At 65.1% G+C, this 57,089-nt stretch carries 53 protein-coding genes (2 of these 53 cut by a window edge); 34 read left to right on the top strand and 19 right to left on the bottom strand.

Annotated elements, in window-relative coordinates; translation table 11 throughout:
* The 7 genes from OUA97_RS07025 to OUA97_RS06995 form a co-directional block, all read left to right on the top strand.
* Positions 1–402: the final stretch of a ParB/RepB/Spo0J family partition protein gene (locus OUA97_RS07025; protein WP_267231111.1), read on the top strand. The gene continues 1,578 nt to the left of window position 1, outside the view; 402 of the gene's 1,980 nt are visible here — the last part of the coding sequence; its start codon lies beyond the left edge, outside the window; it ends in the stop codon at positions 400–402.
* Between the two features lie 384 nt (positions 403–786).
* Positions 787–1,113, top strand: a complete 327-nt coding sequence (locus OUA97_RS07020) for a DUF736 domain-containing protein (protein WP_267231110.1) — start codon at positions 787–789, stop codon at positions 1,111–1,113.
* Between the two features lie 72 nt (positions 1,114–1,185).
* The gene (locus OUA97_RS07015; protein ID WP_267231109.1) at positions 1,186–2,088 is read left to right on the top strand and encodes an ArdC family protein; all 903 of its coding nucleotides are present in this window, start codon (positions 1,186–1,188) and stop codon (positions 2,086–2,088) included.
* A 69-nt stretch (positions 2,089–2,157) separates the two neighbouring features.
* The gene (locus OUA97_RS07010) at positions 2,158–2,964 is read left to right on the top strand and encodes a hypothetical protein (RefSeq protein WP_267231108.1); all 807 of its coding nucleotides are present in this window, start codon (positions 2,158–2,160) and stop codon (positions 2,962–2,964) included.
* Between the two features lie 30 nt (positions 2,965–2,994).
* Complete coding sequence (locus OUA97_RS07005) at positions 2,995–4,236, top strand: hypothetical protein (protein WP_267231107.1); 1,242 nt, start codon at positions 2,995–2,997, stop codon at positions 4,234–4,236.
* Between the two features lie 120 nt (positions 4,237–4,356).
* A complete protein-coding gene (gene mobC / locus OUA97_RS07000) occupies positions 4,357–4,881 on the top strand; it encodes a plasmid mobilization relaxosome protein MobC (protein WP_267231106.1) in 525 nt (174 codons plus the stop codon).
* Between the two features lie 146 nt (positions 4,882–5,027).
* The gene (locus tag OUA97_RS06995; protein ID WP_267231105.1) at positions 5,028–5,867 is read left to right on the top strand and encodes a relaxase/mobilization nuclease domain-containing protein; all 840 of its coding nucleotides are present in this window, start codon (positions 5,028–5,030) and stop codon (positions 5,865–5,867) included.
* A 239-nt stretch (positions 5,868–6,106) separates the two neighbouring features.
* Here the strand turns inward: OUA97_RS06995 and OUA97_RS06990 are convergent, their stop codons facing one another.
* Positions 6,107–8,650 carry a TonB-dependent receptor gene (locus OUA97_RS06990; protein WP_267231104.1) on the bottom strand — a complete coding sequence of 848 codons (2,544 nt, stop codon included), beginning with the start codon at positions 8,648–8,650 and terminating at the stop codon, positions 6,107–6,109.
* A 670-nt stretch (positions 8,651–9,320) separates the two neighbouring features.
* Between OUA97_RS06990 and OUA97_RS06985 the strand changes: the two genes are divergently transcribed.
* Positions 9,321–9,806: a MarR family winged helix-turn-helix transcriptional regulator gene (locus OUA97_RS06985; RefSeq protein ID WP_267231103.1), complete on the top strand. Its 486-nt coding sequence runs from the start codon at positions 9,321–9,323 to the stop codon at positions 9,804–9,806.
* A gap of 665 nt (positions 9,807–10,471) precedes the next feature.
* Here the strand turns inward: OUA97_RS06985 and OUA97_RS06980 are convergent.
* The 3 genes from OUA97_RS06980 to OUA97_RS06970 all read right to left on the bottom strand — a co-directional run bounded on the left by OUA97_RS06980 (position 10,472) and on the right by OUA97_RS06970 (position 12,585).
* A complete protein-coding gene (locus OUA97_RS06980; RefSeq protein WP_267231102.1) occupies positions 10,472–11,332 on the bottom strand; it encodes an alpha/beta fold hydrolase in 861 nt (286 codons plus the stop codon).
* 747 nt (positions 11,333–12,079) lie between these two features.
* Positions 12,080–12,286: a hypothetical protein gene (locus OUA97_RS06975; RefSeq protein WP_267231101.1), complete on the bottom strand. Its 207-nt coding sequence runs from the start codon at positions 12,284–12,286 to the stop codon at positions 12,080–12,082.
* Complete coding sequence (locus tag OUA97_RS06970; RefSeq protein ID WP_267231100.1) at positions 12,283–12,585, bottom strand: hypothetical protein; 303 nt, start codon at positions 12,583–12,585, stop codon at positions 12,283–12,285. The genes OUA97_RS06975 and OUA97_RS06970 overlap by 4 nt, the downstream gene beginning before the upstream one ends.
* Positions 12,586–13,094: 509 nt before the next feature.
* Here OUA97_RS06970 and OUA97_RS06965 point away from each other — a divergent pair.
* Positions 13,095–14,780 carry a GMC family oxidoreductase gene (locus OUA97_RS06965; protein ID WP_416362414.1) on the top strand — a complete coding sequence of 562 codons (1,686 nt, stop codon included), beginning with the start codon at positions 13,095–13,097 and terminating at the stop codon, positions 14,778–14,780.
* Between the two features lie 289 nt (positions 14,781–15,069).
* Here the strand turns inward: OUA97_RS06965 and OUA97_RS06960 are convergent, their stop codons facing one another.
* The 4 genes from OUA97_RS06960 to OUA97_RS06945 form a co-directional block, all read right to left on the bottom strand.
* Positions 15,070–15,813, bottom strand: a complete 744-nt coding sequence (locus OUA97_RS06960) for an enoyl-CoA hydratase/isomerase family protein (RefSeq protein ID WP_267231099.1) — start codon at positions 15,811–15,813, stop codon at positions 15,070–15,072.
* Between the two features lie 6 nt (positions 15,814–15,819).
* Positions 15,820–16,827: an MBL fold metallo-hydrolase gene (locus OUA97_RS06955; protein WP_267231098.1), complete on the bottom strand. Its 1,008-nt coding sequence runs from the start codon at positions 16,825–16,827 to the stop codon at positions 15,820–15,822.
* A 52-nt stretch (positions 16,828–16,879) separates the two neighbouring features.
* Complete coding sequence (locus OUA97_RS06950) at positions 16,880–18,082, bottom strand: acyl-CoA dehydrogenase family protein (RefSeq protein ID WP_267231097.1); 1,203 nt, start codon at positions 18,080–18,082, stop codon at positions 16,880–16,882.
* Positions 18,083–18,453: 371 nt separating this feature from the next.
* Entirely contained in the window at positions 18,454–19,341 is an 888-nt protein-coding gene (locus OUA97_RS06945; RefSeq protein WP_267231096.1) for an alpha/beta fold hydrolase, read from the bottom strand.
* Positions 19,342–19,497: 156 nt separating this feature from the next.
* Between OUA97_RS06945 and OUA97_RS06940 the strand changes: the two genes are divergently transcribed.
* From OUA97_RS06940 to OUA97_RS06930, 3 genes are read left to right on the top strand one after another with little or no spacing between them, the layout of a single operon-like run.
* Positions 19,498–20,307, top strand: coding sequence for an enoyl-CoA hydratase-related protein (locus OUA97_RS06940; RefSeq protein ID WP_267231095.1), 810 nt, complete (start codon positions 19,498–19,500; stop codon positions 20,305–20,307).
* Between the two features lie 49 nt (positions 20,308–20,356).
* Complete coding sequence (locus OUA97_RS06935; protein ID WP_267231094.1) at positions 20,357–21,499, top strand: NAD(P)H-dependent flavin oxidoreductase; 1,143 nt, start codon at positions 20,357–20,359, stop codon at positions 21,497–21,499.
* 18 nt (positions 21,500–21,517) lie between these two features.
* Complete coding sequence (locus OUA97_RS06930) at positions 21,518–21,961, top strand: PaaI family thioesterase (RefSeq protein ID WP_267231093.1); 444 nt, start codon at positions 21,518–21,520, stop codon at positions 21,959–21,961.
* 13 nt (positions 21,962–21,974) lie between these two features.
* On the opposite strand, the gene OUA97_RS06925 is transcribed toward OUA97_RS06930, so the two are convergent.
* The 4 genes from OUA97_RS06925 to OUA97_RS06910 are packed head-to-tail and all read right to left on the bottom strand — an operon-like array spanning position 21,975 to position 26,284.
* Entirely contained in the window at positions 21,975–22,757 is a 783-nt protein-coding gene (locus tag OUA97_RS06925) for an IclR family transcriptional regulator (protein WP_267231092.1), read from the bottom strand.
* Between the two features lie 25 nt (positions 22,758–22,782).
* Positions 22,783–24,819 carry an NADPH-dependent 2,4-dienoyl-CoA reductase gene (locus tag OUA97_RS06920; RefSeq protein WP_267231091.1) on the bottom strand — a complete coding sequence of 679 codons (2,037 nt, stop codon included), beginning with the start codon at positions 24,817–24,819 and terminating at the stop codon, positions 22,783–22,785.
* Between the two features lie 8 nt (positions 24,820–24,827).
* Positions 24,828–25,679 (bottom strand): MaoC/PaaZ C-terminal domain-containing protein, encoded by an 852-nt coding sequence (locus tag OUA97_RS06915; RefSeq protein WP_267231090.1) that lies wholly within the window; start codon positions 25,677–25,679, stop codon positions 24,828–24,830.
* Positions 25,680–25,708: 29 nt separating this feature from the next.
* Positions 25,709–26,284 carry a carboxymuconolactone decarboxylase family protein gene (locus OUA97_RS06910; RefSeq protein WP_267231089.1) on the bottom strand — a complete coding sequence of 192 codons (576 nt, stop codon included), beginning with the start codon at positions 26,282–26,284 and terminating at the stop codon, positions 25,709–25,711.
* Positions 26,285–26,430: 146 nt separating this feature from the next.
* Between OUA97_RS06910 and OUA97_RS06905 the strand changes: the two genes are divergently transcribed.
* The 9 genes from OUA97_RS06905 to OUA97_RS06865 all read left to right on the top strand — a co-directional run bounded on the left by OUA97_RS06905 (position 26,431) and on the right by OUA97_RS06865 (position 38,315).
* Complete coding sequence (locus OUA97_RS06905; protein WP_267231088.1) at positions 26,431–27,525, top strand: zinc-dependent alcohol dehydrogenase; 1,095 nt, start codon at positions 26,431–26,433, stop codon at positions 27,523–27,525.
* A gap of 56 nt (positions 27,526–27,581) precedes the next feature.
* The gene (locus tag OUA97_RS06900) at positions 27,582–28,748 is read left to right on the top strand and encodes a thiolase C-terminal domain-containing protein (RefSeq protein WP_267231087.1); all 1,167 of its coding nucleotides are present in this window, start codon (positions 27,582–27,584) and stop codon (positions 28,746–28,748) included.
* Between the two features lie 53 nt (positions 28,749–28,801).
* Positions 28,802–29,185: a Zn-ribbon domain-containing OB-fold protein gene (locus OUA97_RS06895; protein ID WP_267231086.1), complete on the top strand. Its 384-nt coding sequence runs from the start codon at positions 28,802–28,804 to the stop codon at positions 29,183–29,185.
* A gap of 46 nt (positions 29,186–29,231) precedes the next feature.
* Positions 29,232–30,440: an acyl-CoA dehydrogenase family protein gene (locus tag OUA97_RS06890; protein ID WP_267231085.1), complete on the top strand. Its 1,209-nt coding sequence runs from the start codon at positions 29,232–29,234 to the stop codon at positions 30,438–30,440.
* A complete protein-coding gene (locus tag OUA97_RS06885) occupies positions 30,440–31,528 on the top strand; it encodes an acyl-CoA dehydrogenase family protein (protein WP_267231084.1) in 1,089 nt (362 codons plus the stop codon). Before OUA97_RS06890 ends, OUA97_RS06885 begins: the two co-directional genes overlap by 1 nt.
* A gap of 11 nt (positions 31,529–31,539) precedes the next feature.
* Positions 31,540–33,150 carry an acyl-CoA synthetase gene (locus OUA97_RS06880; RefSeq protein WP_267231083.1) on the top strand — a complete coding sequence of 537 codons (1,611 nt, stop codon included), beginning with the start codon at positions 31,540–31,542 and terminating at the stop codon, positions 33,148–33,150.
* Between the two features lie 4 nt (positions 33,151–33,154).
* Positions 33,155–34,813 carry a flavin-containing monooxygenase gene (locus tag OUA97_RS06875; protein ID WP_267231082.1) on the top strand — a complete coding sequence of 553 codons (1,659 nt, stop codon included), beginning with the start codon at positions 33,155–33,157 and terminating at the stop codon, positions 34,811–34,813.
* 30 nt (positions 34,814–34,843) lie between these two features.
* A complete protein-coding gene (locus tag OUA97_RS06870) occupies positions 34,844–36,154 on the top strand; it encodes a cytochrome P450 (protein ID WP_267231081.1) in 1,311 nt (436 codons plus the stop codon).
* 373 nt (positions 36,155–36,527) lie between these two features.
* A complete protein-coding gene (locus OUA97_RS06865) occupies positions 36,528–38,315 on the top strand; it encodes an ABC1 kinase family protein (protein ID WP_267231080.1) in 1,788 nt (595 codons plus the stop codon).
* Here OUA97_RS06865 and OUA97_RS23410 read toward each other — a convergent pair.
* The 3 genes from OUA97_RS23410 to OUA97_RS06855 form a co-directional block, all read right to left on the bottom strand.
* The gene (locus tag OUA97_RS23410) at positions 38,265–38,765 is read right to left on the bottom strand and encodes an Hsp20/alpha crystallin family protein (RefSeq protein WP_370653632.1); all 501 of its coding nucleotides are present in this window, start codon (positions 38,763–38,765) and stop codon (positions 38,265–38,267) included. The genes OUA97_RS06865 and OUA97_RS23410 overlap by 51 nt on opposite strands.
* Positions 38,766–39,723: 958 nt before the next feature.
* Positions 39,724–41,904, bottom strand: coding sequence for an esterase/lipase family protein (locus OUA97_RS06860; protein ID WP_267231079.1), 2,181 nt, complete (start codon positions 41,902–41,904; stop codon positions 39,724–39,726).
* 132 nt (positions 41,905–42,036) lie between these two features.
* Positions 42,037–42,513 carry an Lrp/AsnC family transcriptional regulator gene (locus OUA97_RS06855; protein ID WP_267231078.1) on the bottom strand — a complete coding sequence of 159 codons (477 nt, stop codon included), beginning with the start codon at positions 42,511–42,513 and terminating at the stop codon, positions 42,037–42,039.
* A gap of 126 nt (positions 42,514–42,639) precedes the next feature.
* Between OUA97_RS06855 and alr the strand changes: the two genes are divergently transcribed.
* The 8 genes from alr to panB all read left to right on the top strand — a co-directional run bounded on the left by alr (position 42,640) and on the right by panB (position 48,174).
* Complete coding sequence (alr, locus tag OUA97_RS06850) at positions 42,640–43,779, top strand: alanine racemase (protein WP_267231077.1); 1,140 nt, start codon at positions 42,640–42,642, stop codon at positions 43,777–43,779.
* Positions 43,776–45,032, top strand: coding sequence for a D-amino acid dehydrogenase (locus OUA97_RS06845; protein ID WP_267231076.1), 1,257 nt, complete (start codon positions 43,776–43,778; stop codon positions 45,030–45,032). The genes alr and OUA97_RS06845 overlap by 4 nt, the downstream gene beginning before the upstream one ends.
* 17 nt (positions 45,033–45,049) lie before the next feature.
* Positions 45,050–45,394, top strand: a complete 345-nt coding sequence (locus tag OUA97_RS06840; protein WP_267231075.1) for a RidA family protein — start codon at positions 45,050–45,052, stop codon at positions 45,392–45,394.
* Between the two features lie 108 nt (positions 45,395–45,502).
* On the top strand, positions 45,503–45,850 hold the full coding sequence (locus OUA97_RS06835; RefSeq protein ID WP_267231074.1) for an ArsC family reductase: 348 nt from the start codon (positions 45,503–45,505) through the stop codon (positions 45,848–45,850).
* A gap of 137 nt (positions 45,851–45,987) precedes the next feature.
* Positions 45,988–46,359 (top strand): DUF6249 domain-containing protein, encoded by a 372-nt coding sequence (locus OUA97_RS06830; protein WP_267231073.1) that lies wholly within the window; start codon positions 45,988–45,990, stop codon positions 46,357–46,359.
* A gap of 27 nt (positions 46,360–46,386) precedes the next feature.
* Positions 46,387–46,971 carry an RNA polymerase sigma factor gene (locus OUA97_RS06825; protein WP_267231072.1) on the top strand — a complete coding sequence of 195 codons (585 nt, stop codon included), beginning with the start codon at positions 46,387–46,389 and terminating at the stop codon, positions 46,969–46,971.
* Positions 46,964–47,344 carry a hypothetical protein gene (locus tag OUA97_RS06820; protein ID WP_267231071.1) on the top strand — a complete coding sequence of 127 codons (381 nt, stop codon included), beginning with the start codon at positions 46,964–46,966 and terminating at the stop codon, positions 47,342–47,344. Before OUA97_RS06825 ends, OUA97_RS06820 begins: the two co-directional genes overlap by 8 nt.
* A gap of 2 nt (positions 47,345–47,346) precedes the next feature.
* The gene (panB, locus tag OUA97_RS06815) at positions 47,347–48,174 is read left to right on the top strand and encodes a 3-methyl-2-oxobutanoate hydroxymethyltransferase (RefSeq protein ID WP_267231070.1); all 828 of its coding nucleotides are present in this window, start codon (positions 47,347–47,349) and stop codon (positions 48,172–48,174) included.
* Between the two features lie 76 nt (positions 48,175–48,250).
* Here panB and OUA97_RS06810 read toward each other — a convergent pair whose 3' ends face one another.
* Positions 48,251–48,511: a helix-turn-helix domain-containing protein gene (locus OUA97_RS06810; protein WP_267231069.1), complete on the bottom strand. Its 261-nt coding sequence runs from the start codon at positions 48,509–48,511 to the stop codon at positions 48,251–48,253.
* A 305-nt stretch (positions 48,512–48,816) separates the two neighbouring features.
* Between OUA97_RS06810 and OUA97_RS06805 the strand changes: the two genes are divergently transcribed.
* The 5 genes from OUA97_RS06805 to der all read left to right on the top strand — a co-directional run bounded on the left by OUA97_RS06805 (position 48,817) and on the right by der (position 54,690).
* Entirely contained in the window at positions 48,817–50,079 is a 1,263-nt protein-coding gene (locus tag OUA97_RS06805) for a dicarboxylate/amino acid:cation symporter (protein ID WP_267231068.1), read from the top strand.
* Entirely contained in the window at positions 50,076–50,765 is a 690-nt protein-coding gene (locus OUA97_RS06800) for a TetR/AcrR family transcriptional regulator (RefSeq protein WP_267231067.1), read from the top strand. Before OUA97_RS06805 ends, OUA97_RS06800 begins: the two co-directional genes overlap by 4 nt.
* Positions 50,766–50,865: 100 nt before the next feature.
* A complete protein-coding gene (locus tag OUA97_RS06795; RefSeq protein ID WP_267231066.1) occupies positions 50,866–51,657 on the top strand; it encodes a tetratricopeptide repeat protein in 792 nt (263 codons plus the stop codon).
* On the top strand, positions 51,654–53,042 hold the full coding sequence (locus OUA97_RS06790; protein ID WP_267231065.1) for a PQQ-like beta-propeller repeat protein: 1,389 nt from the start codon (positions 51,654–51,656) through the stop codon (positions 53,040–53,042). The genes OUA97_RS06795 and OUA97_RS06790 overlap by 4 nt, the downstream gene beginning before the upstream one ends.
* A 16-nt stretch (positions 53,043–53,058) precedes the next feature.
* A complete protein-coding gene (der, locus tag OUA97_RS06785) occupies positions 53,059–54,690 on the top strand; it encodes a ribosome biogenesis GTPase Der (protein ID WP_323690531.1) in 1,632 nt (543 codons plus the stop codon).
* On the opposite strand, the gene OUA97_RS06780 is transcribed toward der, so the two are convergent.
* The 3 genes in view from OUA97_RS06780 to purF are tightly spaced (at most 55 nt apart) and all read right to left on the bottom strand, a layout consistent with a single transcriptional unit that may run on beyond the window.
* On the bottom strand, positions 54,638–55,387 hold the full coding sequence (locus OUA97_RS06780; protein WP_267231064.1) for an SDR family NAD(P)-dependent oxidoreductase: 750 nt from the start codon (positions 55,385–55,387) through the stop codon (positions 54,638–54,640). The two genes, der and OUA97_RS06780, sit on opposite strands and share 53 nt — an antisense overlap.
* A complete protein-coding gene (locus OUA97_RS06775) occupies positions 55,380–56,402 on the bottom strand; it encodes a bile acid:sodium symporter family protein (RefSeq protein ID WP_267231063.1) in 1,023 nt (340 codons plus the stop codon). The genes OUA97_RS06780 and OUA97_RS06775 overlap by 8 nt, the downstream gene beginning before the upstream one ends.
* Before the next feature lie 55 nt (positions 56,403–56,457).
* Positions 56,458–57,089: the end of an amidophosphoribosyltransferase gene (purF, locus tag OUA97_RS06770; RefSeq protein WP_267231062.1), read on the bottom strand. Its footprint extends 862 nt past the window's final position; 632 of the gene's 1,494 nt are visible here — the last part of the coding sequence; its start codon lies off the right edge, out of view; it ends in the stop codon at positions 56,458–56,460.

The raw sequence follows: 57,089 nt of genomic DNA, 5'->3' as shown, positions 1-57,089 counted from the left end.
TGGGACATGGTTCTGGCCCTCGACGGGGGCGACCTGCTCGACCTCCTGGCCCATTGCGCCAGCCAGTCGCTCAACGCGCTGCGCGCGCCCCACGACCGCAAGCCGGGGGCGTGGGCCCATGCTGACCAACTGGCGGTGGCGCTAGACCTGGACATGAGCGGCTACTGGACGCCCACGGTGACCAGCTATCTGGGGCGGGTCACCAAGGCCCGGATCGGGGAGGCGGTGCGCGAGGCGGTGTCGGACGCGGCGGCCGAACGCCTCGGCGACTTGAAGAAGCCGGACATGGCCGCCGAGGCCGAGACCCTGCTGGCCGGTACGGGGTGGCTGCCGGGTCTGCTGCGGACGCCGAAACCCGATGCCGGGCGACAGGAGGTTCCGGCGCAGCAGGACGCCGCCTGACGAAAAGCGCGCGCGGGGCCGTCTGGGGCGTCGCGTGATCTTCGACCTGGGGCCGTGCGGCGTCGCGCCGTGCGGCCCTTTGCGCTTTGAAAAGACGGCGTCGCCGGGAGGGCGCGCGGTCGCCAAGCTGGGGTCACCGGGGCGTCCGCCGGCCCATGCCGCCTCTCTGGCCGGATCGGGCCGAGGCCCGCTGGCCGCCGCAACGCCGGAGGCGACTTCTTTCCCCTGACGGCTGCGCCGCCATTCCTCGCGAGACAAACAAGTCGCCGCCGACGTCCTCCGCTGCGCTGCGGGCCAAGCGGCTGCGGCGGCCAGCGGACCTCGGCCTGGAGATCGCCATCGAGGCCGCGATGGGCGCGGTCCGAAACCCAAGGAGACTTCACCATGGCGACCATCGGCACCTTCACCCAAGACGACGCCGGCAACTTCAACGGCGCGATCAAGACCCTGACCTTGAACGTCAAGCAGGCCACCCTGCGCAAGGTCGAGAAGGACAACGACAAGGCCCCGGACTTCCGCATCTTCTCAGGCCAGACCGAGTTCGGCGCGGCCTGGAAGAAGACCTCCCGCGAGAACCGGGACTACCTGTCGGTGAAGCTGGACGACCCGAGCTTCCCCGCCCCGATCTACGCCAGCCTGGTCGACGCCCCCGAAGGCGAGAGCGGGTCCGGCTACAGCCTGATCTGGTCGCGGAGCCGCCAGGCCGACTGACCGCCCGCAACGCGCCCCGCCGAACCGGCGGGGCGCGGTTCTTCCCAGAAATCCACAAGACAGGAGGCCGCCATGTCGCGCCCTCACGACCCCTCGCGCCCAGATCTCTACAGCCGGGTCACCGCCGCCATCGTCGCCGACCTCGAACGGGGCGTGCGGCCTTGGACCAAACCCTGGTCGGCCAAGCACCTGGCTGGTCGGATCAGCCGGCCGCTGCGCTCGACCGGCGAGCCCTACAGCGGGATCAATGTCATCCTGCTCTGGGCGGAAGCCACCGCTCGTGGCTACGCCGCGCCGATCTGGATCACCTTCCGCCAGGCCCTGGCGCTCGGCGCCCACGTCCGCAAGGGCGAGCATGGCGCGATCGTGGTCTACGCCAATCGGCTGCACCGCACCGAGACCGGCGCCGACGGTGACGACGTCGAGCGCGCGATCCCGTTCTTGAAGGCCTACACCGTGTTCAACGTCGAGCAGGTTGAGGGTCTGCCGGCGCACTTCTACGCCTCTGAAACGCCCCAGCTCGATCCGATCCAACGGATCGCCCATGCCGACGCCTTCTTCGCCGCGACAGGCGCCGACATCCGCCATGGCGGCGACCAGGCCTACTACGCGCTCCATCCGGACTACGTGCAGCTGCCGCCGTTCGAGTGCTTCGCCGATTCGGAGGCCTACTACGCCACCCTTGCGCACGAGTGCACCCACTGGACCCGGCATCCCACCCGGCTGGACCGGGACTTCGGGCGCAAGCGCTGGGGCGACGAAGGCTATGCCCGAGAAGAACTCGTCGCCGAGCTTGGCGCGGCATTTCTCTGCGCCGACCTGGGGTTGGCGCTGGAACCTCGCGCCGATCACGCCAGCTATCTTGCCAGCTGGTTGGAGGTGCTGGCGCAGGACAAGCGCTTCATCTTCACCGCCGCCGCCCACGCCCAGCGCGCGGCGGACTTCCTGCTCGCCCGGCAAACCCACACGGCCTAGGGTCCAGGTCGCGCCGCCAGCGTTCCTGCGCTGGCGGCAAGGCCTGCGCCACTTGTCGGACCCCTCTCCATGGACGACCTCAGCTACGTCGATCTCGCGGCCATGCGCCATCTGACGGCGGGGCTCTCGTTCGACGTTGAGGGCTGCGCTGGGGTCCTGGATCACGCTCTCGTCTCCCTCAACGAGACGACCGGCTTTCCCGACCAGATGTGCGCCTGGGTACGGGCCGGGGCGTTCGCAAGCGGCTCGGGTCCCTATGTCGGGCTACCGCGCATCGTCATCGACGTGACCGAGACCACCGACGCCAAAGGCGGCCAAGCCTATTTTGCCATGGTGCTGCGCAGTCACGAGCCTGAGTCTGCGCCCGTGGTGCATCTCTCGATGCGGTCACCGACACTGGATATCCCAATACGCGTCGAGGTTCCGCTCCGGGCGCTACTCTTAGGCGGGCCCTCACTGCAAGGCGCCTACACCCTCTACCTCCACGCGCTTATCACGGACCGAGGCGACGACTACCTATACTACGGGATCACCCGGCGCGGCTGGAGTATCCGTTTCAACGAGCACACCCGAGCCGCGGTCGCGCAGAAGTCCAAGCGTTTGCTAGCCAAGACCCTGGACGACCTGATCCGTGCCCGCGTCGCGGAGCGAATGGGCGTCGTTGACTCCAAGCCGAAGCTCGCCGGGCTGGTGACGGCGCTCTGCAGCGTCGGGATGACGCGGGAGGACGCCCTCTTTCACGAAGAGCGGATGGTCGAAAAATACAGCCTCGCTTCCAAGCACCCCTTCGGGCTGAACATGATCCCCGGTGGTGAAGCAGGCATAGCGCAGGCGCAGCGGTTTAGAACCCGACGTGCGCCCAGCGCGCGAGCTTGACCCACGCAACTTCCAACGTAGATCTGGAGGATGGATCTCAAGGTCTTCTATTCCTGGCAGAGCGACCGCGAGAACAGGCTCTGTCGGGGCTTCATCGCCAAGGCGTTGGACGACGCGGTGAAGCGCCTCGCGACACGCCGCGGCCTCAAGGTGACGATCGATTCGGACACCAAGGGCGTCGTTGGCACGCCGCCGGTCAGCGACACCATCCTTCGGAAGATCAGGGACTGCGATGTGTTCCTGGCGGACATGACCTTTGTCGCCGAGACCGCCGCTGGAAAGCGGACGCCCAACCCCAACGTGCTGGTCGAGTACGGCTATGCGCTGCACGACAAGGGGGCGGAGCGCATCCTGTTGACGATGAACATCGAATTCGGTCCGGCCGACCTTCTGCCGTTTGACCTTCGCCATCTCCGGCATCCGATCGCCTACGCCGCTTCAGACGCGCTCGCCGATGACGCGCGGCGAGAAGCCCGGGCCGCGCTGAGCCGCACCTTGGAGCTCGCATTGGAAGCCATGGCCGACGACATCGGTGGGACTGCGCGACCCTCAGAGCGGCAGTTGCAGGAGGCTTTGAGAACGCTTGTCGTGGACACCCAGAACGCCCGGATCGCCAGCGATCCGCCTGTGCTGGTGTCACGTCCTCAGGCCGTGCTCTATCTGGCGCCAGCAACGGCGTTAGATCGTCCTCGTCTCGACCTGGCGCGCGTCAGCGCCGCGAGCCGGATGCTGGTCCCAAACGATGACGGTTGGGGTGTTGGCGGCCAGGATCAGCGGCAATGGTGGGCTCATGGACCGCCGCGCGAAGTGGCCGGGAACCTTAATCGGGAAGCGACTTGGTCCGCCCGGCTCCTACGCCCGGGCGTCGTCGAACAAATCCTCATGGTCGCCGAGCGGATCGACGACGATCAAGATATCGCCGTCGAGGGTCTGCGCCTGGAGACGGAGCTCATCGGGCGGATTGACCGCAGTCTTGCGCTTCTAGCGGCGATCGGCCTGGCGGGACCCACGCTCGTCGCCTTGGCGATGTACGATGTGCAGAATGTGCAGCTCCTCGCCGATCTGGCGACGCGACGGTTCCGCACCCCAAATCTCGGCCTGGGCGATGTGCTGCTCCCGGAAGGCACGACGCGGTCGGGTGATCTGGTCCGGAGCCTGCTGGACGACCTCTGGCTCGCGGCGGGTCGCGCCGATGGCTCGCCGTTCTACGATGGCGACGGACGGTGGGTGGGTTACGCGCCGGCGGGAGGCGTAACCTCCAAGCGTGGCTGATCGCGGCGGCCCAGCCCGTAAACCTACGCGTCGCGCGATCTCGAGTAGGGAGCCAGTCTGTCTCGTGGCTGTTGAGGGCAGGATAGCCTTGCCGGCAGCATTGTCAGACGAGGTCTCGCCGTGCCCACGTTCAGCGTCCGTCTCTGCGACGCGACCGCCCGCAGCTTCGACCAGGTCGCCGGAATGGTCGGCGGTCGATCGGTCCTGCTGCGCCGGCTTATCGCGCAGGCCGCGACAGCCGAGGCCGGGGAGCCAGCCACCCCGCGCCTCTATGACGGCCGCCCCGTGCGGATCATGGTCCGGCTGACGCAGCCCGACGCCATAGCCTTGGACCGCGAGGCACACGCCATGGGCTTGTCGAGAGCCGCTTGGGTCGCGGGTCTGGTCCGGCGCCGCGTCCGAGACCGGCCGACCTTCGCGCGGCCCGACGAGATCGCGCTAATCGCCATTCAAGGCGAACTGCGGCGCATCGGAGTCAACATCAATCAGATCGCGCGCGCGCTGAACACGGCTGTGCTGGAAGGGCGTGTGCTCGAGCTTGAACTGGGCGAAGTTCGCGATCTTTGCGTCGAAATCCGGAGCCACATGGCGGCGGTTCGCGAGGCATTCGTCGGAAATCTCGCCTATTGGGAGACCCCACGGTGACACGGTCCGTGAGGTGGGCTGGGTTCGAGGACCTCTGGTACGCCCCGGGCGCCATCCGCCGAACGCCCGAGGAGATCCTCAGCCCGGGCCGATCGCCCGCGATTCGCGCCCGTGTCGCGCGGCTCGTCCGCCGCGCGCCGGAGGTGATGGTCAAGGTGTCTGGCCGAACCCGCGACACCGCCCACCTTCTGGCGCATCTCGACTACATCAATCGACACGGCGGCCTAGCCCTGGAGGGGCGAGACGGAACCCTGCTAGACACCCGGGACTCCATTCGCGACGTCGCCGACGACTGGGGTGCGATGGCCATGGCTGACAGCCGCCGTCGGGCCACGACGCCGGTGAGCGTCTCGGTGGTGCTGTCGATGCCGGCGGGTACGAGCGCTTTCGCGGTCCGCGACGCCGCCCGGGATTTCGCGGCGTCGAGCTATCCGCAGTTTGACTATGTGTTCGCCCTGCACACGGATGCGCCCCATCCTCACGTGCACCTGGCGATCCGTGCGCTGGGCGAGCATGGAGAGCGCTTGAATCCCAAGAAGGCGGACCTGGCGGCATGGCGGGAGGCCTTCGCCCAGGCGCTCCGGGATCGTGGTGTGGAGGCCGAGGCCACGCCGCGGCGGGCGCGTGGGGTCCTGGATCGAAACGAATCCGTGTCCGCGCGCAGGCTGCGCGAGCGGCATGGCAAAGGGCAGGCGGCCGAGTCGTCGCGCCGGGCCAGCGACATCGAGCCTGGGCTGGAGACTGTCGTCCGTCCCGGCGCCACGGAAACCTTGGCCCGCCAGCGCCTCATCCGGCGCGGTTACCTGTTGCTAGCCCTTCAACTGTCGAGGTCTGAGAGCCCGCAGGACCGCGGGCTCGGCGCCGAACTGCTCGACTTTGTCGCGCAGTTGCCGAAACCAGACTGGCACGTTCGGTCGATGGGGCTTGGGCAATCCGGACGCCGCGCCCTGAAGAGATCCGAACGGCCTCCCGGCCGCGAACGCTAGGCGCCCAGGGGTCGCCGCGAGGTCAGCTGGTCGCTCAAGCTCGCCTTGCGTCGTCCAGTGGCGAACCAGTCGAAGTCATTGTGTCGGCTTTGGCTCATTTGTTCGTCGGGGAGCGCTGCACTGGCGCCTAAAGCACCCTGAGCGGCCAATGTTCGGGTCGATTCCCAGCGCCGTACTACACCTTGGCAGAGCTTGACCGTTCCCTGGCGTGCCAAGGAACGGTCCTAGCCACTCATGCTTCAGAAGCGATACTGAAGCTCGACACCATACGTCCGCGGAAAGTTCGGCTTTAGGGTCGTCCTCTGAATGCCGCTTGGAGAGGGAGCTCCTGTGCGAAAGTCCTGATAGGCCAACTCGTCAAAGGCGTTCTTCAAGTATGCGATGATCGTGAAGCGGTCATCGGCATCCTTCCATAGCGCTCTCAGATCGACGACTTCGTTCGAGGGGGAGCGGAAGCCTTCCTGAGCGAACACCACCGCCTGTTGCTCGTCGGTGAACGTGTAGGTCCCGCCGAGGATCAATTCACCTTCAGAAAACTCAATCGTATAGTTGACGCCAAGATTGAGCTTGTTCTCCGGCGTTAGAGGGAGACGGTTGCCTACGAGGGTCTGTGGCCGACCGCCACTTGGTAAGACGGCTCCAGTCGGCCGAGCTCCGGCCTGGAGCGCGCGCGGATCGGCCGTGTCGACAAAGCAGCAGCCGCTCTTCAACTCGGTGTTGAGGTAGGAGTAGCTGGCGAAAATCTGCAAATGGTCGATCGGAGCCCACTGGGCTTCCATCTCCAGGCCCCAGCTCACCGCATCGAGGTTGATGAACTGGCTTCCTGTAGATCCCGTCGCTGGGTTGAGCACGACGGTGAGGGGCGCCTGGAACCCCTTATAGTCCGCGTAGAAGAGGGCGGAGTTCAATTGGAACCGTCCGCCAAACGTCTTCTTCAAGCCAACTTCGTAATTGTCGACATACTCTGGGTCGGCGTACGGGAACGGTGTGAGTCCGTTCGACGCGAGCCAGCCGCCGGACTTGTAGCCGCGGCTGTAGCGGGCATAGGCGTTGGTGTCATCGTCCGGCTGCCACTGCAGTCCCAAAGTTCCTGTCCAGGCGTCATAGTCTTGAGCAAGGTCTCGGGTCAGCCCACCATTTGGCGCGGCCCGAAGGTTTGCGTAGAGCGGGTTGGCGAGGCAGGTGGCGATTGTCGGCCCCCCGCACACAACGAAGGTGGTGAAGTCCACCGCGAGCCCCTGACCGACGGCGGCTGGGATTCCGGCCGCAGCCAGAATGGTGGTCGTTGTGTTGGTGCGCGAGACGTAGCGCGCCGAATCCGTCCCCGACTTTTCGTCGACTGTGTATCGGATGCCACCTGTCACGGTGAGCGTTTCGGTGATGTCATAGTCGATTTGTAAGAAGGCGGCGTAGGAATCCACCTCCAGTGTGCCGTCAACAAAAAGATAGTTACCTTGCGGGTTTGGAGCAGCCGGCCCCCCCGTCGCCAAGCTTATGGGGTTTTGAACCGATGGGTCGTTTAGGACCCTCTGGCCTTGCGGTTGGGCGTAGGTCTGATGATACTGGTAAAGGCCGGCGATCCATCTCAGCGGGCCATCGCTATTTGAAGATAGGTTGATTTCGTTGGAATACCACTTCTGGTCTTCACGGTAGAAGAATCGCTGATCGGGCGACACGCCCAAAGCGGTGTAGGCGCCGAACGGCGTTGCAGCCGGCACACTGAAGAGCCCGCTTCGCGATGAACGATCCTCGTCACCTGCAGTGTCGTAAACGTACGTCTGGTATCCGCCCAGGTACTTGAGCGTCATGCCGCCAAGGTCCCAGGTCAAGTCGAAGTGAAGCCGCTCGTGGTTGCTGAGCTTACCTTCACTCGTCTGATTGGTGTTGATCTTGTAAGGATCGCTTGTCGCCGGATTGATCCCAGCAAAGCCGAAGGTTGGATTGTAGTAGAGTCCAGCGTTGCCCAAACCAGTCGGGGAGGTTGTGTCGTAGTTGTTCGTCACCGACTCGTGGACATTCCCGACGCCGAAGCTGTCATCCCAGTCGAACTTCGAGTACCGCAACCGGGCGGTAATGTTCTCACCAAGGTCGGCCTCCACCTGAGCCTCGACGATGTATCGCTTGACCGCGCTGGAGTCGCCAGCGGGCCCCAGATTCTTAAAGAATCCCTTCTCTCGACGCTCCACGGAGCCACCCAGAAGGAAGCGGAGGCCATCGGTGATTGGTCCGCGGACCAGGGCGTCGGTTCGCCAGGTGCCGTAATTCCCGAGGACCGCGCGTACCTCTCCATTGAAGTCATCCGTCGGGCGTTTAGCGATGATGTTCAAAGCACCGCCGATCGAATTGCGGCCATAGAGCGTACCCTGCGGTCCTCGGAGGATTTCTGTGCGTTCTATGAGCAACGACGGCGTTGCGGCGTCAGCCATCGAATTTGAGAAAATTCCATCAGAGTAGAGCGCCACGGATGGGTCCGTGCCGATAGCGTTGGTCAATCTACCGAAACCGCGAATGGATAGCCGGTCATTATTCGTGTAGGTGACGCTAGGCGACACCCGCGCTAAATCCTCAACGTTGCTCACGCCGAGAAGATCTCGGCGTTCGCTCGTGTAGGCCGTAACTGCAACAGGGACGTCTTGGAGGCTCTGATCACGCTTCTCAGCCGTGACAATGAGCTCCTCAATCATAAAGTCCGTATCCTGCGCCCAGCCCTGCGATGCTGCGGCCAAGGTCAATGCTGATGCGCCGAAGGCGAGAGCCAGGCGCAGTTTGGAATGTTTGGTCATGTCCCCTCCCAGTCGGTGAGACGTTTTCGTCCTTAGGCCCGACGGTAATGGCACGAACCGTAATGCACATTACAGATATTGCAAGGTCCGCTTTAGCTTCGCCTTCTGTAGGTTCAGCAAGATGGCGCGGCCCGTGGCTCAAAGGCCGCTGATTGATGGAGCCGGCGACCCCCGGCATGGTGGACTAGAGTCCATGGAGCGCAGGCCAGGCCGCAACCGAGGCCCGGCGGGGATGAGAAGGCCGACGGCGCGACCAGCTCTTCGCGACACATCTCACCTTTGCCGAGCGCAGCTGGTAGATTCGCTTTTGGGCCGATCAGAAACCAGACTCGACCTTAACGCAGCTATCGCGGGACGATCCCCAACGCACCTTCGGGGGCTGGATCAAGCTCTGGCGGGCGATTTTCGAGGGCCGGCGATGTGAAGTTGCGCGGATCCGGATGGGCTAACCCAGCAAGTACGAAAGGCACACAAGGCAAATGCCAGGAGAGAGGTGGACCGCGTCGCAAGGACCAAATCGTGTTCTGCGGTTGGCGCGCCCGCTTCCGGAGTAGAGGCGAAGGGGGATAAGCTAGTAAATGGCCGGAGTCGGCGCAAACCTTGGTGATGATGTTAACTTTACGGAAAGCGATATAATGCCGGTCAAAAACCAGTTGAGAAGCGAAGTCCTATGATTGAAGAGACGGGGGAGCCGCTCTCAGAGGTAGATTTTCGAGCGAACTTCAGCCCGTTAGGAGCTGGCTATCTTCTGGCGGATGTCACAAGGCTTATGCGCGCGGCCTTCGATGAAAAAATGCTGGAGCTTGGATTAACTGCGACCTCTTGGAGGGTGTTGGTCTACCTTCATCGCCAGGACGGGATGTCTCAGGCTGAACTTGCGCGGCAGCTGGAAGTCAGCCGGGCTTCCCTTGGCCAGATGATTGATCGCCTTGAAGCAAGTGGTCACGTTGCGCGCGCAGAACACCCTGATGATCGCCGCATGTGGTGCGTTCACCTCACGGACAAAACCCGCAAAGTAATGTCAGATATAAACCAGAAGGCGAAGGACGTGCATGCGGCAAGTTTCGGCAAGCTGAACCCTTTGGACTATGAGCGGCTCACCCAGATTCTCTCGCAGCTCCGTAGGATCATGTTGAAGAACAACGAGCGCGCGTGATCACTGCCAAGTGATCGCGATCAGGACCCGCCGCTCAACTCGGCGCCCCTGGCTTCTAAACTTCGCGCCGGCGTAGCACACCAAGCGAGCTGAGAGACGCGCGCCCGATCTGCTGTGACCCGGCCGCATCGGACAAGGTCGACGCCCCTCATCGAAATCGACACCAATAATCTCGCTCTGTCGCAACTGTCTGGGTCGTGCCCCGTCACGAGAACTTGCGAAGCAAAGAGGCGGCGCAGCGTGTTCGCCGCGCCGCCCAAGCGCCCCGCACGTGCCCCTGGAGGTAGATCGGGACCGCCCGGGGGGGAGACGCTCACGGCGGTAGTGTCCGAAGCGCCTTCAAGCAGATAGTAATGATGCATATCATAAATGGCAATACGATAGCGCGCGTTGAACGCGGGCAGCCTAGGCGTTCTTACGATGGGAACCGTGAATCGGGGCAATCGCGGCCGCAACCCAATCAAGCCCGCGAGACGCGCGACGCTCACGAGGCAGATTGTAGGCCAATGGCCGAGTAGGGACCCGCTCGTCCGCCCACTCACCCCAACGGCGTGTTCAGGCGTCTGGCGGTGCCGGGATGCGTCGCGGCCCGGGCGAAGCGGCTCTGAACGTCTATTGCGGAGGCGTCCGACTCCGAGGCACGCCGGGCGACACCCTTCGCGGGCCTAGATTTGGCGGTCAAGTTGCTCAAGAAATCCTACCGCGGCGCTGAGGAAGGCGTCGTTGCGATCGCCCGCCACCATGTGCGACGCGCCGGCGACGTCGGTGAACTTTGCATTTGGAAGCTGCGCGACGAAGGCTTCCGCCGCCTCGTGCGACACCAACTCGCTCAGCCGGCCTCTGATGAGATGCACCGGGAGCCTCAATTCGGGCAATCGCGATTCGAACATGTCGACATCTCTTAGGGATCGACCGCGATGGACGCCTGAGACGAATCCGGGATCCCAATGCCAGCGGAGCCGACCATCGGCTCCTTGGCGGAGGTTCTTGGCCAATCCGGAATGGTCGGCTGGCCGCGGCCGGTGCGGCAGGTAGGCTGCAATAACATCGGAAGCTTCTTCAAGGCTTCCAAAGCCCTGCGCGATATGCGCGCCCATGAACTCCATGACTTTGGCGGCGCCATCTGGGTCCATGCTCGGAACGATATCGACGAGCGTGATTGAACTGAAGCTTCCGGGCGCATATTCTGCCTCTGCGTACAAACCGGCGAGGCCACCGAGCGACGCGCCGATCAACGCCGGGCGGCCACCCATTGCGCGTGCAACATCGGCGAGATCCTCTGCAAACCTTTGGATCCCATAGTCGCCCGTCGGCGACCAACCGCTGTCGCCATGGCCGCGGAGATCCAGGGTGACCGCTTCCCAGCCCCGATCCCCCAACGCCGCCGCGGTCTTGGCCCATGCATGACGGGTCTGGCCACCGCCATGCGCCATGAGGACGGAGCCGCGCGTCGGGCTCCCGTATCGGTCTGCGACGAGGTCAAGGCCGTCAGTTGTGCTGAAGACGGCTCGGATCGGTTCATTCATATGGGGTTCTCATTCGTGCGCCCGACCCGACCGCTTCGCCTGTCGGATACTGGCGACAGTCACCGCTCTATGCCCCAGTACCACAGCCAGCTGTGTTCGCACCGCAATCTCGCCGATCTGATGCTCGGGGCGACGTGACCGCTTCGCTCATCACTGCGCCGTTCCGGCCAAGGTGGCGTGCCGGATGGCGCACGTCGCCTGTCACGATCAAGCCCGTGCGGCCTCTAGCCCTCCGCGCTAAGAACTGTGCCTGGCGCTCGTATCCCTCCGGCGCCTGTTCGAGCCCGGTATGCATCGAGCGCATCAAGGTTCGGCTGCGAAGAGTGCCGAACCGCAAATCCGGCGGTGACAACAGATGCGGATAGAGCGGAATGTCCATACTGCGCCGGGACTCAGAAGGTTGCCATGGTTTGAGAGATCGCTACTCGACCGTGAGCGGTCTCACAGCGCATAATGGCCCCACCGTCGCCGGTGCGCCATATCTTCGTAACGCGCGTGTCGCCGTACATCACCCGGTTAGCAGACCCGCATTGGAACGACGGGAGCGCGGCGGGTCGTCGGCGCACAACTCTCACAAGACGGCGTGGCCGAATCCCACAAGACGGCGTGGCCGAATCCCACAAGACGGCGTGGCCGAAGAGTCCGTAGGTGCACAGCCCATGCATGAACGGCGCATCGAAGCCACCCATTCTGGCGAATGTCGGATCGGGAATGCCGCTGCCAGAGGGCCCGTAGATCGCGCCTTGCTCAGCACGAGTCTCGAAGCGAGCCTCGTTGTCCGGCGTCGCCTTCCAGAGTCGAGCGCCCTTGCTCGCCGCGAAAACCGCCGGCGCCGCGCACGAACAGCGTCGCGTGGGTTCGGAAGAGGTCGCCTTCAGCAGCCCGGGCCAAACTTTCCACGCCGACCACGGCAGCCTTTCCCCTGTCCCAGACCTCAGTGATGCGGTCGCTCACCTCGACGCTGGCTTCGAGGGGAGGGGGCGGAAGAGCTTAATGAACTGTTCGCCATGCGACAGCATCTGCAAGCGCATCTCGACCGTGCCCATCATTCCGGCCAGCGCCGTTCCACCCGGAATGAGGGCATAGGTCGGGAGGACCCTTGGCCCCCGCTCTTCGTAGATGAAATCCAGGTCGTTTGCCGGTCTCGCCCCGCCCCCCAAGGCGCAGAGCATAGTGTCCTTGGAGGACCAGGTTGGAGCGGCGGTCGGAAATTCGAGTCCGACGAGATCGAGCGAGATCGGCTGACGGGTCATGGCGTCTCTCGAGGAAGGCCTTTCTAGCTCAAAGTTGGAGACACCAGCCCCAACGGGACGGGTTCTGCCGCCTGTTGGCTATCGTCATGGGGTGCACATCCCATCTCAAACCATGCCTTGACCCGTATAAGATATATGTGTTTTTACGCGCGCCATATATATGAAGGATGGGTCGCGCCGGTGGGTGACTAAATCTGCCCTTGGGCGCAAGCCAACCCGCGCGGCGCTGGACTAGGTGTTTGGTCCCGGCATTTGTGGGGCGAAGGCAACTGAACACGAACAGCGGCGGGCCACCGACTGGATCGATGCTTGTGAAAGAAAATCCCTCTAGGACTCGTCATTCGCCGCCCGAGCGCACAACGTCAGCGATGTGTTATGCAATACCGTAGCTTTGTGAGGGCGGGCGGGCCACAGTCACCCTGTATTCGGGCGCGTAATTGCTGATACATTGGTCGCTGCAATCTTATATCACCCAGGATCAATTCTTATAGAAGAGATTTCTGCATTATTTGTATTTGATCAGCGCTGGAGTTGGTGCCATTACCTTGCAGGTGGACTACATTATCGTGGGCGCGGGATCGGCGGGATGCGTCCTCGCCAATCGTCTTACCGCTGACGGCAAGACGCGTGTGCTTCTTTTGGAAGCAGGCGGCGACGACCGGCCGATGCATAACCCCTCACAATTCTTATCGAATGTGATGATCCATGTGCCTGTGGGTTACTCGCAGGCGTTGAAGGATCCGAAGGTCAACTGGCTCTACCAAACCGAACCCGATCCCGGCTCCGGCGGGCGTCAGCATGCCTGGCCGCGCGGCAAGGTATTGGGCGGCTCATCCTCAATCAACGCAATGCTCTACATTCGCGGCCAGCGGGAAGATTATGATGGCTGGCGCCAGCTCGGATGCGAAGGCTGGTCCTATGATGACGTGAAGCCATATTTTCTGCGGTCGCAGCATCAGGAGCGCGGAGCGGACGACTGGAACGCCACAGGGGGCCCCCTCAACGTCTCCGACATGCGCGACCGCCATCCTGTGTCGGACGCCGTCATAGATGCATGTGTGCAGGCGGGCCTGCCGCGGATAGAGGATTTGAACGCCGCTCAGCAGGAGGGTGCGACTTGGTTCCAGGTGACAATGAAGAACGGCCGGCGCTGGTCCGCCGCGGTCGCATATCTACATCCGGTTCTGAAGCGATCGAACCTTGTCGTTGAAACCGGTTCCCTCGCCACCCGGGTCCTCTTCCGGGAGAAGCGCGCGGTCGGCGTCGAGTTCATCCAGAACGGTATGCGACGGACAGCGACAGCCAATGCCGAGGTGATCCTGGCCGGCGGTGCGGTCAATTCGCCCCAACTCCTACAGCTTTCTGGCGTCGGTCCTGCGGCCCTTCTGCAAGAGCATGGAATTCCCGTGGTGGCGGACGTGCCGGGCGTAGGCGAAAACCTGCAGGATCACTACGTGGTCGGCCTGCGTTACCGGTTGAAGAAGGGAGTCCTCTCCGTCAATGAGATGTCTAAAGGTCGGCGACTCGTGGGGGAGGCCCTGAAGTACGCCTTCTTGAGACGGGGGCTTCTGACGCTGTCGGCTGCGCATATCGCCGCCTTCGTCAAATCTCGGCCTGATCTCTCTACACCTGACATCCAGTTTCATATCTTGCCTGCCACCATGGACGCAGAAAAGCTCGCCACCCAGCAGAAGATGGAACTTGAAGGTGAGCCAGGCCTCACCATCGCTCCCTGCCAACTGCGTCCTGAAAGCCGTGGCACGATCCGCATCAAGTCGGCCGAATCCAGCGTCTACCCAGCCATCGCGCCCAACTATTTGGCCGATCCGCTCGACCAGGAGGTCGCTATCGCAGGCCTTAAGTGGGGGCGCAAGATTGCGAGCCAACCGGCTCTTACTCGCTTCATCGACCATGAGATGAACCCAGGTCCGGGCTTCGCGACTGATGACATGTTGCTGACTTATGCACGGATGGGCGGCACCACCATCTACCACCCGGTCGGCACATGTATGATGGGCAGTGGGCCGATGGCCGTGGTCGATCCGCAGCTCCGGGTGCGAGGCGTCGAGGCGCTCCGTATCGTAGACGCTTCGATAATGCCGCGCCTCGTTTCAGGCAACACCAACGCACCGACGATGATGATCGCTGAAAAGGCCTCGGACATGATCCTTGGGAAGGCGGTGGCGGCAAGATAGATATAAAGAACGGTGAAGACAGATGCACGATACACGCTTGTCCCTCGACGTTAATGACCATTTCAGTCCTGGGCCGTAACTCCGTAAGCCGAGATGTGTCTGATGCTTGGCTGACCTATTGATGAGATGGGAGGGTGGGACCGCCGGACCCCGCAACCTGGGAGTTATTCTTTGCCGTCTCGCTTGATGTCTTCCCGGCCTTCCCGGGATGACCCGCGAAAGCTGACACCATGAACAGATATCGCAACGGTGACCGGGCTCTGGCCTGTTATAACCGACGGTCAGGAGATTAGGCGATTGGGCGCTTTGTGAATTGCCTGATCCGATCGGCCATGTCCGGTCCTACGCCTTGACTTCGATAAACCTCGTGCGCCAGGCCCGCCTGCTGTGGCAGGCCATCGGTTTCGGTCAACAGCCGCTTGTTCGCGGCATGGCTGAACGACGAATTGGCGAGAATTTCAGCGGTGAGCCTGCCTATGGCCGCTTCGAACTCGGCATCGCAGACGCAGGTGTTGGCGAGGCCAATGGTCTCGGCCTGTCGTCCTGAATAGGTACGGCAGGTGAACATCATCTCGCGCGCCTTGTAGGTTCCCACCCGTCGTGGAAGCCGCTGGCTGAGGCCCCAGACCGGCGTCAAGGCCCATTTGGCGTGGGTGTCGCCGAATTTGGCGGATTCGGCCGCAAGAATGATGTCGCCGGCCAGGGCAAGCTCCAGGGCACCGGTGTAGCAATGGCCGTGCACAGCGCTGACGACCGGCGAAGGAAGGTCGGCGAGGCGTTGGATGACATGCGACTGATAGTTGGGCCGGGGAAGTTTTTCGCCCGCGGCGATCTCGCCGAGATCGTGGCCCGCCGAGAAGCACCGCCCGGCGCCGCGCAGCACGACGACGCCAACCGGCGCCGCCTCCAGGTCGGCGACGTGGGCCTCGAGCGCCTTGAAAAGATCGACATTCAGCGCGTTGAGCTTGTCCGGCCGATTCAGCGTCAGCTGGCAGGCGCCGTCCCGGTCAGCGCGAAGCACGAGATCATCCATTGAGTTCTATCCGATGTTGTTTTTCAAGTTTGTCGTCTTCTCCCAACGTCCGGCAGCAGGGGCGTCCATCGCCTCGGCGTCGAAGCGGAACCCCGCACCCGCCCGCTTTATGTATCCCGCCGTCGGCGGCGCGTAGTGAGTGCCTATCACTAGGATCGGCTTGTCGGCCCAATCGGCAAACAGTCGCGCGCGCGTCGCCGCCGCCGCCCTCGGGTCGCTATCGAACGAGGGAGACCAATGCGGGTGGGCCATCTGGCAGGGGTGGTGACTCATGTCGCCGGTGATGACTGCGCACTCACCTTCGGACTCGATCATCACGCTGACATGGCCAGGCGTATGTCCGGTGCTGGGCGTGAGCCGAAGGTGGGGCGAGATGCGGTGATCCATTTCGACGAACTCAGCGAGCCCCGCGTCGAGAATGGGCTGTACCGAGTCCGATAGGATCGTTTGCTGTTCCTCGTCGCCTTCTGCGCTCCAGTGGGCGAATTCCGTCTTGCCGAGCAGGTAGCGGGCATTTGGAAATGTCGGAACCCACGCGCCATCCTCAAGTTTGGTGTTCCAGCCCACGTGATCCACATGCAGGTGGGTGCAGACCACGGCATCGACACTCTCCTGCGTCCAGCCGACCTCGGCCATGGACTGCAGGAAGCCGGTGGCCAGCGGCTGTCCACGCAGAATGGACCGCGGCCGATCGTTTCCGATACAGGTATCGACCACCAGCCGCAGGCCCGGCGCATCCACCAGCAGCGCGTGGATGGACAGCAGAAGCTGATCCTGCTCGTTGACGAAATTCGGGTACAGCCACGCGATGGCTCGCAACGCCTCGGGCGTCGCCTCGGCCAGAAAAGGGTTGGCTCGATTGTATGGGATCGGAATCTGGAGTTCCACGACCCGGGTGATCTTCACCGCCCCAACTTGCCAACTCAGCATCGCGGCCTCCCTTTGGTCATGTTCGCGGGCCGCATCGCGGCGGAGGAAATCCAGGTTGAAAAATTGTCCAATCTCAGCTGACACTTAAGCCTCTGCTCGCCCTCGCGAATTCTGCCACGCTCACTCGCTCACTCGCTCAGTTGGCTGCGGTCAGATCGGGCAAGCCCAGGATCCGCTTGGAGATGATGTTGTTCTGCACTTCCTGGCTGCCGCCATAGATCGTGCTGGCCTTTCCGCCCAGCCAGCCGCGCACGGCGTCCAACTCCACTGAGGTGAAATCCTCACCAGCCCAACCCAGACCCTGGTGACCCATGATCTCGAGCGTGAGTTCGGACCGATCCTGGATCCAGCGGGTGCCGGCGTTCTTCATGATCGAGGTCGCCGCCGACGGGTCGGTCTTGCCCTTGGCTTCCGCCATCGCACGCATCGCCGTCTGCTGGAAGGCGCGCCCGTCCATCTCGTTTGACACGATCCGGGTACGCAAATCGCTGTCGGCCAGTTGACCCTGCGCGTCGACGCCGACATAGGCCTTGGCGAGGTCCGGAAGGGCTGCGGAACCGCCGAGGGCGTTTCCCATGCTCGAAATGCTAGAGCGCTCGTGCTGCAGGAGCCGCTTCCCGATCGTCCAGCCGGCGTTTAGCGGGCCCACCAGATCCTTCTTCTCGGCGCGCACGTTCGTCAGGAAGGTTTCGCAGAACGGCGAGCTGCCGGCGATCAGCTTGATTGGCCGCACCTCGACGCCGGGCTGGTGCATGGTGAAGAGCACGAAAGAGATGCCTTCATGCTTTTTCGTGGTGTCGGTGCGAACGAGACAGAAGCACCAGTCAGCCCATTGGGCGCCCGACGTCCAAATCTTCTGGCCATTGATCAGATAGTGGTCGCCATTATCCTCGCATCGCGTCTGCAGCGAGGCCAGATCGGAACCGGCCCCGGGCTCGGAGTAGCCTTGGCACCACTGAACTTCGCCCCGGCAGATCGGCCGTAGGTGTTCTAGCTTCTGCTGCTCGGTTCCGTACTCAAGCAACGTCGGGCCGAACATCATGACGCCCATTCCACCGATCGGGTTATATGCCCGCGCGCGCGCAAATTCCTGCTGGATGATGCGAGCTTGGCCCGAAGAAAGGTCAGCCCCGCCATATGCGGCAGGCCACGTTGGCGTTCCCCAACCCTTTTCGCCGACCACTTTCCGCCATTCGGTCTGTTCCTCGGTCGGCGCCGGTCGCTCTTCGAGGGTGATTGGATTTCCTAGCCCCTTCAGGTCCGGCGGGAAGTTGGCCTGGACCCATTCCCGCACCTCCTGCCGAAACGCCTCGATAATCGGGTCTGCGCCTTCAACCACTAGAAAATCTCCATTGTCGGATAGGACATGCTCAGTTTCAAAGACGGATAGGACGGTCGCGATTGGACGGCGTAGTCGTCAGACGGCGATCTCCTGGAGATCTGAAGCATTGATGTGGCAGATTAAATTCCATTCCTGCGCGCTCAAATCTTTGGTGTGCTCCTCGAGCATTGTTTTCGACAGCGGCCAGGGGGAATTAGAATGTGGTAGATCGTTCGCGGACTCCAGTCGACGGACATTGCAAATGCGGCCATCGCACCCTTGGTCACTGGCCCTGTCCCGGACTGCCTCGACATGAATCCCGCTGGTGGCCTCTGTTGTAGCGGTGCGTCAGGGGCGGGCCGAGCCAACGATGCCTTTTCAACATCCTGCTAAGGCGCATTTCTGCCGACTTTGGCCGGCTGTCCGGAATTCTGCCGATCGAGAAAGCCGACCACAGCGTCGAGGAAGGCGTCATTGCGATCCCCCGCGACCATGTGAGAAGCGCCAGCGACATCGGTAAACTGGGCGTTGCTCAATTTCGCGACGAAATCTTCGGCGGCTTGACGCGTCACTAATTCGCTCAGCCGACCACGAATGAGGTGTACTGGCAGGGTTAGGCTGGCGAGTCCGGTGTCGAACGCTTGCGCATCTCGCCTCGACCGTTCCCGGTTCACGCCCGCCACGAAGCTCGGATCCCAATGCCAGTGGTATCGGCCATTGCCGCCGCGACGCAAGTTCTTCGCCAATCCCGACAGGTCCGAGGGTCTGGGGCGGTGGGGCAAATAGGTGCCGATGACGTCGGCCGCCTCCTCAAGGCTGCCAAATCCCTGGTCGACATGGGCACCCATGAATTCCAGCACCTTTGCCGCGCCATTCGGATCCATATTCGGAACGATGTCGACCAGGGTGATCGAACTGAAACTCCTAGGCGCGATCTCCGCTTCCGCGAGCAATCCCGCGAGGCCGCCGAGCGACGCGCCGATCAGCGCCGGACGTCCGCCCATCTCGTTCGCGACGATTGCAAGGTCGTCCGCGAACCGTTCCATCTGGTAGTCGCCCGTCGGCGACCAACCGCTATCGCCGTGGCCGCGCAGGTCTAGGGCGATGGCTTCCCAGCCGCGATCCGCCAGCGCCGCGGCGGTCTTGGCCCAGGCGTGCCGGGTCTGACCGCCCCCGTGCGCCAGAAGCACGCCGCCGCGAAGCGGCGCGCCGTAGCGGTCGGCGACGAGGTCGACGCCGTCGGTGGTTCTGAAGACGATACGGTGCGGTTGAGTCATCGAGAGTCCTCACTCGGGTAACAGCCTCCCGGCGCCATTGATCGATCCTGCCAATCGGCCTTCGCCGCCACAGATTTCGCTTCAAGCTTTCCTTCGTCCGGCGAGATAGCGTAGCATGAAGATGTCACAACAAAACACATATGTGCCGGAGAGATCATGAGCGTCGTTGTCACTTTCGAGCGGAGGGGGCAAGTCGCGCTCATCACCCTCAACCGGCCTGAGGCGAGAAACGCCATTTCCCCGGAGATGCTGGTTCGATTGGCCGACGCCTGGACTGTAGTGCGTGACGACCCCGACATCCGCGTCGCGGTTGTCACCGGCGCGGGTGACAAGGCTTTCTGTTCTGGAGCCGATCTTGGACGGTTCATTCCGTTGATGAGTCGCGCGCGACCACCCGAAGACGAGTGGGATCGACGTCTGCTGGCGGACGGGGAGATTCTGGGCCGTGGGCTTCTTCGGACCTTCGACGTGGTCAAGCCGGTGATTGCGGCGATCAACGGTCATGCGATCGCCGGGGGCATGGAACTGGCCCAGGGGACGGATTTGCGGGTCGCGTCCGAAACCGCGAAATTTGGGGTGCAGGAAGTCAAGTGGGCGATCTTCCCAGGCGGCGGCTCGACCGTGAGACTGCCCCGACAGATACCCTATGCCCGGGCCATGGAGTTGCTGCTCACTGGCGATCTCATCACCGCCGCAGAAGCGTTTGAGTTGGGGTTCCTCAATCGCGTGGCGCCCCAAGCCGACGTGCTGCCCACAGCCCTTGATCTGGCTGAACGCATCGCCGCCAACGGGCCGATCGCGGTGCAGGCCATCCGACGGTCGGCGCGAGCCTGCCTGGGCCGACCGGAACCTGAAGCGATGCAGATCGAAACTGAAATGGCAGCTCCTGTCTTCCGAACCGAGGACGCCCGGGAGGGACCGCTCGCCTTTATGCAGAAACGCAAGCCCGTCTTCCGGGGTCGCTGACCCAAGGTCGGCGCAGCCACGCTCATCATCAGAGACAAGGAACACCTTCATGGCTTTGCACAGCCGCATCTGCGACATTTTCGGCATCCGCTATCCCATCGTCCTCGCTGGAATGGGCGGGGCGAGCGTTCCTCGCCTTGCAGCGGCCGTCTCCAATGCCGGGGGGCTAGGAATTCTTGGCGCTGCGGCCTGCTCGCCCGAGGAACTTCGCGCGTGGATCCGCGAGGTGCGATCGCTCACCGACAAGCCCTTCGGCGTCGACACATTGCTGCCGGCCTCGGTCCGCCGCGAGGTAGTCGACGCGGCGGTAGGCTCCGGCGACGGCGGTAAGCCGTCGCCGATGGATCTGCTTGGCGACTATCAGGCGTTTGCAGCCGAATTCATGCGCCAGGAAGGCCTGCAAAAGGTCGCCCGCTCCCGCGACACCAACAATGCCGACGCCCGGGGTGGCCCGGCGTTCTTCTCAAAGGAGTTCTTCGAGGCGCAGATGGAGGTCGTGGTGGAGGAAAAGGTGCCGGTCTACGCCGCGGGCCTGGGAAACCCCGGTCCATGGATGGAGCAACTGCGGGAGAACGGCACGAAGATCATGGCCGTCATAGGGTCGGTGAAGCATGCGCTGCAGGTCGCAGCGTCCGGGATCGACGTGGTGGTCGCTCAGGGACATGACGGGGGCGGACACAATTCGCCGATCGGCACCATGGCCCTCATCCCCCAGGTCGTCGACGCCATGGCGGGGCGCATTCCGGTCCTCGGGGCCGGCGGGATCACCGACGGCCGCGGCGTGGCGGCCGCCATGATGCTGGGGGCCGAGGGCGCCTGGGTGGGCACCGCGTTCCTGGCGACAGAGGAAGCCGGCATTCAGCAGTTCCAGAAGGAGGTTCTGGTCGAGTACGGAGATGGCGACACCGTGGTGTCAAAATCCGTCACCGGGAAGCCGGCCAGGATCATCCGCAACAAGTGGGCGCAGGCTTGGGTCGACGCGGAGAAGTCGCCACTGCCCATGCCCTTCCAGTCGATCATCGCCGGACCCGTGCTAGCGGCGGCGACCCTGGACCAACGTAAGGATATCGCGCCTGGGTTCGCGGGCCAGGGCATGGGGCTCATCAAGGCGATTCGCCCCGCCAAGGACGTCCTCGAAGACCTCGTCAGCGGCGCCGAGACCGCGCTCGCTCTCGCCGATCAATTTCGCTGAAGTGGGAAGAGAAACGCAATGATTTCCCGAAAAATGCCTGAGTTTCACGCCGAGATGGTCGAAGCCTTCATGGCTTCGAGCAATCGGATGACCGGCCTCCCCGAGTTCCTTGGCCTGCGGATCGTGGCCATGGAACCGGGCGGTCTCACGGCGGAGATGACTGTCGACCCAAAGCTGCTGACGGGCTTCGGTAACATGCATGGCGGCGTCCTGTCAGCTGCCTGCGATCACGTCTTGGGATGTGTCTGCTATCCCCACATGGAGAAGGGACAGTGGGCGGCGACGACCGAGTTCAAGATCAACCTGCTCGCGCCGGTCAGCCGTGGGATGGTAACGGCGCGTGCGGAAATCCTCTCGATGAGCAAACAGACCGCGGTGGTCAGAATCGAAATGGAGAATGAAGGTCGCCTGTGCTGTTCGGCGCAGGGCACCGTCCTGATCCAGAATCCCAGACCTGCCTGACGGACGCCTGTGTTCAGGCGGTCTTTTGGGTTGCCCCCTGGCCGGGGGTTCCGAGGCTGCCGAGCACGTCACGCATGATCCCAAGCAACTCGGGGCGACGGCCCCGGAACAGGTCTTTGGGCGCGGCCAGGCCGAGGGCCAGGGGGCGGGCCGGCGGACTTACGGCAAGGGGAATGGCTAGCATCGCGGCGTTTTCGTTCACCAGGCCGGCATGGAAGGCGTGACCTCGGGCGGAGACCTGGGTCAAGTCTCCGGCGACGTCCTCTGCGGGCGGTGGCGCCTCATCGCCGTCCCACACCGCAAGCGCTTCGGCGATCATCCTGTCCCTCATTTCCGGCGGCTCCATGGCCAGGAGCACCCGGCCCAGGGTCGAGCGGACAAGGCATCGCCGCGTGCCGGCCTTGACGTGATAGCGGATCGGCGTCGTGCCTTCGATCACACGGACGTACTGGCAATAGCCGCCGCTCACCGCACCCAGCACCACGGTCATCTGGGTTTGTTCGGCGATGTCGCGCATCTGCTGCTGGATGCGCCGGAGCGGAAGGACTTCGTCGCCGACCCAATGGCCTAGCAGGGAGACCCGGATAGAGGGGAAGTAGGTCTTGTCTTCGACGGAGAACTCCAGATAGCCAAGGTCGGCGAGGCTGCGCAGCAACGCGGCCGTACTCGAATGCGGATAGCCTAACGCGAGGGCCACCTCTTGAATGTGGGCGGGCCTGCGGGCCTCATCGAAATATTCGAAGATCTCCAGGGTTCGGGCGGCGGACTTGACGACAGACTGATCAGGCTTCGGCATGCTTCCAAATCCTTCGGGCGCGCGCTCAGATCGTGAGGGCCGCCCGGGTTCCTTCCTCAATGGCCCGCACGGCATCCAGATCGCCAGCGTCGCGCGCTCCCCCAACCAGGGAATATGGCATCTGCTTCTCCGCCAGCAACGGGGCGATTCCCGCCTGCGGCTCCTGGCCGATGCATAACACGAACGTGTCGGCCGCGATCAACTGTGGGACGCCGCCCACCATGACATACAGCCCCTCTGGGCTGAACTGGCCATAGACAACATCACCAATCATGGCGACGCCCCGGCGCTTCACTTCCTGGAGGTTGGCCCAGCCCCGCGTCTTGCTCAGTCCCGCGCCGAACGCCGATCCCGGCTTGCGCTGGAAGAGCGTGATCTGCCGGGCCGAGGGCCAAGACCCGGGCTGCGGGTGCAGGGCGCCGCGCTCGTTGAATCCGGTGTCGATCCCCCAGTCCTGGGAGAAGCCCTCGATGTCGGGCGCGGCGGGGTCGCCCGCGCCGGTGGGGTGCGCTAAGAGTTGGGCCACGTCGAAGCCAATGCCACCAGCGCCCAGGATCGCCACTGTTTCGCCTGCCAGTTCGGGCGTTTCAATGGCCTGTGCGTAGGTAAGCACACGCGGGTCGTCCACGCCCATCGAATCGAGCGTTCGCGGCTCCACGCCGGTGGCGACGATCACATGATCGTATGCGGCGGCGATGAGATCTTGCGGGCGAGCAAGCGTTCCCAACCGCACTTCGACCCCGAGCTCGGACAGCCGCGCGCCATAGTATCCGATGGTTTCGGCATAGTCCTCCTTGCCCGGAATCCGCCGCGCGAGATTGAACTGGCCGCCGATCCGCTCTGACATCTCGAACAGGGTGACCCTGTGGCCCCGCTCCGCGCTCGTCACCGCCGCGGCCAGCCCCGCGGGCCCCGCGCCAACGACCGCGACACGCTGGGGTTTGATCGGCCCCGCGACATCGCCGAATTCGGCCTCGCGGCAGGCGGCGGGATTGACCATGCAGGTCGTGAGCTTGCCGGTGAAGGCGTTGTCCAGGCAGGCCTGATTGCAGCCGATGCACACATTGATCGCGGCGCGTCGCCCGGCCCGGGCCTTGGCGACGAAGTCGGGATCGGACAGGAAGGGCCGCGCCATCGAAACCATGTCGATGTCGCCGTCGGCGATCAGGCGGTCGGCGAGTTCGGGCGTGTTGATTCGGTTCGACGCCACGACCGGCAAGTTCAGATGGGACCTGAGCCGTGCCGCGGCCCAGGCGAAGGCTCCGCGGGGCACCATGTGGGCGATGGTGGGGATCCGCGCCTCGTGCCAGCCAATCCCCGTATTGACCAGGTTCGCGCCGGCGGCCGCGACCGTCTTGGCCTGATCGACCACCTCATCGAAGGTGCTGCCGCCCTCCACAAGATCAAGCAGCGACTGCCGGTAGACGAGAATGAACCGCTCGCCGCAGCGGGCGCGAACCGCCCTGACGATCTCGGCAGGCAGCCGCTGGCGATTGGCCGCAGAGCCACCCCAGCGGTCGGTGCGCTGATTGGTGCGCGGCGCCAGGAACTGGTTCAGCAAGTAACCTTCCGAACCCATGATCTCCACCCCGTCGTAGCCCGCCTCCTTGGCGAGCATCGCAGCGGTGGCGAAGTCCTCGATCGTGACGAGAATCTCCTCCTCGGTCAGCTCGCGCGGCGTCAGCGGGTTTATTCTCGAGGCGATCGGCGACGGGGCGACGAGGCCGTCGTGACGCGCATAGCGGCCAGCGTGGAGGAGCTGCAGCACGATCAGCCCGCCGGACTGGCGCGCAGCGGACGTGATCTGGGCGTGTCCAGCCACGGCGGCTTCGCACATCACCGCGCCGTTCCTGCCGAGCCGGCCCGCCTCATTGGGCGATATGCCGCCGGTCACGATCAGGCCCGCGCCGCCCTTCGCCCGCCGGGCGAAGAACCGAGCCTGTCGATCATATCCGTCAGGCGCTTCCTCAAGGCCTGTATGCATGGAGCCCATCAGCGTGCGGTTCGGGAGCGTAACGAACCCCAGGTCCAGCGGTGACAGCAGGTGAGGATAGGGCGACATATCGAGGCCTATGCTGGGAGAGCGAACGTCGCCCTGGCTTGAGACAGCACGATACGCCCATCCGCGGTTTCGCCCTGCACGATGGCCTCGCCGTCGCCGGTACGCCAGATCTTGGTGACGATAGTGTCCCCATACAGCACCCGGTCAGCGAACCGGCCCTGGAAGGAATGGAAGGTGGCCGGATCGTCGGCGCATAGCTCTCGCAAGATGGCGCGACCCACAATGCCGTAGGTGCACAGCCCGTGCATGAAGGGCGCGTCGAACCCGCCCATCCTAGCGAACGCCGGGTCGATATGGATCGGATTCCGGTCGCCCGACAGCCGGTAGACCGCGCCTTGTTCTGGACGGGTCTCGAAGTTGGCCACAATATCCGGAGAGCGGTTGGGGACGGCACCATCTCCGCTCGAGGGTCCGCGCTCGCCGCCAAAACCGCCCGCGCCGCGGACAAACAGGGTGGCATGGGTCCGGAATAGGTCGCCGTCGGCGTCGCGGGCCACACCCTCGACCCCCAGAACGGCGGCCTTTCCCTTGTCCCAGACCTCAGTGATGCGGCCGCTCACCTCGACGCTGCCTTCGGGGGGGAGGGGCCGGAACAGCTCGATGGACTGTTCGCCATGAAGCAGCATCTCCAAACGCATGTCGACGGTGCGCATCAGACCCCCCAATGCTGCGCCGCCCGGGATCACGGCGTAGGTCGGCAGAACCTTTGGGCCGCGGCCTTCATAGATGAAGTCCAAGTCTTCCGCCGGCCGCCCGCCGACGCCCAGGGCATAGAGCATGGTGTCCTTGGAGGTCCAGGTCTGGGTGGTGGGGGGGAGCTCCAATCCGACGAGATCGGACGAGATCGGTATGCGTATCATGGAAACTCCGGCTCTATGGGGTGGGATACTCAGGTTCGGGGCGCTTGGCCATCCGGCGGCCAGGCCTCGACACCGTCTTCCAGCGGAATGCGCAGGCTCTTCAGGAGCTGGGAGAACATGGTCCAGTTGCCGATCGCGACCACCAGCTCAATGCGCTCGGCCTCAGTCCCCAAGTGGAGGCAGCAGGCCTCCCAGGTGGCGTCCGAGATCATGCCATGGTCGAGCGTGTCGTCGGTGGCCTGCAGCACAGCCTTGTCGGCCTCCGACAGGTTCGCGGCTCCCCGCCAGTCACGGGAAGCCGCCAGGTCGGCCTCGGGAATGTCGAGTCCGCGGGCCACCCGCCAGTGCTGAGTCCACTCATAGACCGAGCCGGTCCTCCAGCCGATCCGCATGATGATCAGTTCGCGCAGGCGGGCGTCGAGCTTGTTGCCTCGAAAGAGAAGGGTGGTGAGCGTGGAGGCAAGCTCGCCCGCCATCGCCGGATGCCGCAGGAGGACGCGAAACACGCTGAGGGGCGCCATCTGTTCGGAAATCCCCACCGACCCGGCCGCGTTCGCCGCCTCTTCCAGGCTCAGAAGGTCGATCCTCGGGGCGTCGGCGGTCATTGGGTTCATTCCATTGCGAAGGGCTGAGGGCGTGAGCCTGCGGAAGCTAATCGAAGGTCCTTGCCTAGACGGAGATATAACAGATATACGTTTCCGACCACATATATGTGTTATGAATTGTCACTGCGCAGCCGGAGGCGAAGCCCGTGATCCCCGCCAAGACCTTCGCGATGGTTCAGACGGCGCCGCGCACGCTTGAAATGCGTGACTTGCCCATCCCCGATATCGAAGCCGACAGCGCGATTCTGAGGATCGAGGCCTGCGGGATCTGTGGCAGCGACTACGAGCAATTCGAGGGGGTTCTGAAGACGCCGATGCCGGTGATCCCCGGGCACGAGCCCGTAGGGATCATCGAGGCGATCGGCGACAAAGCCGCGCGCCGCTGGGGCGTCGATGTCGGCGATCGGGTCGCCGTCGAGACTATGCTGTCTTGTCACAGCTGTGACACCTGCCTAGGCGGTCGCTACCACCTATGCGCCGACCGTCAGATCTATTCCTACATCCCGTTGTCGAACATGCCGGGGCTCTGGGGCGCGTACGCTCAGTACATGTACCTCGCGCCCAACACGATCGTTCACAAGATCGATAAGACCTTGCCGCCCGAGCTCGCGGTGATGTTCAACCCATTGGGGGCGGGGTTCCGTTGGGCGGTGGAGATCCCTCAGACCCAGGTTGGCGACACTATCGTCATCCTGGGACCGGGCCAGCGCGGTCTGGCCAGCGTCATCGCCGCGCGGCAGGCGGGTGCGGGGAAGATCATCGTGACGGGCATGGCCGCAGACGCCCGGAAGCTCGACCTCGCCCGGACCTTCGGGGCGCACCACACGATCGATGTCCAGAACGAGAACGCCATTGAGCGCATCCATGAACTGACGGGAGGGCGAGGCGCCGACGTGGTGGTGGAGGTGACGTCCTACGCCACCGACCCGGTGCGCGAAGCCCTCAGCTATGTGCGCCCCGGCGGTACGATCGTCTTGGCGGGGGTGAAGGGATTCAAGCCCATACCGGACTTTGTCTCAGACCTGATCGTCTTCAAGGAAATCACCATCAGGGGGGCGATCGGCGTGACCTCGTCGGGATACCGCAAGGCCATCGACCTGATCGAGGCACGGTCGCTGCCACTTGAGCTGATGCACACTCACGACTTCGCGTTGAAGGACGCCGAACTGGCCATCCGGACGCTCGCGCGCCAAGTGGCCGGAGATGAGTCCATCCACTCGTGCCTGATCCCGCCCACCTAGAGCAACAGGCTTCAGATCGTAACGCTTCGCCGACGTTCGAAAGACAGGAAAGAGCCGTGAGTTTCAGCGACAAGGCCGCCATCGTTGGCATTGGCGAGACCGAATACGTCAAAGGCTCGGAACGCACCGCCGTGGACCTGATGCTGGAGGCGGCCCGCAAGGCCATCGCCGACGCGGGGCTCAAGCCCTCGCAGATTGACGGGATGGTGCCGCCCCCGATCTACACGTCGTCCGAGGAGCTTGCCGCCAACCTTGGTGTCGATGTGCTGCGGTACGCCTCCACCGTACATATGGGTGGAGCTAGCCCCACCACAGCGCTGCAGAACGCCGCAACGGCGGTCGCTGCCGGCGTCGCCGACAACGTCCTGGTGGTGCTGGGGTGGAATGGCTACTCCGCGCTTCGTCCAAAGCCGGGCCGGCCGCCGCAGCGGGCCATGAACATGAATACGCTGACCCGCACGATCCAGGGTTTCTACATGCCCTATGGCGTGATGATGCCGGCGCAGATGTATTCCTGGATCGCGACGCGCCACAAGCACCTCTACGGGGTGCCCGACGAGGCGATGGGCGAGGTGGCCCTGGCCTGCCGTGCGCACGCCCAGCTCAACCCAAGGGCCGTGACCTATGGCCAACCTCTGGACATGGACGCCTACCTGGGCGCGCGGTGGATTTCCGAGCCCTTCCGACTGTACGACTGCTGCCTCGAGACGGATGGCGCCTGCGCGGTTGTGGTCACCAGTGCCGAGCGGGCGCGCGACATGCCGCACCGGCCCGTGCTGATCGCTGGCGCCGCGGAAGGCCACCCCTATCCGGCGGATGACATTCCCTCCCGGCCTGACATGCTCAAGATCGGCCTGTCTTACGCCGCGCCCCGAGCCTTTGAGATGGCCGGCGTCACCGCCCGCGACATGGACTTCCTGCAGGTCTACGACTGCTTCACCTATGTCGTGCTGCTGCAGCTGGAGGCGCTGGGGTTCAGCGCGCCCGGCGGCATCTACGACTTTGTGAAAGACGGCCAGATCCAGCTCGGCGGTCGCTATCCGCTGAACACCCATGGCGGTCTGCTTAGCGAAGCCCACGTCTGGGGACTCAACCATGTGCTGGAAGCCGTGCGCCAACTTCGCGGCGACGCCGGTGCGCGACAGGTGCCGGGGGCCAGTATCGGCCTGGTCACCGGATGGGGCGATCTCGGTGACGGCAGTCTGGCGATCTTGAGGAACTGACACCCATGCAACCCCCCACCGTTCCCGCGCCGCTTCCCAAGACCCAGGATCCCATGGACGAGGCCTTCTGGCAGCAATGCCAGGATGGGCGGCTGCGATTCCAGCGTTGTTCGGACTGCGGCGCCTGGCGGTTCCTCCCGCGCTACATGTGCGCGCGGTGCGGGTCTCCAGATTTCGCCTGGACGCCCGTGCGCGGGACCGGCAGTCTCTATTCGTGGACCGTCACCCATCAGGCGCTTCACCCCGCCTTCGCCGCGGAAATCCCCTATGTCGCTGCGCTGGTGGAGCTCGACGAAGGCGTGCGGATGGCGAGCCGGTTGCTGAAGTGCGACCGTAAAACGCTGAAACTGGGCATCCCCGTCGAACTGGTCTTCCGAGAGCTTGGAGACGGCTTCCGCCTGCCTTGCTTCCAGCCATCCGAACAGGTCGCGCCATGAGCTGCGCCCCACTGAGGCGCCACGATCCTCTCGAAAGGACAGGCTGATGGATCTCACCTACAGCGCCGAACACCAGGCTTTTCGGCGCGAAGTGCTCGTCTTTCTTGAGGCCCACCGTCATGCCGCCCCCAAGGGCGGCGGGGCTGCGCAGCGGCCCTCAGCAGAAGCTGTAGCTTGGCAGAAACTGTTGATCGCCCATGGTTACGCCGCGCGCACCATCCCGAAGGCATATGGAGGGTATGGGGCCGCGCCGGACATCCTGAAGTCCCGCATCATCGGCGACGAATTCGCCCGGGCCGGCGTCCCAGCTGGGCTACAGAGCCAGGGCATTTCGATGCTGGTTCCGACGCTGTTGGAACTGGGGACGGAAGATCAGAAGCGTCAGTGGATCGGGCCGACGATCCACGGCGAGGTTATCTGGTGTCAGGGATACTCCGAGCCGGGCTCGGGGTCCGACCTCGCCAGCCTTCAGACGCGCGCAACGGAGGATGGCGACGACTTCGTCATTAATGGCCAGAAGATCTGGACCAGCACGGCCCGCGAGGCTGACATGATCTTCTGCCTCGTGCGCACCGAGCCGGAAGAGGGAAAGCACGACGGAATCAGCTATCTGATCTTTTCGATGAAAACCCCGGGGATCGAGGTTCGCCCCCTGGTGACCATGACCGGGCACGCCGAGTTCAACGAGACCTTCTTCACCGACGTGCGCGTCCCGAAGTCCCAGATCGTGGGAAAGCGCGGGCAGGGCTGGTTCGTCGCCAACGCCACCCTCAAGCACGAACGCGGAATGCTGGGGGACCCGGGCCAGCTCGAAAGCCGCTTCCTTGCCTTGGCGGAGCTGATGCGGACTGAGACGGCCGGCGATGGCCGGATCATGGACAACCCGATCCTGCGAGATCGTCTGCTGCGGCTGCAGGCGGAACTCGCGGCGATGAAATTCAATGGGCTTCGCGTGCTGAGCGCCTCGGCTAACGGCGGCGAAGCGGGGCTCGCGCGGCTGATCGTCAAGCTGCAGTCCTGCGAGCTGGCCCACCAGATATCGGCGCTGGCCATCGACGCCCTTGGCGAGCTCGGTGTGCTCTACGACGGCAGCCCGCACCTGCGCGCCCACGGCAGCTGGCAGCAGGCCTACATGTTCCAGCTGGGCCTGATCATCGGCGGGGGCACCGCGCAGATCCAGAAGAACATCATCGCCGAACGGGGGCTCGGCATGCCGCGTGAGCCCAAGCTCGCCACGGAAGGGAGCCGCTCCTAATGGAATTCGGTCTTTCGAGCGAGCAGCGCATGCTGCAGGACGCGGTGGCCCGTTATCTCGCGGAGCAATCCCCGCTGCGCCATGTGCGAGATATCGCCGTCGCCGCGAAGCCCTACAGCCCCGATGTCGCGGCGGGCCTGGCGGATCTCGGCGTGCCGGGTGTTATCATCCCCGCGGAATTCGGCGGGATGGGCCTTGGCCTGCTGGAAGCGGCGCTTGTGGCCGAAACACTCGGCTTCAGCGTCGCGCCGGCGCATTTCGCGGGCGCGCATGTGATGGCGCCGCTGGCGATCCTACTCGGTGGGTCGGACAGCCAACAGCAGGCGTGGCTGCCGCAGCTGGCGACCGGGGCGGCGAGGGCGGCCGTCGCAGTCAGCCAAGCCGTGGAGGTCCGGGACGGGGTCGGGGTTTTCGCCAGGGACGGGTGGCTGGACGGGACAGCATTGTTCGTGCTCGACGCTGCGGACGCCGACCTGTTCGTGGTGGCGGACAGCACTGGCGCATTGCACCTGGTCGCAGCCGACGCGCGCGGGCTGACGCCAACCCCGCTGACGACCATCGACAAGACCAGGTCGGTTGGAGAGATCCGGCTGGTGGGGGTCAAGGCCGAGCCGTTGCCCGGCGGCGGAATCGAGACGACCCGACGGATCATCGACGCCGGGCGCATCATGCTGGCCGCCGACATCCTGGGCGCAGGCACGGCGATGATCGAACAGGCTGTGGCCTACGCTGCCACGCGCGTGCAGTTTGGCCGGCCGATTGGGTCCTTCCAGGCGGTCAAGCACATGTGCGCCGAGATGGCGGCGGCCCTTGAGCCCTGCCGCTCGCTGGTCTGGTATGCGGCGCACGCCTTTGACCATGCGCCGGACGAATCGACCCTGATGGCGTGCCACGCAAAATCACACCTCTCCGAGGTCGGCCGGTTCGTCGCGCGGACCTCCACCGAAGTGCACGGCGGCATGGGTTTCACCGACCTCGCCGGGCTGCACTACTGGTTCAAGCGCATCGGTCTGGATCGCCAGCTGCTCGGCGGACCAGAACTCGTGCGCAACGAAGCCGCCCGCGTTCAGGGCTGGATCGCCGCTTAGGAAGCATGCCCATGACCTGGAATTTCGGCGATATCCTCGACGCGCTTCCGCAGGCCCTCCCGGCGGCCGCGCCGGCCTTCATGCATGGGGATCGAACGATCACCTGGGGGGAGACGTCGCGTCGGTCGAACAATCTTGCGCGCGCGATCCTCGCCAGGGGCGCGAAGCCGGGCGACAAGGTGGCGTTCTATATGCGCAACCGCCCAGAGTACGGCGAGGCCCTGGCCGCCTGCTTCAAGGGCCGCCTGACGCACGTGAACGTCAACTACCGCTACAAGCCCGACGAGGTGTTCTACATCTTCGACGACTCGGATGCGCAGACCATCATCTACGGCTCCGAGTTTCGCGACACAGTCCTCCAGCTGAAGGACCGGCTGTCCAAGGTCGCCACGTTCATTGAGATCGGCGAAGACGATCCGCCGGCGCACTTCTCGGAGCGATATGAAGACCTCGCCGCGACCGGCGGGGGCGCGCCCTTGGGGATCGAGCGGTCTCCAGACGACCTTCTGTTCATCTATACGGGCGGTACGACGGGCATGCCCAAGGGAGTCATGTGGCGCCATGAGGACATGCGTGAGGCCCAGCTCGACGCGGTGCGGCGGCTCGGGCCGGCACCGGAAACCCTGGACGCGCATCTGGACTTGGTTCGCGCCGCGGGACCGGGAAGCCGAACCCTCCCGGCCTGCCCGATGATGCACGGAACCGGTCTCATTACCGCGATCGGATGCATGATGAACGGTGGCTGCGTGGTCACCCTTGAGAACCCGTCATTCGATGCCGAAGAACTCTGGTCGGTCGTCGCGCGCCACCGGGTGCAATCCATCGCCCTCGTGGGCGACGCCTTCGCCAAGCCGATGCTCAACGCGCTGGAGGAACAGCCTGGGCGCTTCGACACCTCGAGTCTGGTCTCCGTTGTCTCCTCCGGCGTGATGTGGAGCCGCGAGGTCAAGGCCGGTCTGCTGCGCCATATTCCACAAGCCGTGCTGATGGATTCCTTCGGCGCTTCAGAGGCGCTCGGCTTCGGCTCCTCGGCTATGAGCAAGGACGGTGAGGTCAGGACCGCGACGTTCCAGATCGGCCCCCGGTGCAAAGTCTTTGACGAGGACGAGAACCTTGTGGAGCCCGGCAGCGGCAAGGCCGGGATCATCGCCATAGGTGGCCCGATACCGCTGGGCTACTACAGGGATCCGGAAAAAACCGCCAAGACCTTTCGCACCATCGGGGGGCAGCGCTACTCGATACCGGGAGACTGGTGCACGGTGGAAGCCGATGGGGCCATGACACTACTGGGACGGGGCAGCGCTTGCATCAACACCGCTGGCGAGAAGGTTTATCCCGAGGAAGTCGAGGAAGCGCTGAAGACTCACCCGGGCATCGAGGATGCGCTCGTGGTCGGCGTGCCCGACAACAAGTGGGGCCAGGCCGTCACGGGCGTGGTGGTGCTGGCGAGTGGTGGCGCATTCGACGAGGACGATGTGCGCCGGCACGTGCGCGCCAGCCTAGCCGGCTACAAGACCCCGAAGCGCATCCTCGTGAGCAACGTCCCGTTGCGGGCTTCGAACGGCAAGGCGGATTACAAGGCAGTCACTGAGTTCGCTCGCAGAGATTTAGGACTGGCGTGAGATCATGAACACCCATCCCGCCGCGCTACCAGATACCCAACCGATCGAAGAACTGGATGTGCTTGTGGTCGGTGCCGGGTTTACTGGCCTTTACCAGCTCCACCGCCTTCGCCAGCTGGGTTTCAAGGTGCGCCTTTTCGAGGCCGGCGCCGACCTGGGCGGTATCTGGTACTGGAACTGCTATCCTGGCGCGCGGGTCGACACCCACGTGCCGATGTACGAGTTCTCTAGCGAGGATCTCTGGCGCGACTGGAACTGGACGGAGCGGTTTCCGGGCTGGGAGGAACTGCGCGCCTACTTCCGCTACGTAGACAAGAAGCTCGATCTGAGCCGGGATATCCGCTTCAACACCCGTGTCGAGGGTGCCGAGTTCGACGCCGGGCGAGACCAGTGGATCGTGACGACGCAGGACGGCGGCGGCGTCCGCGCCCGTTTCCTGGTGCTCTGCACCGGGTTCGCCGCCAAGCCCTACGTGCCGCAGATCGAGGGGCTTGACCGGTTCGCGGGTGAAATACACCACACCGCCTGGTGGCCGCAAGGCGGCCTCGACATGACGGGCAAGCGCGTGGGCGTAATCGGCACCGGTGCGAGCGGCGTGCAGGTGGTGCAGGAGGCTGCGCCCGTGGCCGCGCAACTGACGGTCTTCCAGCGCACGCCGATCCTGGCGCTGGCGATGCAGCAGCGCAACCTGGACGAAGCGACCCAGGACAACATGAAATGCGACTATCCCGCGCGATTCGCGCGGCGGCGAGAGAGCTTCGGTGGCTTCGACTTCCACGCGAGTGGGAAGTCTGCGCTCGAGGTCTCTCCGGAGGAGCGGAAGGCCATCTATGAGGCGAGCTGGGCCGCAGGTGGTTTCAGCTTCTGGGCCTCGACCTTCTACGACGTGATGATGAGCCTTGACGCCAACCGCACGGCCTATGATTTCTGGCGCGAGAAGGTCCAGGCGCGGATCCAGGATCCGAAGCTCGCGGAAAAGCTTGCCCCAAAGGAGCCGCCGCACCCGTTCGGGGTCAAGCGCCCGTCTCTGGAGCAGACATATTACGACGTCTTTAACCAGGACAACGTCGAGTTGGTGGACCTGAAGGAAACGCCAATCCTGGAGGTCACTGCCAACGGCGTAAAGACCGCAGAGGGGGAGTACGAGCTCGATCTACTCGTGCTCGCAACCGGCTTCGACGCCGTAACCGGCGGCCTGACGCAGATCGACATCCGCGGTGTCGAGGGCCTCACCTTGAAAGAGAAGTGGCGGCAAGGAGTGCGCACCCACCTGGGCATGGCGAGCGCCGGCTTCCCCAACCTGCTGTTCCTATACGGGCCCCAGAGCCCTTCGGGTTTCTGCAACGGCCCCACCTGCGCCGAGCTGCAGGGCGACTGGGTGGTCGAATTCCTGAAACACATGCGCGACGCTGGCGTTAGCCGGTTCGAGGCGACCCCCACCGCAGAACAGACGTGGAAGGACCATGTCGAGGCAGTGGGCGCCATGACGCTCTTTCCTCTCGCTGACTCCTGGTACATGGGCGCCAATATACCCGGTAAGCCACGGGAATTACTTAATTATCCCGGCGGCGTGCCGCTGTATCTGCAGATGTGCGAGGCCAGCGCCGCCAACGGCTACGACGGGTTCGTGCTCTGTAGCTCGGAAGCGCTGGCGTCAGCCTGACTGATAGATAGACAAGGCAAGGAGGTTTCGATGAGCGACGGATCTATCGACCTGAAGGCTGAGGCCCGCGCGAAGGCCTACGCGATGCCTCTTGAGGACATCAATCTCGCCGACACCGAGTTATGGCGCAACGATACGGTGTGGCCGTACTTGGAGCGATTGCGCAAGGAGGATCCGGTGCATCTTCACCCAGCGAACCATCACCCGGATGGCGCCTTCTGGTCGATCACGCGCTACGCGGACATCATGGCGGTCGATATCAACCACGAGGTGTTCTCGTCCGAGCCATCGATCACCATTTTCGACCCAAAGGAAGACTTCACGCTTCCGATGTTCATCGCGATGGATCCGCCCAAGCATGACGTCCAGCGCAAGACCGTCAGCCCGATCGTGTCGCCGGCCAACCTCCACCTGATGGAGCCGTTGATCCGCAGCCGCATCAGCAAGACTCTGGACGAATTGCCGATCGGCGAGAGCTTCGACTGGGTCGATCGGGTCTCCATCGAACTCACCACCCAGATGCTGGCCACCCTGTTCGACTTCCCCTGGGAAGAACGGCGCAAGCTAACCCGCTGGTCGGACATCGCCACCGCGGGGCCTGAATCGGGCCTCTTCGTCACGGATGACTATGAGGCCGAGCGAAGAATGGAGCTATTCGGTTGCGTGGATTACTTCACGCGGCTCTGGAACGAGCGTGTCAACGCCCCGCCCAAGGGTGATCTGATCTCCATGCTGGCCCACGGTGAGGCCACGCGAAACATGGACCGCATGGAATACCTCGGAAACCTGCTCCTGTTGATCATCGGCGGCAACGACACCACCCGCAATACGATGACCGGCTCGATTCTGGCGATGCACCAGAACCCCCATCAGTTGCAGAAGCTGCGAGAGAATCCCAGCCTGATCCCCTCCATGGTCTCCGAGACCATTCGCTGGCAGACGCCGCTCTCCAACATGCGCCGCACCGCCACCCGGGATTTCGCGCTTGGCGGCAGGCTCATCAGGAAGGGCGACAAGGTGCTGATCTGGTACGCCTCGGGCAACCGGGACGAGGAGGCGATCGAGAACCCCGAAGCCTACATCATCGACCGGGAACGGCCGCGCAACCACCTGTCATTCGGGTTCGGCATCCACCGTTGCGTCGGCAATCGCCTGGCGGAGCTCCAGTTGCGTATTCTCTGGGAAGAGATCCTGCCTCGTTTCCCAGAGATTAGGGTGCTTGAGGAGCCGCAGCGCGTCCCGTCAGTCCTGATTCGGGGTTATTCGTCCATGCCGGTAGTGATCCCTACTCGTTCAAGCGCCGCCTCAGTCGGAGTCGGCGAAGGCTGTTCTTGCGGGTGAGGCTAGGGGCCAGATGCAGCGCTCGTCGATGCTTGTAGAGCACGATGCGGCCGTCGCTCAGGCCGAGGTAGGGGCGGCCCAGCGTGCGGAAAGAATTGCGTTATCGAACTGGCCTTATGACTAATGTTGTTGAGCTTTGCGCGAAGCCACGGCTCCAGCCCTATTCTCGCCGGTGATCTGTCCTGGCGCAGCGCCTAACGGCGTCGGCCTCGAAACCACGCATATCAGCCGCGATCGCCGAGTGCGCCTCGCAGACTCGAATAATTTTTCAATCTCTCAAAATGTAGTCATATAGGCATGAGGATTAACATAAGTTAGCCCTGTTATTCTGCCTGTTGACCCATTGCTATTTGCTAAGCCGTCTAACGGCTAAATGAAGGCCAACAGCTCCACCGAGAACCATCACCGCACCTACGCCTCCGACCACAAAGCTGATCATTTTCATCCACTCCTCTTCGCGTTCTTGCTTAACGCCTTCCAGAGCAATCTGGTTCATAAATTCGAATTCCTTGCGTCGCGCGACTGGTGCGGGCAAGCAGGTTCGATGCCCCCCCTGACCCTCTCGCAGAACGACTTTCGCCGCCTTGCGACGGTGGTGCGTACGTTGGCTCCCACTGCAGCGCGGCCCGGTCTGACAAAGTTAGGGTTGTTACGCGGCAGGGCTGCCGACGACACGAGCGAGGCGACGTACGAAGGCCTTGTTACGGCGCTTGAGTCGCTGGGGCCAACATTCGTGAAGCTTGGGCAGATCATGGCGACCCGCTCAGATCTGCTTCCGCCCGAGTTGACCAAGAGGCTCAGCCGACTGCACGATAGCGTTGCTCCTGCACCATTCGAACAAGTGCGGGAACAGCTGACAATCGATCTAGGCGGAACGCCGGAAGATGTCTTCGCTGAATTTTCACTGACTCCAATCGCCGCTGCCTCAATAGCCCAGGTCTACTCCGCGCGGCTGACGACTGGTGAAGAAGTCGTCGTGAAAGTTCGCAGACCCGGTGTTGAGGCTGTCATGCGCGCGGACCTTCGGCTGCTTGCGGCCGCAGCGCGTGTCGTCGAGGCGCGCGCACCGGCTTTTCGTCGCCACCAGCCCATACGTGTCGTCTCCGAGCTAAGTGAGGCCCTTCTTGAGGAGATCGATTTTCGAATCGAGGCACGTAATCAGTCTGAGGTGCGCTCCCGGGCGACGGTCTTCCATGTGCCTCTAGTCTATGAGCGGTTTACCACCCAAAGGACCATGGTCAGTACCCGCGTCCGCGGGCGCAGCCCCAACGCGGCGTTTCGCACCGGGGAGCCCGCGTTGGCGCGCGCTTTGGCGCCAGAAGCGGCGCGCGGCCTGCTGAGCATGATTCTGTTAGACGGTGTGTTCCACGCTGACCCGCATCCCGGAAATGTCCTGGTGACGCCAGACGGTCGTCTTGCGCTATTGGATTTCGGCTCGGTCGGGCGCCTGTCGGCCAAGCGGCGAGATCAGGTGCTGGTGGTCCTCGGCTCTCTGGTAGATGCGGATGTCGCCGCAGTGGTCGATGTGCTGATGGAGTGGTCTGGTCGCTCAGGACCGCCGCCGAGCGGCCTTGAACAAGGCGTGGAGCGCTTCCTTCTGCGGTACGGGGTCGACTCCGGGCGGCCGATCCAGCTTGCGGAGGCCATTGGCGAATTCGTCTCCATCGCCCGAGACAACGCGCTGACCTTACCGCCTGACCTGCTGATCTTGTTGCGTGCTCTAGGCATCGCGGAGGGGCTGGCGAGGACGCTCGACCCGGAGCTGGATGTTGTCGATGCGATTTCGCCGGTGGTGGTCAGGGCCTTCGCGTCAAGGTTTGCGCCCAAAGTCCTAGCCACCCGCGCCTTCCGCGTATTTAAGGAAGTCGATCAGATACTCGCGACCGGGCCAGAAGCGATGAGGCGCGGAATCGGCCGCCTCAGCCGGGACGGCCTTGTCATACGCGTCTCAAGTTCAGACTTGGAGGGATTGCCTCGCGCCGTGAAGCGGGCCGGCGAAAGTTTTTCTATAGCGGTGGTTGTCGCGGCCCTCGTTGTCGCAGCCGCTATCGTCACAACCGCGAACGACGGCCAAGTTGCTGCCCCCGGAAGAATAGCGATCCTTGTAGTTTCAGGGGTGGGTTTGGCCGCTTTCGTGGTCCGCCTGCTTCGGCGAGACTGACGTCTCGCGCACGGGGACGCGCTTTGCATCCCCTCGCACCCAACTGGCCTTGACCAGTATAACAGTCAGAATCCCGTCCTCGAGCGTTGCTAACACTTTGTCCATGTCGACCGGCTCTGGAAGCTCGAAGGACCAGTCAAGGTGCCGCCCGATAACCGCGGACCGTCCCTGTCGGCCGGCAGCCCGCAATCGCAAACGTGTAGGGGTAACATCCAAGAATAGATTTTTGAGGGCATGCCCAGGGACGTCGACCTCAATCGTAATGTCCTCAATTGTATCCGCGACCGTAAAAGTCGGAGCGTTGTCAGTCGCACTCAGGGGCGATGGAGAGCCCAGCTTGGCCTCTAGCCTGCGTCTAACGCCGCGAAGTCCATGCCCAATGAGGCTGCGGTATTCCAGCCGCGCGGAAAACGTCCTTCGGCCCAACTTCAATGAGACGTCGCCGATCATCCCAAACTCCGTAAACAACTTTTGCCTGACGTTGCGGACCGGAAGGCGGCAATTTCATGGCGCATTAAACGGTTGTGGGCAGGCCAGAGGATCAGAGCGCACGAACGACGCTGCACCATGGCCGCCAAGAGCGCAGTCGCGGCGTGGTCGCCAATGCTGTCCCGAACCGCGGTTGGAGGACTAAACTTTCGGTGCAGAGCGGTGTGGCCATCAGGTGCGAGAAGCCATTGCCGCCGGCATTGCCCGCTTGAAGGGTACCGACCAGGCCCGCGAGAACACACCTGCCGCCGCGTGCCTCGCCAGCGCCGCGTGACCGGCCACTAAGGCGGGCAGGAGCTCCTGCCGCATCAAACCGCTGTTTATCGATGCCGCGGCAGTGAACATTGCCGGGGTTCAGCGGCACACCGAATCCATCGTCGCCATGGGCCAGTCGGGCAATGAATTGCCTGCGCCACGTCCGGCCTTTGCTAGGCGTTCTGGCTTTTCCGCGGCGCTTGTCGCTGAGCCGCGTTTTGCATCGACTGGCCCGCTGTCTTTGCTGGACGGAAGGCGAAGCATGTCGGCCACCAGGAAACGCCGCCGCAGATCGCCAGCTGATGGCTGGGTAGCGGATGCGGGTGGCTGCTGACGACGCCGATTGGACCGAGTATGGTCGCTTCTCTCGACAAATTTTCAGACGAGAGTTGAAGGTATGCAGTGTAAGTCCGAATGGGTGCCGGCAGCCACTTGGTGACGCGTTAAATGTTCTCGACAGCTGCTGCGTGTTGACTCGATTGTGATCATCTAAAATTCCTTGCAAAAACAATAGCGTGGGATCTTGCCGCGTAAGCTGACGGTATCAAAACTTTATGGGCGGATTTTGCTTCAATGTTTCAAATGCATAGGTGTTATTTGAACAATCGAGTGGGAATAGGGGGCTAGCGGCAGGTTTAGCCCGCCGCCCTCCACAAAGGCGCCGTCAGTCGCGCCTCGACCAGGTGGAGAGGATGACCTCCCGCTCGGCCTGGTCGTCGTTCCGCAGGCTCAGCGTCCAGGTTCCCTGCTCGACCGGGCGCTCGGTGTAGATGGATCGAAAGAGCTGGCCGGCCGCGGGTGTGCCCTTGAGGTTCTCGCCGACGACCGCGCCCTTGTCGTCGTTGACCGTCGCCGAGATCGCGCCGCCGGCGATGAAGGTCATGCCGAAGTCGCGGGCCTGCTTGACCGGGATGTCGACCTTCAAGGTCTGGCCGGGCGCGAGCTTCACGATCTTCGAGAAATCGGGCGTGAAGGCGTCGGTCTGCGCCGCAGCGTCGAGGCTGAAGGCGCCGGCGGCCAGCGCCGAGAGCTCGATGGGCTTCTGCTTGGCCGGTCCGACGGCGACCCGCGGCTTGACGAACGACGAGAAGACCTCGGCGGTCGCCATGTTGACATGCAGCACGCTCTGCTGCTCGGTGTCGGTGATCGCCCAGGTCGCGGAGGGGACGGTGACGACCCCGTCGTTCTCATTGAACATGTAGCAGACGGCGGGCAGCGGATTGCCCGCCAGGATCGAGAACTCGACGCCCTTGCGCTCGGTGTGAACCGAGTTGAACTGCGCGACCACGTTCGGCCGCAGTTCGCGCAGCGCGTCCATCGATCGGCCGGCGGTCTCCAGCGGCGCGCTGATGATGTCCGCGCAGCGGCTGCCCATGTTGGGGGTGCCGAGCATGACCAGATGGGCCACCTGCGGCTTGCCGTCCGGATAGGTCGGCATGGTCGCGTGGATATAGCGCCGGCTGATCAGGCCGCCCATCGAGTGGGCGACGAGGTCGACGTGCCAGGCGTTCCGGCTCTGCTGCGCGTACTTGACGTACTGGCCGAGCTCGACGGCGTTCTGGGCGATGGTGTTGGTTGGTTCGGTATTGCCGAGGTGCTCACCGGTGCTCATCCGGCCGTGCTCCGGTTTCTCCCCCACCGGGAAAGCCTTCCAATCATAGGAATGGCTGGTGGTCAGGATATTCTGCCACGCCTCCCACGCCCTCCAGTTCGACCACAGGCCGTGGGCCAGGATGACCGGCTTCGGAGCGACCTTCAGGTTATAGGTCTTGTCGTCGACCTTTTTCCCGGCGTCTTCGAGTTCCGTTCTGATGCGCTGGATCAGGCGAGGGCGGCCGTCGTCGTACCAGGCGTAGCCTGAGGAATCCCACTTGAACGCCACCTCGCGCTGTTCGCCGGCCGGGACGTTGACCGTGAGTTCCTCGATCAGTCCGTCGGGCTTGGCGCCGTCCCACTTGTCGCCTTTGTAGGTCTCGCGGAACTTGATCGTCGCCGACTTCTCCTCGGGGCCGTCATTGGCGACGAGCGCCGTGATCCGGACGATGTTGCCGTCGGTCGTGCCCCGCTGCTCGACGATTTCCTGCCAGGCCTCCCAGGTGGGGAAGCGCATATCCTCGAACTTGACGTCGACGAGACGCAAGTCGCCCGCGCAGCGGCGCAGGTTCCATTTCAGGGTTTCGGTCGTCCCATATGCTGACACGGAGTGGCTGCCGGCCAGCCTGTCGGGGGCGGAGGCGAGCACGCGATCCTCGCCGCTGCTGGTGAAGGAGTAGCCGTTGATCGTCGTGGGCATGTCCGCGATGGATTGGTTCACGCCCTGCTTGGGAGTGCACTGGCCGCTATAGCTCGATGAGTTCGAGCCTGAGACGGTCCCCTGGATGTCCGGCAGGCCGACGCTGACGCGGTAGGTCCCGTCGGCATCCACGCCGACATATACATCCGCCTCCAGCCCCGCGCCGGAGCCGCGCGTCTGGGTCTTGCTGACGAAGCTGCCGGACATGGCGCGCGGCGTGCGCTCGTGGGGGCAGATGTATCGGTCCTCGGCGGACTTGGTCTCGGTGGATACCGACGTCGCGCTGATGTTCGCCCTGCCGAGGCTGTCATCAGACCCAGGCGCCGGACGGACCGAGACCTGGGCGACATAGTCGTAGGTCATCGACCAGTTCGTGGTCTCCGTGCCCTTGCCCGTGACGCGTTGCTCGGTCTTGGCGTCACTATTGGCCTGGGAGCGCGTGTACTGGATCGTCCCGGCCCAGCCGCTTGAGCACCCGGCGGCTTCGGCCGCTAGCGGGATGGCCGTCGACGACAGCGACGATGCAATTGCGAGTGCCGGCAAGATACGCAAGGCGCTTCTCCAGGTTTCCTTGGTCCGCCGCATCGCGCAGCGGTCGGAAAAGCTGAAGCGGCGTTCTACGAACCTGGAGATCGAGGGGACGAAACCTGCCAGCGCCGACGGATGCCGGGCGAAGGCCTGGGTTCAGCCCGGCAGCTTGCGGCGGCCGGGGCGCTGTTGGAGGACGTTGCGCATAGCCAGGCTGGAGTGGATGCGGGCCACGCCAGGAAGCCGCGAGAGGATGTCGGTGTGGATGGCTTCGTAGTCGGCCGTGCTGGCGCCCGAGACCCGCAGGATATAGTCGACGTCGCCGGTCATCAGGTAGCACTCCTCGATTTCGGGGTGCTCGCGCACGGCGGCCTCGAAGCGGCGCAGGTACTCCTCGGTCTGTTTCTCCAGCGTCAGTCGCACGATGGCGATGACCCGGTCGTCGGTGTCGGGAGCGGCGACAATCGCCGTATAGCCCCGGATGACGCCGCGTTCCTCGAGCACGCGGACGCGGCGCAGGCAGGCGGAGGCCGAGAGGCCTACCTCAGCCGCCAGTTCGCTGTTGGGCCGGCGGCCATCCAGGCGCAGGAGCCGGATCAGGCTGCGGTCGGTGTCATCGAGCGAGATGGTCATATGTTGCGTTCGTGTGCGGGAAGCGTGCGCATTGGGCCCGAGTTGTCGCCGAATATACGACAATGAGGCGCAACGTTCGAATTATCTTCGAGTAGCCTTCGCTGCGCCGACGCATGGGAGGCGAGGATGGCCAATTTCGAAGATCCGGCAGACGCCCTGGCGGGCGGGCGCCTGACCATCGACCTCGCGGCGTTGCGCGCCAACTACCGGATGATCGCCGACCGCGCCGCACCGGCGCGGGCCGCCGCGGTCGTGAAGGCCGACGCCTACGGCCTGGGCGCCGAACAGGTCGCCGGCGCGTTGGCGCAGGCCGGATGCCGCGACTTCTTCGTGGCCGTGATCACTGAGGCCTTGGAACTGGCCCCGAAACTGCCAACCGACGCACGCGTCTACGTGCTCAATGGCTTGCCGCCGGGCGCTGAGGCGACCTGCGCCGCCGCCGGCGTCGTGCCGGTGCTGAACTCGCTGAGCCAAGTCAGTCGCTGGCGGGCCGAGGCGCGGCGGCGCGGCGTGCGCCTGCCGGCCGTGATTCAGGTCGACAGCGGCATGTCGCGGCTAGGACTGGCGGCGAGCGACATCGACCAGATGGCGCCGGGCCTGACCGACGATGTCGAGGTCGTGCTGATGATGAGCCACCTGGCGTGCGGCGACACGCCCGGCGCGGCGGCGAACCAGGAGCAGCTGGCGCGCTTCGAGGCGCTGGCCGACCTAATCGGACCGCAAATTCCGCGTTCGCTGGCCAATTCGGCGGGCGTGTTCATCGCACCGGAGTTTCGCCAGGACCTCGTGCGGCCGGGGCTGGCGCTCTATGGCGCGGCGCCGATTGAGGGCGCGGCGAGCCGCGTGCGGCCGGTCGTGCGGCTGGAGGCGCGGGTGATCCAACTGCGGACGATCGAGGCCGGCGCGGGCGTCGGCTATGGCCTGACCTACGTGGCCTTGGCGCGCAGGCGACTGGCGACGGTCAGCGTCGGCTATGCGGACGGCTGGCCGCGACGGCTCGGCGGCCGGGCGGCGGCCTATCTGGGCGATGTGCGCCTGCCGATCGTCGGACGGGTATCGATGGACAGCATGACCCTGGATGTCAGCGCCTTGACCGAAGGCATGCTGAACGAAGGCGACTTCGTCGAGCTGATCGGACCGCGCCAGTCTCTGGAGGCGGTCGCGTCGGCGGCGGAGACCATCGCCTATGAAATCCTGACTGGGCTGGGCCGGCGCTTTGCGCGCACCTACCTGACCCAAGAGGCGCGCGTGGAGATCGACGCATGAAGGTGGCAGTCCTGGGCGGCGGGGTGATCGGCGTCACGTCCGCCTACTACCTGGCCAAGGCCGGTCACGAGGTCACCGTCCTCGAACGTCAGCCGGGGCCGGCGCTGGAGACCAGCTTCGCGAACGCCGGCGAGATCTCGCCGGGCTACGCCTCGCCCTGGGCGGGGCCTGGCATTCCGGCCAAGGCGGTGAAGTGGCTGCTGATGGAGCATGCGCCGCTGATCCTCCGGCCCAAGCTGGACGCGGCGACCATCGGCTGGCTGCTGTCGATCCTGCGCAACTGCACCGAGGCGCGCTACGCGCTGAACAAGAGCCGCATGGTCCGGCTGGCCGAGTACAGCCGCGACCTGTTGATCGCGCTGCGGGCCGACACCGGCATCGCCTATGACGAGCGCAGCCGCGGCACGCTGCAGCTGTTCCGCACTCAGGCGCAGATGGACGGAATCGGCAAGGACGTCGAGGTGCTGAAGTCCTACGGGGTGCCCTATGAGGTTCTCGACGCCGCCGGCTGCGCGAGGGCCGAGCCGGGGCTGGCCAACGCACTGGAGCCGATCGTCGGCGGCCTGCGCCTGCCGAACGACGAGACCGGAGACTGCTTCAAGTTCACCAACGCGCTGGCCGAGCTGGCCAAGGGGTTGGGGGTCGAGTTTCAGTTCGACACCTCTATCGCCGGCCTGCGCAAGGAGGGCGACCGGATCGTCGCCGTGCGGACCAGCCGCGGCGAGGTCGCGGCGGACGCCTTCCTGGTGGCGATGGGCAGCTATTCACCGGCCCTGGTCGCGCCGTTCGGGATGCGGCTGCCGGTCTATCCGGTGAAGGGCTACTCGATCACCGCCCCGATCCTTGAGCCTGAGCGTGCGCCGGTCTCGACCCTGTTGGACGAGAGCTACAAGGTGGCGATCACCCGGCTGGGCGACCGCATCCGGGTTGGCGGCATGGCCGAGATTTCGGGTTTCAACAACGACCTGCACCCGCGCCCGCGGCGCACGCTGGAGCATTCGATGCAGAGCCTGTTCCCCGGCGCGGGCGACGCGGCCGCAGCAAGCTTCTGGTCGGGTCTGCGGCCGATGACCCCGGACGGCACGCCGGTGGTCGGCGGCACGCCGATCGGCAACCTTTACCTCAACACCGGCCACGGCACGCTCGGCTGGACGATGGCCTGCGGATCAGGGCAGGTGATCGCCGACGTAATCAGCGGCGCGCCGTGCGCCATCGACACCCGGGATCTGGCGATCTCGCGATATTCAAACTGAGAAGGAACTGAAGCCCCATGGCGATCGAACGCATCGAGTCCGGCCCCCGCATGAGCCAGGCCGTCGTCCACGGCGACACGGTCTACCTGGCCGGCCAGGTCGGCGCGCCGGGCGAAAGCGTCACCGTTCAGACCCAGGCGGTGCTGGCCCAGATCGAGCGGCTGCTGGCGGCGACCGGCAGCGACAAGTCCAAGATCCTGACCGCTACCATCTGGCTGGCCGACATGGCCGATTTCGCCGAGATGAACGCAGTCTGGGACAAGTGGGTCGACGGCAAGGACGCCCCGGCCCGCGCCACCGGCGCGGCCAAGCTGGCGACCCCGGACTACAAGGTCGAGATAATCATCGTCGCCGCCCGCTAAGGGCTCGATGATCGAGGCAAGAGGCCCGGCGGATCCGCTGGGCCTTTTCTTTTGCGCGTCGACCGAGTGGCGCTAAGTCAGGGTTCAACCCAACGGCGGATTCGACCGATGAGCATCACGATCTACGGCATCAAGGCGTGCGACACGATGAAGAAGGCGCGCACCTGGCTCGACGATCACGGCGTGACCTACGCCTTCCACGACTACAAGGCGGTCGGGATCGACCGCGCCAGCCTTGAGCGCTGGGCCGCCCAGGTCGGGTGGGAGGTGCTGCTGAATCGCTCGGGCACGACGTTCCGCAAGCTAGCCGACGCCGACAAGACGGACCTGAACCAGGACAAGGCCGTCGCGCTGATGCTGGACCAGCCTTCGATGATCAAGCGCCCAGTGCTGGACGTGGGCGGCGAGCTGTTGGTGGGCTTCAAACCCGACGCCTACGCGGCGAAGTTCAGCTAGGCTGAAGTCTGGGGGCGTTCTTCAGCCAACATGAAGAACATTTCATGCGCCCGCCTGCATCCGTACGCTTAGGCTGGCGCCTCTTCCCATCAGAACGGGGCCGATGAGCCACCCGCACTGAGAGAAGGAAGAACACAATGGAAGACATCCTGGTCCCGCTGGGGTTCTTCGCCATGGTCGCCGCGATCGTCATCGTGCCGCGATACCTGAAGAGCCTGGAGCGTCAGAAGCTTCAGGAGACGCTGCGCGCCTCGATCGAGAAGGGGGCCGAGCTGCCGCCCGAGGTCGTCCAGGCGCTGACCAGCGACGTCAAGGCGGCGCCCTCGCCCTATCGCGACCTGCGGGCGGGGATCATCTGGCTGGGCGTGGCGGTTGGATTTGCAGCGCTGGGGGCGGCGGTGTCGTTCGAGGAGCCGGACGCGCTCTATCCGATGCTGGGCGTAGCGGCGTTCCCGGGCTTTATCGGCCTGGCGCTGATCGCGCTGTCGTTCATCTCCCGCGGCAAGTAGCCGGTAAGGGGGAGGAAGCCCACGACGATGTCGGGCTCTCAAAACACCAGGCACGCAAGCGCCCACGACGTGGAGCTGGCCGCGCTGGCCGCCGCGGGCGACCGCGCGGCCTTTGGCGAGCTGGTCCGCCGGCACGGGTCGGCGGTGCGTGGCCTGCTGCGCCGGATGGGCGCGCCGCCGGCCGAGGCCGACGATGTGGCGCAGGATGCGTTCCTGACCGCCTTCGAGCGGATCGGCGAGTTCCGCGGCCAGGGAACGTTCGTCGCCTGGGTCCGCAAGATCGCGGCGCGGGCCTATCTGCGCCGCCTGCAGCGCGAGCGGCGGATCGCGGCGCTGACCGCGGCCGGCGACGAGGGCGGAGAGGTCGCCGCGCCCCCTGACGCCGCGGGGCGAATGGACCTGGACGACGCCCTGCGGGGGCTCAGCGCGGCGGAGCGGATCTGCGTGTCGATGTGCTATGGCGCGGGGCTGTCCCACGCAGAGGCCGCCGACGCCTTGAATCTGCCGCTTGGAACGGTCAAGTCCCATGTCAAACGTGGTCTGGAGAAGCTCAGAGCGCGACTGGCGCCGGCCGACGGCGCTCCATTGGAAGGGAGGCGTGGCAATGGCTGAGCTCGAATTCGAGCGGCGTCTGGAACGTCTCTTCGCCGAACCGCCGGCCTTCTCGGACGAGAAGGCTTTCGCCGTTTCGGTGGAGCGCAAGCTGAACCGCGGCTGGAACATCCGCCGCTGGACGATCGGGGCCGCAGGCTTGGCCGGCGGCGTCATCGGCGCCAGCCAGTTGATCATGTCGAACTTCGTGCATCAGGTCGAAAGCGCGTCGGAAGGCTCCACCCGCCTGTTGCAGGCGGGGGTGCAGCAATTGGCCCCGCGCTCGGATCTGCTTGCCGCGCTGCCGGCCGGCTCTTCCGTGGTATGGATCGCCAGCGGAATGGCGGTGCTCGCCATCGGCTTCGTGGTGACCCGAGTGTTCGAGGAGTTCTAGCCATGTCGGCTCAGCGTCAGGAAACCGTTCGGCGGATCGCCGCCCCAGACATCGCCGCCCGCAAGGGCGGGGTGCCGGTCGTGTGCCTCACGGCCTACACCGCCCCGATGGCCGAGATCCTCGACGAGCACTGCGATCTGCTGCTGGTCGGCGATTCGGTCGGGATGGTCGTCCATGGCCTGCCCAACACCGTCGGCGTCACCCTGGAAATGATGATCCTGCACGGCCAGGCGGTCATGCGGACCTCGCGCCGGGCGATGGTGGTGGTCGACATGCCGTTCGGCTCCTACGAGGGCTCGCCGGAGGTCGCCTACGCCAATGCGGCGCGGGTGATGAAGGAGACCGGCGCCCAGGCGATCAAGGTCGAGAGCGGTCCGACCGTGGTCGAGACCATCGATTATCTGGTCAAGCGCGGCATCCCGGTGATGGGGCATGTCGGCCTGCGTCCGCAGGCGGTGCACGTTGACGGCGGCTTCAAAGCCAAGGGCAAGGCCGGCGACGAGCGCGCCCGCATCCTGCAGGAAGCCAAGGCCACCGCCGAGGCCGGCGCCTTCGCGGTCGTGGTCGAGGGCGTGGCCGAGGGCCTGGCGCGCGAGATCACCGAGGCGATCTCGGTCCCGACCATCGGCATCGGCGCCTCGGCCGGCTGCGACGGCCAGATCCTGGTCACCGACGACATGCTCGGCCTGTTCGACTGGACGCCGAAGTTCGTGCGCCGCTACGGCGATCTGCGCGGCGAGATCGGCCGGGCGGTCGCCGGCTATGCCGACGACGTGCGCGCGCGCCGATTCCCTGGCCCAGCCGAGATCTATTTCGCCAAGGCCGGCTAGAACGACCGAGTCCGCTCCAGCACTTTGACTTTGGCGCCTTGTCCGCCGAAGTGGCGCCGGTTGGGCGGAAAATGCGCTAGAGCCTTCGCAGGCCCGAAACGTCCAGCCCCGGTTCGAACAGGATCCGGGGCGAGACGTGAAGCGCGGTGATCAGCGCGTGCAGCTGGACCGACGCCAGGCGCAATCGGCCGTGTTCGGCCATCGACAGCTCGGCGTGCGAGATTCTCGCCCGGTCGGCGAGGTCGGCCAGCGCCAGGCCCCTGGCCTCGCGGACGTCTTTCAATCTCCGGCCGACGGCTTCGAGGTCCGTGCTGACCGGAGGCAGCGATATGATCATCGCCGATCCTCCCTGATGGGCGGAGCTTAGGACCGATCAGGCGCGCGGCCCAATCAACTTATCCTATTGAATCGATAGATGGTTTCGATGCCGTGGCAGGGGCGGCGGTCCGCCCGGATCACGCCGCAACGACATCATCTAAAGAGAAATAATCATAGTCAAAACAAGGCGTAATGCAGGTAATTTAATCTTCGAATTGGCGAGCGGCGGTCGACGCCGACCGAGCGGGCGGCTAGAGCGCAGATCGACGCGGCGGGGCGAAATCCGGTTTCGCGCCGGCTCGAACGCGCACTAGTTTCAGACCGATGGCCAAGCTTCTGAACGTGATCCGGGCCGCCGGCGCCCAGACGACCGTGCGTATTCTGCTCGCCTTGGCTGCCGGCCTGACGGTCGGCGCGGCGATGGCCGGACATCCGGCGATCGAGAAGATCATCGCGATCGCCGATCCGGTCGGCGGGCTGTGGCTTGACGCGCTGCGCATGACCATCGTGCCGCTGGTCTTCTCGCTGCTGGTGGTCGGCGTGTCGGCGGCGGCGGGGACGGCGGCGGCGGGCGGGACGGCGGCGCGGGCCCTGGGCCTGTTCGGCGTGCTGCTGACGGCCAGCGCGGTGTTTTCGGCGCTGGCGGTGTCGGGGGTGCTGGCGGCCTGGCCGGCCCCGCAAGCGGCGGTCGCGGGCCTGCGCGAGGCTGCGGGCCACTCGAGCCAGAAGGTCCCGGACTTCCCGACCATGGGCGCGTGGCTGCGCGCCTTCATCCCGACCAACCCGATCGAGGCCGCCGCCGAGACCAACATGGCGCCGCTGGTGGTGTTCGCGCTGCTGTTCGGCCTTGCGCTGACCCGGATCCGCGCTGAGCTGCGCCGCGGCCTGACGGACGTCTTCCAGGCGCTGATGGACACCATGCTGGTGCTGGTCCAGTGGGTGTTGCTGGTCGCGCCGATCGGGGTGTTCGCGCTGGCGCTGATCGTCGGGGCCAAGGCAGGGTTCGGGGCGGCCGGGGCGCTCGGCCACTACATCCTGATCCTGTCGGGCGTCTGCATCGCCGTTGGCCTGCTTTCCTATTTGCTGGCGCTCGCGGCCGGCGTGCCGCTGGCGGCCTTCGCCAGAGCCGCGGCGCCGGCTCAGGCGGTGGCGTTCTCGACCCAATCCTCGATCGCGTCGCTGCCGGCGATGATCGCCGGCACGCGCCAGTTGGGCGCGTCGGAGGCCAGCATCGGCGTGGTGCTGCCGCTGGCGGTGTCGCTGTTCCGGATCACCAGCCCGGCGGCGAACCTTGGCGTGGCGATCTATTGCGCCCACGTGTTCGGCGTGCCGTTGAACGCCGCGCTGCTGGCCGCCGGGATCGGGGTGGCGGCGGTGATCAGCCTGGCCTCGGTCGGGCTGCCGGGGCAGATCACTTTCTTCACGACCACAGGGCCGATCTGCCTGATCATGGGCGTGCCGCTGGAGCTGCTGCCGATCCTGCTGGCGGTGGAGACCATTCCGGACATCTTCCGTACGGTCGGCAACGTCACCGCCGACATGGCGGTCACCTGCCTGGCCAAGGGCGTGGAGGGCCGCGCGGCATGACCCGGGCGGCGAAACCCGCGTCGCCGCCCCGCGGCCGCCGCCGGAAAGGCGAGGGCCCGGACCTGCGCAAGGCGATTCTCGACGCCGCCGAGCAGCTGTTTGCGGCGCACGGCTTCTATGGGGTGACCACCCGCCAGGTCGCGGCCGAGGCGGGAGTCGATACGGCGCTGATCCACTACTACTTCGGGGCCAAGCGCGACCTGTTCGACGCGGTGTTCGCGCGGCGCGCCGAGATCCTCAACGCCGTGCGCGTCGAGGCGATGGCGGCCTACGAGGCCCAGAGCGGCGGCCATATGACGCCCCGCGGCGTGGTGGCGGCGTTCATCGACCCGTTGATCGAGATGTCGCTGACCGGAGAGCCGGGCTGGAAGAACTACTTCCGGCTGGTGGCGCTGGTGAACAACACCCCGGCCTGGGGCGGCGAGACGATGCACCACTATTTCGACCCTGTGGTGCACCAGTTCATCGACACCCTGCGCAAGGTGATGCCGCAGGCGCAGTCGCCGGATCTCTACTGGGGCTACCAGTTCCTGACCGGCTCGATGATGCTGGCGCTGTCGGAGACAGGGCGTATCGACCAGCTGTCGGAAGGGCTGTGCCGCTCGACCGACCTGGCGGCGGTGCGCGCGCGGCTGTTCGACTACTGCGCGGCGGGCTTCGAGGCGATTGTCGCGCCGCGGTCCTGAGCGCGCGGCGGGGCGACGGTCCGCCGTTGCAGGCGCGCGCCCACCGCTATAGGTTCCGCCGCTCTGAACACTAACGCCTATTCGCGCGGAGTCCCCCGACGTGGTCGATGTCTTTGATGAAGTCGAGGAGCAGCTCCGCTCCGAGCGCTACAAGTCGATTGCGCTGAGGGTGCTGCCGATTCTCGGCGGCGTGCTGGCGGTGGCGCTCGTCGCCGCGCTGGCGGTTTGGGGCTATCAGCACTTCCGCAGCCAGGCCGCGGCCGAGGCGTCCGAGAAGTACGCGCAGGCGATCGAGGCGTTCAACGCCGGCCGCCGCGACGACGCCATCCGCCTGTGGGGCGAGGTGGGGCAGGGCTCCTCCAAGGCCTACAAGTCGCTGGCCCTGCAGCACCTGGGCGGCCTGAAGATCGCCGACAACAAGACCGCCGAGGCGGTGAAGCTGTTCGACCAAGCCGCGGAAGCTGCGCCGAACAACATCATCGGCGACGCCGCCCGCCTCAAATCCGCCTTCGCCTTGCTCGACACGGCTCCTTACAAGGACATGGAGGCGCGCCTGACGCCGCTCACCGAAGAAGGCCGTCCCTACCGCGCCGAGGCGCGCGAGGCCCTGGCCTTTTCCAAGCTGATGGCTGGCGACCTGGCCGGCGCGCGTAGCGACTTTACGGTGATCGGGCTGATGGCCGACGCCGGCGAGGGCTCGCGCCAGCGTGCGGAAGCGGCCAAGGCCCTGATCGATTCCGGCTCGGCCAAGGCCCTGCCGGCGACCGTTAAGGCCGCCATGGCCCTGCCGCCGCCGGTGCAGCTGCCTCCCGGCGCCGTTCCGCCGGGCCTCGCGCCCCAGGGCGGCCCGCAACCGGCCGCCCCGCAACAGTCCGCCCCCGGAGCCCAATGACGTCCATGCGCCGTACCAGCCTCCTTGCTCTGTTCCTGGCGGCGAGCGTCGCCGTGACCGGCTGCTCGACCGTCAATCGGCTCAACCCGTTCAACAAGGGCGATGAAGGCCCGCAGGAAACCGCGTCGGAAGGCGAGCGCATCGCCATCGTCGCGGCCGACCAGACCCTGGAAGTCGCCGAGGCCCTGAAGGGCGCGGACTTCTTCCTGCCGACCCCTGAAGCCAACGCTAGCTGGTCACTGCCCGGCGGCTCGCCCGAACAGTCGATGAACCACGTCGAATCCAGCGGCCTGTCGGTCGCCTGGAAGCGCGGCTTCGGACAGGGCTCGGACCGCGGCGCGCACGTGACCGCGACGCCGGTGGCGGCCAACGGCAAGATCTATGTCATGGACGGCGAGGCGACCGTCACGGCGTTCGACGCCCAGTCGGGATCGCAGCTGTGGCGCACGAACCTGCGTCCGGACTCCAAGCGCGACAAGGAAGCCTTCGGCGGCGGCCTGGCCCTGGCCGACGGCAAGCTCTACGTGACTTCGGGCTACCGCTTCGCCGCCCAGCTCAACGCCGACACCGGCGCGGTGACCTGGCGGACGAGCACCGAGCAACCGATACATGCGGCCCCGACGGTGTCGGGCGGGCGCATTTTCGCGGTGGCGATCGACAATACGCTGCTGACCTTCGATGCGGCGACCGGCGCGACGGGCTGGACCTACCAGGCCCTGTCGGAGTCGGCGCGGATCCTGGCCGCGTCCAGTCCGGCGGTGTCGGGCGATACGGTCGTGGCCTCGTTCGGGTCGGGCGAACTGGTGGCGCTGCGCGCGGCCAACGGCAACGACCTGTGGAACGAGGCGCTCAGCCGCGCCAACCGCAACAACGCGCTGTCGGAAATCCGCGACATCCCGGGCCGCCCGGTCATCTACCAGGGCGACGTGTTCGCGGTCAGCCACTCGGGCGTGTTCGCAGCCACCGACCTGCGCACCGGCCAGGCGCGCTGGAGCCTGCCGGTGACGGGCATCACCTCGCCGTGGCCGGCGGGCGACGTCGTCTATGTGGTCTCCAAGGCCGGCGAAGTGATCTGCGTGGCGCGCGAGAGCGGCCAGATCTACTGGATCACCGACCTGGGCAAGGACCGCGAGTCGAACGGCGGCGGCTTCATGGGCATCGGCAAGAAGAAGTTCACGACGCGCCCGATCTGGTCGAGCCCGCTGCTGGCCTCCAACAAGCTGATCCTGGCCGGATCGACCGGTGAACTGGTCGCCCTGAACGCCAAGACCGGCGCTGTTGAAAACACGGTGAACCTCGGTTCGCCGACCCTGATCAGCCCGATCGCCGTAGCTGGTACGGTGTATGTTGCGACCGACAAGGCGCAACTGATCGCGCTGCGCTAAGCGGAAGCTGATTTAGATGCCTATGCGGCTCGCTATCGTCGGACGGCCCAATGTCGGCAAGTCGACATTGTTTAACCGGCTGGCGGGCAAGAAGCTCGCGATCGTCGACGACCAGCCGGGCGTCACCCGCGACCGTCGCTTCGGCTCCGGCCGGATCGGCGACCTGGAGCTCGAGCTGATCGACACCGCCGGTTTTGAGGATGTCACCGATGACAGCCTTGAATCGCGCATGCGCCAGCAAACGATCGTGGCCATCGAAGAAGCCGACGTGGCGCTCTTCGTGGTGGACGCCCGCGACGGCGTGACACCGATGGACGAGGTGTTCGCCGAGATCCTGCGTCGGCACGACAAGCCGGTGATCCTGGCGGCCAACAAGGCTGAATCCAAGGCCAGCGACGTCGGCGTCAACGAGGCCTTCGGCCTGGGCCTGGGCGAGCCGATCGCGATCTCCGCCGAGCACGGCGAGGGGATGGCTGACCTCTATCAGGCGCTGCTCGGCGTCTACTCGGACCTGGACGAGGAAGAAGAGGACGAGGGCGAAAAGCCGATCCGCATCGCCATCGTCGGCCGTCCGAACGCCGGCAAGTCGACCCTGGTCAACAAGCTGATCGGCGAAGACCGGCTGCTGACCGGTCCTGAGGCCGGCATCACCCGCGACGCCATTCCGGTCGACTGGACCTGGGAAGGCCGTCCGGTGCGGTTGGTCGATACCGCCGGCCTGCGCCGCAAGGCGAAGGTCCAGGAGAAGCTTGAGAAGCTGTCGACCAGCGACACCATCCGCGCGATCACCTTCGCAGAGGTGGTGATCCTGGTGATGGACGCCACCCACCCGTTCGAAATTCAGGACCTGCAGATCGCCGACCTGGTCGAGCGCGAAGGCCGTGGGTTGGTCTTCTGCCTGGCCAAGTGGGACCTGATCGAGAATCAAGGCGCGACCCTGAAGGAGATCACCGAGGAAGCCGGCCGCCTGCTGCCGCAGCTGCGCGGCTCGCCGGTCGTGGCGCTGTCGGCTGAGACCGGACGGCACCTGGACCGACTGATGCCGGCGGTGTTCAAGGTGCACGGAGACTGGTCGACCAAGGTCAAGACCCGCGACCTGAACGACTGGCTGAAGATGGCGCTGGAACGCCATCCGCCGCCCGCCGTCGGTGGGCGGCGCGTGAAGCCGAAGTACATGGCGCAGATCAAGGCGCGCCCGCCGACATTCGTGCTGTTCGCCAGCCGGGCCGATCAACTGCCGGACCACTATCGCCGCTACCTGATCAACTCGCTGCGCGAGAGCTTCGACATGCCGGGCGTGCCGATGCGCCTGACCGTCAAGTCGAACAAGAACCCCTATGCCGAAGGCGAGGAGAAGGGCGGGCCGGCGCCGAAGTCGTCCGTGCCGACGTTCGCCCCCAAGCTGGGCAAGAAGGTGGTGACGCCGAAGGGCGTGGCCGCGGTGCGGGCCAAGGCGGCCGGCGCCGTGGTCGAGACGGCTGAGAAGCCCAAGCCCCAGGTCAAGCCGAAGACCAAGCAGGTCGCGCCGGGCAAGCCGAAGGTCGGCGCGGGCCCCACGCCGAAGGGCCGCGCCGCCAAGCTGAACCGCCCCGGCGTCAAGCCGAAGCGAGCGTCCCGGCCGACTTCCACTCGTCGAAGCGGACGTTAGTCTTCGGCAGGCCGAGTTCGGCCTGGGCCAGTTCCACGATCAGCGGGCCGATCTCCGACGGGTGCGGCAGGTCCATCGGGTCCTCGCCGGGCATGGCTTCGGCGCGCATCTTGGTGCGCATGGCGCCCGGATCGATCAGGGCCGCGCGCACGGACGTGTTCTCCAGCTCGTCGGCCCAGGTGCGGACCAGGTGCTCGACGGCCGCCTTGGTGGCCCCATAGGCGCCCCAGAACGCCTTCGGGCGCTCGACGCGGCCGGAGGTGAAGAACAGGCCGCGGCCGGCGTCGGATTCACGCAGCAGCCGCTCGGTGGAGCGGATCAGGCGATAGGTGGCGGTCAGGTTGGCGCTGACCACCCGGTCCCAGATCGGCGGGTCGATGTGCGACACCGGGGTCAGGCCGCCGAGGATCGCGGCAGCGTGGACCAGGATGTCCAGGCGTTGGAACCGCTGGTGGATCGCCAGGCCCAGGCCGTCGATGTCGTCGCCCTTCATGAGGTCGAGCGGAACCAGCGTGGCCGGCTTGCCGGTCGCCTGCTTGATCTCGTCATCGAGGGATTCCAGCCCGCCCTGATTGCGGCCGACGGCGATCACGTGGGCGCCCGCCTTGGCCAGCGCCAGGGCGCACTCGCGGCCGATGCCGCGCGTCGCGCCGGTGACCAGGGCGATGCGGCCGTCGAGGGGAAGGGACTCAGTCATGACTTGGCTCTTGAGGCGGACGTTGGGCGTAGCGCTGCGCCAGGACGGCGCAGAGCATGAGTTGGAACTGGTGGTACAGCATGACCGGCAGAAGCACGAACCCTACCGTCGCGGCGGGGAACAGCACGCCGGCCATGGGCACGCCGGCGGCCAGGCTCTTGTTGCAGCCGGCGAATGCGATGGCGATCTCGTCTTCCTTGGGGAAGCCGCGGACCCGGGCGATCCAGATCATGAACCCCAGCGAGACGGCCAGCAGCGCCAGGCAGACGAGGATGATGCGGACGAGGTCGAGGGCTGTGACCTTGGACCAGATGCCGGCGACCACGGCGCCCGAGAACGCGTTGTAGACCACCAGCAGGATCGAGACCTTGTCGACCAGGCCGAGCGGCTTGGCGTGGCGCGAGATCCAGCCGCCGATCCAGCGGCGCAGCACCTGACCGGCGAGGAACGGGGCCAGCAGCTGCAGCAGGATCGCCTCGAACGAGGAGAACGAGAGGCCGCCGCCCTCGGCGCCCAGCAGCAGTCCGACCAGCAACGGGGTGATGAACATGCCGAGCAGATTGGAGACCGACGCCCCGCAGACGGCGGCCGCGACATTGCCTTTGCCGATGGCGGTGAACCCGATGGCGGACTGGATGGTCGACGGCAGGCAGGCCAGGTAGACGAGGCCCGGAGCCAGGGCGGCCGGTACGATCCAGCCCGGCAGCGCCGAGGCGCCGAGGCCGAGCAACGGCCAGAGGACGAAGGTGGCGGCCAGCACCAGGCCGTGCAGACGCCAGTGCAGCAGGCCGCGGATCACGGCCTCCTGGCTGAGCTTGGCGCCGTGCAGGAAGAACACCAGGGCGATGCCGGCCTTGGTCAGGTCGGAAACGAGCGGTGCGGCGGCACCGCGGGCGGGCAGGATGGAGGCGAGCACGACCATCCCGACGATCGCGCCGATGTACCAATCCAGGCCGAGCGACTTCAGCCGAGCCTGAAGGCCGGTGGGCCGACTTGCGGCCTTGGCGTCAGTCACGCCTCAACTCGTCGCGAAGGAGCCTTTCCCGCGGGGGAAAGGCCCGTAGCGGGGCTCACGCGTCGACCAAGAACGACAGCTGCCGGTCAGCGCCGTCGTTGCGGCCTTCGGCGATCTCGCGATCCAGCAGACGGGTCGGATAGTCGCCGGTGAAGTAGTGGTCGGTGAACTGCGGGTTGGCCGGATCGCGCGGCGCGGCCTGCATCGCGGCGTAGAGGCCATCGACAGACAGGTAGCCCATGGTGTCGACCTCGAGGATCTTGGCGATCTCCTCGACCGACTTGTTCGCCGCCAGCAGGTGCTCGCGGTCGGGCATGTCGATGCCGTAGTAGTCCGGCCACATGATCGGCGGCGAGGCCGAGCGGAGGTGGACTTCCTTGGCGCCGGCTTCGCGGACCATGCGGACGATCTTCAGCGAGGTGGTGCCGCGGACGATGGAGTCGTCGATCAGCACGACGCGCTTGCCAGCCAGGACGGCGCGGTTGGGGCTGTGCTTCATGCGCACGCCCAGTTCGCGGACGCCCTGGGTCGGCTGGATAAAGGTCCGGCCGACATAGTGGTTGCGGATGATGCCCATCTCGAAGGGCAGGCCGCTTTCCTGGGCATAGCCGATGGCCGCCGGGACGCCGGAGTCGGGCACCGGGACGACGACATCGGCCTCGACGCCGCTTTCCTGGGCCAGGCGCC

Origin of the sequence: Phenylobacterium sp. 58.2.17 (genome assembly GCF_026411515.1) — a bacterium.
Lineage (GTDB): Bacteria > Pseudomonadota > Alphaproteobacteria > Caulobacterales > Caulobacteraceae > Phenylobacterium.
Note: the sequence above shows the minus strand (reverse complement) of the source record. Positions and strands in the feature narration are given on the sequence as shown.

Coding starts and splice junctions, on each gene's coding strand:
- OUA97_RS06800 (WP_267231067.1), top strand. CDS start 50,076: ATGACCCGGGCGGCGAAACCCGCGTCGCCGCCCCGCGGCCGCCGCCGG.
- OUA97_RS06960 (WP_267231099.1), bottom strand. CDS start 15,813: ATGGATGATCTCGTGCTTCGCGCTGACCGGGACGGCGCCTGCCAGCTG.
- OUA97_RS06980 (WP_267231102.1), bottom strand. CDS start 11,332: ATGAATGAACCGATCCGAGCCGTCTTCAGCACAACTGACGGCCTTGAC.
- OUA97_RS23410 (WP_370653632.1), bottom strand. CDS start 38,765: ATGATCGGCGACGTCTCATTGAAGTTGGGCCGAAGGACGTTTTCCGCG.
- OUA97_RS06875 (WP_267231082.1), top strand. CDS start 33,155: ATGAACACCCATCCCGCCGCGCTACCAGATACCCAACCGATCGAAGAA.
- OUA97_RS06790 (WP_267231065.1), top strand. CDS start 51,654: ATGACGTCCATGCGCCGTACCAGCCTCCTTGCTCTGTTCCTGGCGGCG.
- OUA97_RS06845 (WP_267231076.1), top strand. CDS start 43,776: ATGAAGGTGGCAGTCCTGGGCGGCGGGGTGATCGGCGTCACGTCCGCC.
- OUA97_RS06830 (WP_267231073.1), top strand. CDS start 45,988: ATGGAAGACATCCTGGTCCCGCTGGGGTTCTTCGCCATGGTCGCCGCG.
- OUA97_RS06865 (WP_267231080.1), top strand. CDS start 36,528: ATGAAGGCCAACAGCTCCACCGAGAACCATCACCGCACCTACGCCTCC.
- OUA97_RS06810 (WP_267231069.1), bottom strand. CDS start 48,511: ATGATCATATCGCTGCCTCCGGTCAGCACGGACCTCGAAGCCGTCGGC.
- OUA97_RS06940 (WP_267231095.1), top strand. CDS start 19,498: ATGAGCGTCGTTGTCACTTTCGAGCGGAGGGGGCAAGTCGCGCTCATC.
- der (WP_323690531.1), top strand. CDS start 53,059: ATGCCTATGCGGCTCGCTATCGTCGGACGGCCCAATGTCGGCAAGTCG.
- OUA97_RS06910 (WP_267231089.1), bottom strand. CDS start 26,284: ATGACCGCCGACGCCCCGAGGATCGACCTTCTGAGCCTGGAAGAGGCG.
- OUA97_RS06780 (WP_267231064.1), bottom strand. CDS start 55,387: ATGACTGAGTCCCTTCCCCTCGACGGCCGCATCGCCCTGGTCACCGGC.
- OUA97_RS06915 (WP_267231090.1), bottom strand. CDS start 25,679: ATGATACGCATACCGATCTCGTCCGATCTCGTCGGATTGGAGCTCCCC.
- OUA97_RS06985 (WP_267231103.1), top strand. CDS start 9,321: ATGATTGAAGAGACGGGGGAGCCGCTCTCAGAGGTAGATTTTCGAGCG.
- OUA97_RS06820 (WP_267231071.1), top strand. CDS start 46,964: ATGGCTGAGCTCGAATTCGAGCGGCGTCTGGAACGTCTCTTCGCCGAA.
- OUA97_RS06805 (WP_267231068.1), top strand. CDS start 48,817: ATGGCCAAGCTTCTGAACGTGATCCGGGCCGCCGGCGCCCAGACGACC.
- OUA97_RS07010 (WP_267231108.1), top strand. CDS start 2,158: ATGGACGACCTCAGCTACGTCGATCTCGCGGCCATGCGCCATCTGACG.
- OUA97_RS06825 (WP_267231072.1), top strand. CDS start 46,387: ATGTCGGGCTCTCAAAACACCAGGCACGCAAGCGCCCACGACGTGGAG.
- OUA97_RS06945 (WP_267231096.1), bottom strand. CDS start 19,341: ATGACTCAACCGCACCGTATCGTCTTCAGAACCACCGACGGCGTCGAC.
- OUA97_RS06925 (WP_267231092.1), bottom strand. CDS start 22,757: ATGCCGAAGCCTGATCAGTCTGTCGTCAAGTCCGCCGCCCGAACCCTG.
- OUA97_RS06935 (WP_267231094.1), top strand. CDS start 20,357: ATGGCTTTGCACAGCCGCATCTGCGACATTTTCGGCATCCGCTATCCC.
- OUA97_RS06890 (WP_267231085.1), top strand. CDS start 29,232: ATGGATCTCACCTACAGCGCCGAACACCAGGCTTTTCGGCGCGAAGTG.
- OUA97_RS06895 (WP_267231086.1), top strand. CDS start 28,802: ATGGACGAGGCCTTCTGGCAGCAATGCCAGGATGGGCGGCTGCGATTC.
- OUA97_RS06995 (WP_267231105.1), top strand. CDS start 5,028: ATGGTCAAGGTGTCTGGCCGAACCCGCGACACCGCCCACCTTCTGGCG.
- OUA97_RS06930 (WP_267231093.1), top strand. CDS start 21,518: ATGATTTCCCGAAAAATGCCTGAGTTTCACGCCGAGATGGTCGAAGCC.
- OUA97_RS06870 (WP_267231081.1), top strand. CDS start 34,844: ATGAGCGACGGATCTATCGACCTGAAGGCTGAGGCCCGCGCGAAGGCC.
- OUA97_RS06855 (WP_267231078.1), bottom strand. CDS start 42,513: ATGACCATCTCGCTCGATGACACCGACCGCAGCCTGATCCGGCTCCTG.
- alr (WP_267231077.1), top strand. CDS start 42,640: ATGGCCAATTTCGAAGATCCGGCAGACGCCCTGGCGGGCGGGCGCCTG.
- OUA97_RS06835 (WP_267231074.1), top strand. CDS start 45,503: ATGAGCATCACGATCTACGGCATCAAGGCGTGCGACACGATGAAGAAG.
- OUA97_RS07005 (WP_267231107.1), top strand. CDS start 2,995: ATGGATCTCAAGGTCTTCTATTCCTGGCAGAGCGACCGCGAGAACAGG.
- OUA97_RS07015 (WP_267231109.1), top strand. CDS start 1,186: ATGTCGCGCCCTCACGACCCCTCGCGCCCAGATCTCTACAGCCGGGTC.
- OUA97_RS07020 (WP_267231110.1), top strand. CDS start 787: ATGGCGACCATCGGCACCTTCACCCAAGACGACGCCGGCAACTTCAAC.
- OUA97_RS06840 (WP_267231075.1), top strand. CDS start 45,050: ATGGCGATCGAACGCATCGAGTCCGGCCCCCGCATGAGCCAGGCCGTC.
- OUA97_RS06990 (WP_267231104.1), bottom strand. CDS start 8,650: ATGACCAAACATTCCAAACTGCGCCTGGCTCTCGCCTTCGGCGCATCA.
- OUA97_RS06920 (WP_267231091.1), bottom strand. CDS start 24,819: ATGTCGCCCTATCCTCACCTGCTGTCACCGCTGGACCTGGGGTTCGTT.
- OUA97_RS06880 (WP_267231083.1), top strand. CDS start 31,540: ATGACCTGGAATTTCGGCGATATCCTCGACGCGCTTCCGCAGGCCCTC.
- OUA97_RS06885 (WP_267231084.1), top strand. CDS start 30,440: ATGGAATTCGGTCTTTCGAGCGAGCAGCGCATGCTGCAGGACGCGGTG.
- panB (WP_267231070.1), top strand. CDS start 47,347: ATGTCGGCTCAGCGTCAGGAAACCGTTCGGCGGATCGCCGCCCCAGAC.
- OUA97_RS06970 (WP_267231100.1), bottom strand. CDS start 12,585: ATGACCCGTCAGCCGATCTCGCTCGATCTCGTCGGACTCGAATTTCCG.